46 protein-coding genes and 2 pseudogenes (1 of these 48 running past the window's edge) are annotated in these 57671 nt (G+C 61.5%); 26 read left to right on the forward strand and 22 right to left on the reverse strand.

What is annotated here, in order from left to right; all coding sequences use genetic code 11:
• Nucleotides 1–765 precede the first annotated feature (765 nt).
• Complete coding sequence (locus tag ACS5PJ_RS19480; protein ID WP_439436519.1) at nt 766–1629, forward strand: MurR/RpiR family transcriptional regulator; 864 nt, start codon at nt 766–768, stop codon at nt 1627–1629.
• Here ACS5PJ_RS19480 and ACS5PJ_RS19485 read toward each other — a convergent pair.
• From ACS5PJ_RS19485 to ACS5PJ_RS19510, 6 genes are read right to left on the reverse strand one after another with little or no spacing between them, the layout of a single operon-like run.
• Entirely contained in the window at nt 1544–2794 is a 1251-nt protein-coding gene (locus ACS5PJ_RS19485) for an amidase (protein ID WP_439436520.1), read from the reverse strand. The two genes, ACS5PJ_RS19480 and ACS5PJ_RS19485, sit on opposite strands and share 86 nt — an antisense overlap.
• Entirely contained in the window at nt 2791–4305 is a 1515-nt protein-coding gene (locus ACS5PJ_RS19490; RefSeq protein WP_439436521.1) for an aldehyde dehydrogenase family protein, read from the reverse strand. The genes ACS5PJ_RS19485 and ACS5PJ_RS19490 overlap by 4 nt, the downstream gene beginning before the upstream one ends.
• On the reverse strand, nt 4302–5138 hold the full coding sequence (locus tag ACS5PJ_RS19495; RefSeq protein ID WP_439436522.1) for a VOC family protein: 837 nt from the start codon (nt 5136–5138) through the stop codon (nt 4302–4304). The genes ACS5PJ_RS19490 and ACS5PJ_RS19495 overlap by 4 nt, the downstream gene beginning before the upstream one ends.
• A complete protein-coding gene (locus tag ACS5PJ_RS19500; protein WP_439436523.1) occupies nt 5135–6832 on the reverse strand; it encodes a hydantoinase B/oxoprolinase family protein in 1698 nt (565 codons plus the stop codon). The genes ACS5PJ_RS19495 and ACS5PJ_RS19500 overlap by 4 nt, the downstream gene beginning before the upstream one ends.
• The gene (locus tag ACS5PJ_RS19505) at nt 6829–8925 is read right to left on the reverse strand and encodes a hydantoinase/oxoprolinase family protein (protein WP_439436524.1); all 2097 of its coding nucleotides are present in this window, start codon (nt 8923–8925) and stop codon (nt 6829–6831) included. Before ACS5PJ_RS19505 ends, ACS5PJ_RS19500 begins: the two co-directional genes overlap by 4 nt.
• A 33-nt stretch (nt 8926–8958) precedes the next feature.
• The gene (locus tag ACS5PJ_RS19510; protein WP_439436525.1) at nt 8959–10215 is read right to left on the reverse strand and encodes an MFS transporter; all 1257 of its coding nucleotides are present in this window, start codon (nt 10213–10215) and stop codon (nt 8959–8961) included.
• A 1077-nt stretch (nt 10216–11292) separates the two neighbouring features.
• Here ACS5PJ_RS19510 and ACS5PJ_RS19515 point away from each other — a divergent pair.
• The 3 genes and pseudogenes from ACS5PJ_RS19515 to ACS5PJ_RS19525 form a co-directional block, all read left to right on the forward strand.
• Nucleotides 11293–11487: pseudogene (locus ACS5PJ_RS19515) on the forward strand (IS1380 family transposase); the annotation flags it as partial.
• Between the two features lie 428 nt (nt 11488–11915).
• Nucleotides 11916–12068: pseudogene (locus ACS5PJ_RS19520) on the forward strand (LacI family DNA-binding transcriptional regulator); the annotation flags it as partial.
• A gap of 27 nt (nt 12069–12095) precedes the next feature.
• Nucleotides 12096–12995: a LacI family DNA-binding transcriptional regulator gene (locus ACS5PJ_RS19525; RefSeq protein WP_439436591.1), complete on the forward strand. Its 900-nt coding sequence runs from the start codon at nt 12096–12098 to the stop codon at nt 12993–12995.
• Between the two features lie 24 nt (nt 12996–13019).
• Here the strand turns inward: ACS5PJ_RS19525 and ACS5PJ_RS19530 are convergent, their stop codons facing one another.
• From ACS5PJ_RS19530 to ACS5PJ_RS19560, 7 genes are read right to left on the reverse strand one after another with little or no spacing between them, the layout of a single operon-like run.
• Entirely contained in the window at nt 13020–14759 is a 1740-nt protein-coding gene (locus ACS5PJ_RS19530) for an ABC transporter ATP-binding protein (RefSeq protein WP_439436526.1), read from the reverse strand.
• Complete coding sequence (locus tag ACS5PJ_RS19535) at nt 14756–15592, reverse strand: sugar phosphate isomerase/epimerase family protein (RefSeq protein ID WP_439436527.1); 837 nt, start codon at nt 15590–15592, stop codon at nt 14756–14758. Before ACS5PJ_RS19535 ends, ACS5PJ_RS19530 begins: the two co-directional genes overlap by 4 nt.
• Entirely contained in the window at nt 15589–16470 is an 882-nt protein-coding gene (locus ACS5PJ_RS19540; RefSeq protein ID WP_439436528.1) for an ABC transporter permease, read from the reverse strand. The genes ACS5PJ_RS19535 and ACS5PJ_RS19540 overlap by 4 nt, the downstream gene beginning before the upstream one ends.
• On the reverse strand, nt 16467–17420 hold the full coding sequence (locus ACS5PJ_RS19545) for an ABC transporter permease (RefSeq protein WP_439436529.1): 954 nt from the start codon (nt 17418–17420) through the stop codon (nt 16467–16469). The genes ACS5PJ_RS19540 and ACS5PJ_RS19545 overlap by 4 nt, the downstream gene beginning before the upstream one ends.
• A 20-nt stretch (nt 17421–17440) precedes the next feature.
• Nucleotides 17441–18991: an ABC transporter substrate-binding protein gene (locus tag ACS5PJ_RS19550; protein ID WP_439436530.1), complete on the reverse strand. Its 1551-nt coding sequence runs from the start codon at nt 18989–18991 to the stop codon at nt 17441–17443.
• Nucleotides 18992–18993: 2 nt separating this feature from the next.
• Nucleotides 18994–20709, reverse strand: coding sequence for a hydantoinase B/oxoprolinase family protein (locus ACS5PJ_RS19555; protein ID WP_439436531.1), 1716 nt, complete (start codon nt 20707–20709; stop codon nt 18994–18996).
• The gene (locus tag ACS5PJ_RS19560) at nt 20702–22768 is read right to left on the reverse strand and encodes a hydantoinase/oxoprolinase family protein (RefSeq protein ID WP_439436532.1); all 2067 of its coding nucleotides are present in this window, start codon (nt 22766–22768) and stop codon (nt 20702–20704) included. The genes ACS5PJ_RS19555 and ACS5PJ_RS19560 overlap by 8 nt, the downstream gene beginning before the upstream one ends.
• A 692-nt stretch (nt 22769–23460) precedes the next feature.
• Between ACS5PJ_RS19560 and ACS5PJ_RS19565 the strand changes: the two genes are divergently transcribed.
• The 3 genes from ACS5PJ_RS19565 to ACS5PJ_RS19575 all read left to right on the forward strand — a co-directional run bounded on the left by ACS5PJ_RS19565 (nt 23461) and on the right by ACS5PJ_RS19575 (nt 27558).
• Complete coding sequence (locus ACS5PJ_RS19565; protein ID WP_439436533.1) at nt 23461–24588, forward strand: NAD(P)/FAD-dependent oxidoreductase; 1128 nt, start codon at nt 23461–23463, stop codon at nt 24586–24588.
• A 128-nt stretch (nt 24589–24716) separates the two neighbouring features.
• Nucleotides 24717–25796, forward strand: a complete 1080-nt coding sequence (locus ACS5PJ_RS19570; protein ID WP_439436592.1) for a Gfo/Idh/MocA family protein — start codon at nt 24717–24719, stop codon at nt 25794–25796.
• Nucleotides 25797–26607: 811 nt separating this feature from the next.
• On the forward strand, nt 26608–27558 hold the full coding sequence (locus tag ACS5PJ_RS19575; RefSeq protein WP_439436534.1) for an IS1595 family transposase: 951 nt from the start codon (nt 26608–26610) through the stop codon (nt 27556–27558).
• A gap of 1461 nt (nt 27559–29019) precedes the next feature.
• On the opposite strand, the gene ACS5PJ_RS19580 is transcribed toward ACS5PJ_RS19575, so the two are convergent.
• A complete protein-coding gene (locus ACS5PJ_RS19580; protein WP_439436535.1) occupies nt 29020–30042 on the reverse strand; it encodes an AraC family transcriptional regulator in 1023 nt (340 codons plus the stop codon).
• 296 nt (nt 30043–30338) lie between these two features.
• A complete protein-coding gene (locus ACS5PJ_RS19585) occupies nt 30339–31613 on the reverse strand; it encodes an ROK family transcriptional regulator (protein ID WP_439436536.1) in 1275 nt (424 codons plus the stop codon).
• 558 nt (nt 31614–32171) lie between these two features.
• Here ACS5PJ_RS19585 and ACS5PJ_RS19590 point away from each other — a divergent pair.
• The 9 genes from ACS5PJ_RS19590 (at nt 32172) to ACS5PJ_RS19630 (ending at nt 41695) form a co-directional block, all read left to right on the forward strand.
• Nucleotides 32172–33209, forward strand: a complete 1038-nt coding sequence (locus ACS5PJ_RS19590) for an alcohol dehydrogenase catalytic domain-containing protein (protein ID WP_439436537.1) — start codon at nt 32172–32174, stop codon at nt 33207–33209.
• 43 nt (nt 33210–33252) lie between these two features.
• Nucleotides 33253–34605, forward strand: coding sequence for an ABC transporter substrate-binding protein (locus ACS5PJ_RS19595; RefSeq protein WP_439436538.1), 1353 nt, complete (start codon nt 33253–33255; stop codon nt 34603–34605).
• Nucleotides 34606–34706: 101 nt separating this feature from the next.
• Nucleotides 34707–35537, forward strand: coding sequence for a carbohydrate ABC transporter permease (locus tag ACS5PJ_RS19600; protein WP_439436539.1), 831 nt, complete (start codon nt 34707–34709; stop codon nt 35535–35537).
• 11 nt (nt 35538–35548) lie between these two features.
• Complete coding sequence (locus ACS5PJ_RS19605; RefSeq protein WP_439436540.1) at nt 35549–36385, forward strand: carbohydrate ABC transporter permease; 837 nt, start codon at nt 35549–35551, stop codon at nt 36383–36385.
• Nucleotides 36386–36424: 39 nt separating this feature from the next.
• Nucleotides 36425–37264 (forward strand): TIM barrel protein, encoded by an 840-nt coding sequence (locus ACS5PJ_RS19610; RefSeq protein ID WP_439436541.1) that lies wholly within the window; start codon nt 36425–36427, stop codon nt 37262–37264.
• Complete coding sequence (locus ACS5PJ_RS19615) at nt 37265–38134, forward strand: sugar phosphate isomerase/epimerase family protein (protein WP_439436542.1); 870 nt, start codon at nt 37265–37267, stop codon at nt 38132–38134.
• A gap of 135 nt (nt 38135–38269) precedes the next feature.
• Nucleotides 38270–39439: a Gfo/Idh/MocA family protein gene (locus ACS5PJ_RS19620; protein WP_439436543.1), complete on the forward strand. Its 1170-nt coding sequence runs from the start codon at nt 38270–38272 to the stop codon at nt 39437–39439.
• 1 nt (nt 39440) lies between these two features.
• Nucleotides 39441–40442, forward strand: coding sequence for a sugar phosphate isomerase/epimerase family protein (locus ACS5PJ_RS19625; RefSeq protein ID WP_439436544.1), 1002 nt, complete (start codon nt 39441–39443; stop codon nt 40440–40442).
• A gap of 284 nt (nt 40443–40726) precedes the next feature.
• On the forward strand, nt 40727–41695 hold the full coding sequence (locus ACS5PJ_RS19630) for an IS481 family transposase (protein WP_439436545.1): 969 nt from the start codon (nt 40727–40729) through the stop codon (nt 41693–41695).
• On the opposite strand, the gene ACS5PJ_RS19635 is transcribed toward ACS5PJ_RS19630, so the two are convergent.
• The 3 genes from ACS5PJ_RS19635 to ACS5PJ_RS19645 are packed head-to-tail and all read right to left on the reverse strand — an operon-like array spanning nt 41692 to nt 45579.
• A complete protein-coding gene (locus tag ACS5PJ_RS19635; protein WP_439436546.1) occupies nt 41692–42801 on the reverse strand; it encodes a LacI family DNA-binding transcriptional regulator in 1110 nt (369 codons plus the stop codon). The two genes, ACS5PJ_RS19630 and ACS5PJ_RS19635, sit on opposite strands and share 4 nt — an antisense overlap.
• Before the next feature lie 16 nt (nt 42802–42817).
• Nucleotides 42818–43825 carry a hydroxyacid dehydrogenase gene (locus tag ACS5PJ_RS19640; protein WP_439436547.1) on the reverse strand — a complete coding sequence of 336 codons (1008 nt, stop codon included), beginning with the start codon at nt 43823–43825 and terminating at the stop codon, nt 42818–42820.
• Nucleotides 43826–43872: 47 nt separating this feature from the next.
• The gene (locus ACS5PJ_RS19645; RefSeq protein ID WP_439436548.1) at nt 43873–45579 is read right to left on the reverse strand and encodes an acyltransferase; all 1707 of its coding nucleotides are present in this window, start codon (nt 45577–45579) and stop codon (nt 43873–43875) included.
• Between the two features lie 255 nt (nt 45580–45834).
• Between ACS5PJ_RS19645 and ACS5PJ_RS19650 the strand changes: the two genes are divergently transcribed.
• From ACS5PJ_RS19650 to ACS5PJ_RS19675, 6 genes are all read left to right on the forward strand, one after another.
• On the forward strand, nt 45835–46731 hold the full coding sequence (locus ACS5PJ_RS19650) for a sugar phosphate isomerase/epimerase family protein (protein ID WP_439436549.1): 897 nt from the start codon (nt 45835–45837) through the stop codon (nt 46729–46731).
• Between the two features lie 169 nt (nt 46732–46900).
• Entirely contained in the window at nt 46901–48334 is a 1434-nt protein-coding gene (locus ACS5PJ_RS19655) for an ABC transporter substrate-binding protein (protein WP_439436550.1), read from the forward strand.
• Nucleotides 48334–49296, forward strand: coding sequence for a carbohydrate ABC transporter permease (locus ACS5PJ_RS19660; protein ID WP_439436551.1), 963 nt, complete (start codon nt 48334–48336; stop codon nt 49294–49296). The genes ACS5PJ_RS19655 and ACS5PJ_RS19660 overlap by 1 nt, the downstream gene beginning before the upstream one ends.
• Nucleotides 49297–49348: 52 nt before the next feature.
• Nucleotides 49349–50233 (forward strand): carbohydrate ABC transporter permease, encoded by an 885-nt coding sequence (locus tag ACS5PJ_RS19665; protein WP_439436552.1) that lies wholly within the window; start codon nt 49349–49351, stop codon nt 50231–50233.
• Between the two features lie 33 nt (nt 50234–50266).
• Complete coding sequence (locus ACS5PJ_RS19670) at nt 50267–51841, forward strand: ADP-ribosylglycohydrolase family protein (protein WP_439436553.1); 1575 nt, start codon at nt 50267–50269, stop codon at nt 51839–51841.
• Nucleotides 51842–51905: 64 nt separating this feature from the next.
• Nucleotides 51906–52412, forward strand: a complete 507-nt coding sequence (locus tag ACS5PJ_RS19675) for a LacI family DNA-binding transcriptional regulator (protein WP_439436554.1) — start codon at nt 51906–51908, stop codon at nt 52410–52412.
• A gap of 895 nt (nt 52413–53307) precedes the next feature.
• Here the strand turns inward: ACS5PJ_RS19675 and ACS5PJ_RS19680 are convergent.
• From ACS5PJ_RS19680 to ACS5PJ_RS19695, 4 genes are all read right to left on the reverse strand, one after another.
• Nucleotides 53308–53559: a hypothetical protein gene (locus tag ACS5PJ_RS19680; protein WP_439436555.1), complete on the reverse strand. Its 252-nt coding sequence runs from the start codon at nt 53557–53559 to the stop codon at nt 53308–53310.
• Between the two features lie 415 nt (nt 53560–53974).
• Nucleotides 53975–54364 carry a hypothetical protein gene (locus ACS5PJ_RS19685; RefSeq protein ID WP_439436556.1) on the reverse strand — a complete coding sequence of 130 codons (390 nt, stop codon included), beginning with the start codon at nt 54362–54364 and terminating at the stop codon, nt 53975–53977.
• A complete protein-coding gene (locus tag ACS5PJ_RS19690) occupies nt 54357–55004 on the reverse strand; it encodes a signal peptidase I (RefSeq protein WP_439436557.1) in 648 nt (215 codons plus the stop codon). Before ACS5PJ_RS19690 ends, ACS5PJ_RS19685 begins: the two co-directional genes overlap by 8 nt.
• Nucleotides 55005–55045: 41 nt before the next feature.
• Nucleotides 55046–55654 carry a TasA family protein gene (locus tag ACS5PJ_RS19695; RefSeq protein ID WP_439436558.1) on the reverse strand — a complete coding sequence of 203 codons (609 nt, stop codon included), beginning with the start codon at nt 55652–55654 and terminating at the stop codon, nt 55046–55048.
• Nucleotides 55655–56032: 378 nt separating this feature from the next.
• Here ACS5PJ_RS19695 and ACS5PJ_RS19700 point away from each other — a divergent pair, with 378 nt between their 5' ends.
• The 4 genes from ACS5PJ_RS19700 to ACS5PJ_RS19715 form a co-directional block, all read left to right on the forward strand.
• On the forward strand, nt 56033–56452 hold the full coding sequence (locus ACS5PJ_RS19700) for a hypothetical protein (protein ID WP_439436559.1): 420 nt from the start codon (nt 56033–56035) through the stop codon (nt 56450–56452).
• A 190-nt stretch (nt 56453–56642) separates the two neighbouring features.
• The gene (locus ACS5PJ_RS19705; RefSeq protein ID WP_439436560.1) at nt 56643–56825 is read left to right on the forward strand and encodes a YegP family protein; all 183 of its coding nucleotides are present in this window, start codon (nt 56643–56645) and stop codon (nt 56823–56825) included.
• Between the two features lie 190 nt (nt 56826–57015).
• Nucleotides 57016–57405: a hypothetical protein gene (locus ACS5PJ_RS19710; RefSeq protein ID WP_439436561.1), complete on the forward strand. Its 390-nt coding sequence runs from the start codon at nt 57016–57018 to the stop codon at nt 57403–57405.
• Nucleotides 57406–57477: 72 nt separating this feature from the next.
• Nucleotides 57478–57671, forward strand: partial view of a PspA/IM30 family protein gene (locus ACS5PJ_RS19715; protein ID WP_439436562.1) — the 5' portion only. It continues 532 nt past the right edge of the window; 194 of the gene's 726 nt are visible here — the first part of the coding sequence; it begins with the start codon at nt 57478–57480; the stop codon falls past the right edge of the window.

Below are 57671 nucleotides of genomic sequence, written 5' to 3' on the forward strand. Positions count from 1 at the left end.
GCGGGCAACCGCGACCACGTCACGGCGGAACTCTTCGGGAAAGGCCTTGGGCATGATGAACATCCTTCCACCCGCGAGGTTAATCCTCACAGATCAGGAGTCAACCAAACCTTCAGCAGTCCCGTCCGGTTGATTGTTGCTCTGGTGTTGGTGCTGATTCTAGGACGAATCACAGCAGGCAAAACGTCGTCGGTTCGAACGTCAGTAAAGCCCACGGAATCACCCCTCACCGCGCCTCGGACCTAGCCCTGACCGTAACCAGCGCTACCCGTTTCTTGGAGAGGGACCTGCAAGGGCAGTGCAGGACTCACACACAAACCGATGGCCTCGTGCAGTACCCCGGAAAGAGAAATAGGTTGCCGCACTCGAAAGTCTCCGGTTAGGCCCTTTCATTGCCTCAGTGAAGATTACTCAGGAAGTCAGTTATTCCAGGCCCACTGACTGGTTCCAGTGGTGCCCGGAAATTGGCGCCGCTTTCGTTGGCACTCTGACCCCAAGCCGCGGGGGAGCTTGGTAACGCCGCGACGTACCTGACAGTCCCGCAATCTGAGACCTCGGATATGCCGACGCAACCCGGCGATGTACGACGGCGGGACTTCCCGCCGTCGTACGACTTGCGCTCCCGTGTCTTCGCTCGGGGTCCGATACGTCGGTCCAGGCCAGCGTGGGGCCAGGGCAAACCTGTCATAGATCTACCACGTGCAATAATTCTTGCATGAACATGAAAGCTCGACTCCAGTGGCTCCAGTGAGGACTCACGCGAACGTGGACACGAAACCCTTTGACGAGCGTATCCGGTCGGCGGCTCAGACACTTTCCAAGAGTCACCGCAGGATCGCTGAGTACGTCACGGCTCCGGACTCGACGCCGGGCCTCCTTACGGCGGCCACCATAGCTGACGCCGTTGGGGTCAGCGAAGCAACAGTTGTCAGGTTCGCGCAGGCGTTGGGGTACAAGGGCTATCCGGATATGCAACGCTCCATGCAAAGAGCCTTGGTTCGCGACGTGACTACGGTCAGGCGCTTTGAGGCCACGTTGAAGGACCTGGGACCAGCTGAGTCCGTGGTTGAGCGCTGCCTTTTCGAGGATGCGCAGGCCCTTAGCGCGACAGCGAAAACCCTCGACGCCGCCCAGGTGACATCGGCTGCGGAGGCGATGCTGAAGGCAGGGCACATCTTCGTTGTGGGACACCTGATGGCCTATCCTGCGGCGCACCTTCTGTGGATCGGCTGCCGGATGATCGGATTGCCTGCGACGTTGGTTGAGTCGTCGGGGGCCGACACCGCGTTGCACCTGCACGAAGCGACGGAGGATGACGTGCTCATCAGTGTGTCGATGCACAGGTACAACGCGGGGACGGTGTCCGTTGTCGAGATGGCGCAGGAGATCGGGATGGGCAGGGTGGCGATTACTGATGACGTGCTCAGTCCGACGGCTGTTCGCTCGAATTTGGCGCTGGTTACCGCCCAGTCCGGCGAGACTTTCTTTCAGTCCACTGCCCCGGTCATCTCCGTGGTCGACGCCCTCCTGACCGTGTGCAGCGTCATGCGTCCGGAACGTTCCCAGTCTTCCCTTGCCAGGCTGGAGGAGAACTGGGACCGGGCGGGGACCTTCTACCATTCCGGGTGACCAGCCCCAGCGTCCGGATGAGGTGTCCGGTTCTCAGGACGGCGGCGTTGCTTCGTCCGATGATCTGAACCCCGACCGGCAGCCCTGCCGATTTCAGCGGCATGGTCAGGGCTGCCAGCCCGGAATAGTTAGCGACGCGGGTGTTGCGCATCAACGCGCTTCGCGGACTCAGGCTCTCGTTCCCGATCTGCACGTTGGTTGCGCCGATTGGCGGAGCGACCACCGGGCAGGTGGGTAGAACGACGGCATCCACGTCACCGAGCGCCTCCGCCGAGTATCTGCGACAGCTGTTCATGGCGTCGAGCGCGGTCATATATTCCTCGGCGGAGATGCGCGCTCCGCTTTCCAGCCGGGCGAGGATCTCGGGTTGATAGCCGCTGCGGTGCACGCTGAGGCGCTCTTTGTGAACCTGAAAGCCTTCGTAGGCCTGCACGATACTTCCGCCGGTCTGACAGTCGTCCCAGCCAAGCAGGGAAGCCGTCGGCAGCGTCCCCAGTGCGTTATGGACCGCTTTCCATGCTTCGGTGACGTGCCAGTCGGCGCCGTAGGCTTCCGTTTCCCTGGCCAACCCCAGCGTCGGGTTCCGCGGATCGGCTTCGTGGGCGTCTGGCCGCAGCGCGGACCACATCCGTGTCAGTTCATGCCAGGTGCCGGCGATCAGGCCCACGTGGTCCAAGGACGGCGATAAGGGGTAGACGCCCTGGGTGCTGATGCTTCCGTAGGACGGTTTGAAGCCGTAGACGCCGCAGAGAGCGGCAGGGATGCGGACGGATCCGGCTGTATCGGTGCCCAGCGCACATCCGGCAAGGCCGAGCGAGACCGCTGCTGCCGCACCTCCGCTTGATCCGCCGGACATCCGGGCCGGGTCGTGGGGGTTCCGGCATGGTCCGGCGGGGTTGGCCTCGCCTGTGCATCCGTATCCGAATTCGTCGCAGCAGGCTGATGCCAACGGCTCGAATCCGGCCGCCTTCAGGGTGTGCACGGAGCTGGCATCCCGGCTGCCCGTGTGTCCCGGCCGGGTAGCTGACCCGCATTCGAACGGGAATCCGCTGACTTCGATGTTCTCCTTGATCAACAGGGCGGTTGAGGTTCCGTGGCGGGTTCGATGGCGGATGGCGGCGGCGTGCGGATTCCAGTACCGGATGGCTGTGTCAACGATGGTCATGCGTTGGCCAGGTAGATGCTTTTGGTTTCGGTGTAGTGGTCGAGGGCGTCCGGGCCCAGTTCCCGTCCCCAGCCGGAGGACTTCCAGCCGCCGAACGGGAGGGCGGGGTCGACGGCGTGATAGCCGTTGATCCAGACCGTCCCGGCCTGCAGTTGGTCCGCCAGGCGCAGGATGGTGCTGACGTCGTTGCCCCAGATGCCTGCGGCCAGGCCAAAGTCTGTGCCGTTTGCGAGCCCGATGAGCTGGCTTTCGGTCTCGTACGGGGTCAGGAGGAGCACTGGGCCGAATACTTCCTGCTGAACAATTTCGGAGCGGTGCGCGGCGTCCCTGATGACCGTTGGCGGGTAGTAGAAGCCGTTGCCTTCGGGTATCTCCCCTCCAGCGTTGATCAGCGCTCCGCTTTGTTGCGCGCGTTCCACAAAGCCGTGGACACGTGTGCGGTGGCCGCCGCTGATGAGGGGTCCCATCTGCGTTTCCGGTGCCAGGCCGTCGCCCACCCGCAGGTTTACTGCCTCTTGCTCCACACCTGCGGCTACTTCGTCGAAGATGCTGGCGTGCACGTAGGCCCGGGACCCCGCGGTGCACACTTCGCCCTGGTTGGTGAAGATCGCCTTACAGATTCCGTCGATTGCCTTCCGGGGGTCGGCGTCCGGGAGGACAATGTTGGGCGATTTGCCGCCGAGTTCCAGGGTGACCCTCGTGAGGGAGGCGAGGGCCGCCGTCGCCACGGCCTGTCCGGTGGCCACAGATCCGGTGAACGCGACTTTGGCGACCCTGCGGTCATGTGCGAGGGCGCTGCCGGCCGACTGCCCGTAGCCGGGCAGGATGTTGACGACACCAGCCGGGAATCCTGCCCGTTCGATCAGCGAGCCAAGCCTGAGCGCTGTCAGCGGGGTCAGCTCCGAGGGTTTGAGGACGACGGTGTTCCCGGCTGCCAGGGCCGGTGCGAGTTTCCAGGATGCCATGTTCAGCGGGAAGTTCCAGGGAATGATCTGTCCGACGACGCCGACCGGTTGACGGACCGTGATCGCCTGCCATCCCTGCAGGGAGACGGGCTGTACTGAGCGGCCGTCGACCTTCCCTGCCCAGCCCGCGTAGTAGCGGAATACTTCAACGGAGGCGTCGACGTCGCCCCGTGCAAGGGACAGCGGCTTTCCGTTGTCCAGGGTTTCCAGCAGGGCGAAATCATCCGCGTGCTGCTCCAGCAGATCAGCGAGCCGCCACAGGAGCGTTCCCCGGCGGCTGGGGGTCAGCCGATTCCATTCGCTCTGGGTGAAAGCCCGGGCTGCCGCGGCGACGGCGGTGTCGATGTCTTCCGCCCGGGCTTCAGCGACTTCTGCAATGATCTGTCCAGTGGCTGGATTGGTAACCGGGATCCGCCCGCCAGCCTTCGAGTCAGTGAACCTCCCGTCGATGAAAAGCAGCTTCGGCGTCTCCTCGAGCAGGGCCTCCGCAGCGCGGCGCCGATCGGCCGGGACGTTGGTCACGGCCGTCATCTGCGGGCCGTTCACGATAGCCCCCACATGAAGCCGGTGATGTCGGCGGGGACCATGCCGGCCTTGCCGGCCGGCAGAGCGGCCTTGAGACCGCTGCCGGCAGCACCGACTATGAAGGGGCCCGGCCCCCGCCGCGTCAGTTGCTCCGATATGGGATTGTCCTGCCCGGTGGTTTGGAAGAGCCTGAGCGTGGCGCGTTCGAAGTGGACGTCGGCGAAACCAGCCTCCCAGACCGGAAACGGCGTCAGGTCAGTGTCTGCGCGGGCGCCGTAGGCGGCGGCCAGTTCCCTGGCGGCGGCGAGGGCGTCCAAGCTGGCCACGCCGACATAGGTGATGGTGACGTTCCCGGCCGGATGGTCGGCGATGATGTTCTCTGATGACAGGGCTGCCAGCCGATCGTTGGGCGAAAGGATGCGCTCGATAACGATGGGCGGGCGGATGGGGCTGCTGCCGGATTGCGGGTAGATGATCCTGGATTTTGACGTGAATCCGTCGGTGTGGACGCGTGTCATCTCTATGGCGTCGGGGACGGTGTAGCCGTGGTATCGGAGACGCCTTGCCGCGGCGTCCAGATTATCGGTTTCCATGGCCAGTGTTGCGAGTCCGTCGCCGCCGCGCAGGAAGTCCACGGCGTAGCGGCATACGTCGGAGCCGCCTGCCGCTGCAGCCTCCGGGTCGGTGATTTCGAGGAGTTCGATGTAGAACAGTCCGAAGTGGCACAGGTCGTTGGCGCTGCCAAAGCCTTCGTGGATTCCGCCTGGCACTGCGTGCAGGCCAAGGGTCCGTAGGATGTCACTGGTGCGGTGCCTGTCGGTGACGAACTGTGTCACGTGGTCAAGTGCCATCATTTGGCGCTCCCGGCGGCTTGTACCGTGGCGTTGATGCCATATGCCAGGCGGACAGCGGCGGGGGAGACTTTGCCTTCCAGGACGTCTTCGTCAAGGAGGCTGCGGTCTCGCTCGGAGGGGTTGCCGTAGCCGCCGGCGCCGGGCGTGACCATTTCAATGGACTGGCCCGCGGGCAGGGTGCAGATTCCCTGAACGGTGCTGATCGTTCCTTCAGCGACGGAAGTAGTGGACCGGGATCCTTCGCGGCCGCCGTCGAGGCCCCAGGGTGACGAGAGCCGCCGGGTTGTCGTGATTTTCAGCTCGGCTGGGTGGTCCACGGTGCGCAGTTTGCGGCGGATCGCCATCCCGCCCCGGTAGCGGCCTGCTCCTCCCGAGTCCGGGACGAGCTCATAGCGTTCGACGAAGAGCGGGTACTCCTGTTCGAGGGACTCGATCGGCAGGTTGCTCGTGTTCGTCATGTGCACCTGCACCCCGTCGAGGCCGTCCCGGTTGAATCCGGCGCCGAACCCGCCGCCGAGCGTCTCCTGGTAGACGTAGTACTTGCCCGAGCGGGGGTCCACGCCGCTGAGCGAAATGGAGGCGTTGGCGCCGTTGCATGCGGCGATGACGCGTTCCGGGACCGCCTGGGCCAGGGCGCCGTAGACCAGATCAACGACACGCTGGGTCGTCTGGCAGCGTTGGTTCACGGCGGCGGGGCTTACGCTGCAGACGACCGTACCCTCGGTAGCGAGCACGGTGATGGGTCGGTACATTCCCGCGTTGGGAAGGATGGCGGGATTAACAATCGTCTTGACGGCGTAGTAGACGGTGGCCAGAAGTGCTGTGCGGATCATGTTCACGCTGCATTCGAGCTGTGCCGGGTTGTCTGAGAAGTCGAAGGTCATTTCGTCGCCGCAGATTTCGACGCCGACCTTCAGCAGCAGTTCGCCGTCGAATTCGTCGCAGTCGAAGCGGTCTTCGAAGGAGTACCGCCCGTCCGGCAGTTCGGCGATGCCGGCCCGTGTCTGCCGTTCGGCGTAGTTTTGCAGGTCCGCGGCCGCGATGTTGAACATCCCGGTACCGTACTTGTCGCACATTTCGAGGACACGCGTGACCCCGACACGGTTGGCCGCGACCTGGGCTCGAGCGTCGTTGAGGCGTTCCTCGGGGACCTGGCAGTTGAGGAGAATCAGGTCCCAGACGTCGCTTTGCCGTTCCCCAGCGATGTACAGGCGGACAGGGGGGATGCGCAGTCCTTCCTGGAAAATGTGCTTGATGCCCCTGTCCACGAAGTCTGCGTGGTGTCCTGTGTTCGCGGCCCAGCCGACAAGGTCACTACCGTTGAAGATCGGAGTCACGACGACGATGTCCGGCAGGTGGCTGCCGCCGCCGGTGTAGGGATCGTTGCCGATGAAGACATCGCCCGGGCTGAGGCTTGCCGCAGGGTAGCGTCCCAGGACCTCTTTGACGACACCCATCAGGGAAGACAGGTGGACGGGGACGTGCGCTGCCTGCACGATGGTGTCGCCGGAGGTGTCAAAGAGTGCCGTGGAGCAGTCGCGGCGTTCCTTGATGTTGGTCGAGTAGGCGGCACGGATAAGGGTTTCTCCCATTTCCTCAACGATGGACTGAAGGGCGCTTCCAATCACCTCCAGCGTTACCGGATCCAGGCCGGCCGGGGCAGGAGCCGGGCGGGAGTCTGTTTGCTGTGTCACTTCTCGTTCTCCTCGATGATGAGATTGGCGTATGCGTCGGTCCGGGCTGTCTGGCCCGGAAGGACGACCGTTGTGGTGTCCATTTGTTCGATCACTGCCGGTCCGGCTATGAGGTTGCCGGTGCGGAGTTTTTCGCGGGCGTAGATCGGTGTCGGGGTGTAGCCGTTTTCCGCATCGAGGTAGACGCCCCGCTCACCGATGAGGGCGCGCCACGGGTCCTCGCCCTCGTCGTCGTGGACGGGTGTGGCGGCTTTGACGACTTTTCCGCTGGCCTCGGCGCGGAAGGTCACTGCCTGGATGCGTTCACCAGGGACCGTGAAGCCGTAGAGGGCCTCGTGCTCGGATTCGAAGCTTGCGACGGCTGCGGTGATGCCGGCCGTGCCCAGTGTGTGTTGTTCCAGGCCGATGCCCAGTTCGTAGTTCTGCCCGGCGTAGCGCATGTCGAGGGTGATCCGCAGGTTGCGCTGCGCTTCGGGGATTTTTTCCGCTTCGAACCACCGGTCCGCTTCCCTGCAGAGGTGCTCGACGGCGGCCTTCAGCTCAGTCTCCTTGTCGGCGTCGAAATCCACGATTTTGGTGAAGGACAGGTCGGTGCGCAGGTCGGTGACCATGAGTCCGTAGGCGCACATGACCCCGGGAGAGGGCGGGACGATGATCCGCGGAATGTCGAGTTCGCGGGCGAGCCGTCCTGCGTGGAGCGGACCGGCCCCGCCGAAGGCGGCAAGCGTGTAGTCGCGTGGGTCGTGGCCTCGCTGAACTGAGATGACGCGGATGGCCTTGGCCATGTTTGCCGTCACGACCCGGAGAATGCCCTCAGCGACGTATTCGGCGGAGAGACCGAGTTTGCCGGCCAAGACGTCAACGGCGCGCCGGGAGGCCGCGGCGTCAATTTTGAGGCGGCCGCCTAGCAGGTACTCCGGATTCTGTGTCCGGAGGACCACGTTGGCGTCGGTAACGGTCGCAAATTCATTCTGCTTTCCGTAGCAGGCGGGTCCGGGCACGGCCCCGGCGCTCTGCGGCCCGACTTTGAGCGCGCCACCGGAATCCACCCAGGCGATGGACCCGCCGCCTGCACCTACCGTAGTGATGTCCAGCATCGGGGTCCGCAGGGGGTATCCGTCGATTTCGCTCTCCTGGGCAAGATTCACCCGTCCGGCGTGGATTAGGGAAGCATCAGTGGATGTACCGCCCATGTCGAAGGTGATGAGGTTCGGCTCGTTGATCAGGGCGCCGATGTGGGTTGACGCAACCAGGCCAGTGCTGGGCCCGGAGAGCATCATCCGTGCGGGCTGCTGGCAGGCGGTATCCAGGGAGATGATCCCACCGTTGCTTTGCGTGATGTGCACGTCCGTTTTGACCCCAAGGTCCCGGACGTCACGCTTGAGGTTTTTCAGGTACTTCCCGACGACGGGGCCCACGTAGCTGTTCAGGACAGTCGTGGACATGCGCTCGTATTCCCGGAACTCGGGGATGACTTCGTGCGAGGTGCTGACATACAGATGTGGGGCGAGTTCTGCGAGGAGTTCGGCGACGACCTCTTCATGTGCCGGGTTGACGTAGCTGTAGAGGAAGCAGATCGCCACCGCGTCCAGTTCAAGACCAGCAAGTTCGGTGACAACGGCCCGCACTTCGGCTTCGTCAAGTTCCCGGAGGGCTTTCCCTTCGTAGTTCAACCGTTCCGAAACCTCTTTGCGGTGCCGGCGTTTGACGAGCGGTTCGGGCTTGGCCACGGTCAGGTCGTAGAGGCTGGGCCGTCGCTGCCTGGCGATCTCCAGCAGGTCACCGAAGCCTGCCGTGGTAATCAGGGCGGTGCGTGCCCCTTTCTTCTCGAGCAGTGCGTTGGTTGCCACCGTGCTTCCGTGGGCGAGGAAGCCGATCCGGGACGCCCAACCATCGCCTGCGACCCGGGTCAGTAGTTCCCGGACGCCGGTGACGACTGCCTGCGACGGGTCTGCGGTGGTGCTGGGCACTTTGTGCGTGTGGAGTTTCCCGGTTGCGACGTCAATGGCGCAAATATCGGTGAAGGTTCCGCCGGCGTCCACTCCGACGCGGAACATTCCTGTTGAAGGGCCGTTTGCTGGTGCTGAATTCAATTGTTGCTCCTAGTCGGTGCTGGCTGGGCAGGCTTACGTTGCCTGCAGATTCTGTCGTGCTGTTTCCTTCGTGAAGACCCACGTCATGAAGGAGAGGGCGGCCACGGCTGCCATGTAGATGACGGCGGCCAACGGAGTGTGGAATTGGACGGTAAGCCAAAGCGCGAGGTAGCTTGCTGTGCCGCCGAAGACTGCGGCGGTCAGCCCTTGTCCGACGGAGACTCCGCTGACCCGCACCCTGGTGGGGAAAAGTTCCTGGTACGTCGCTGTCTGTGCGCCCAGAACGAGCGCCAGGATGGTGCCCAGAGCCAGTTGCGCGAGGAGGACGGCGGCGAAACCTCCCTGCATCATGAGCAGGAAAAGTGGAACGCCGGCCACGATGAACAGCCCTTGTGCGGCCATCATGATCCGTCGCCGTCCGACGATGTCTGACAGGGCTCCGGCCGGGATCTGGATGACGATCATCCAGGCAAGGGTCAGGGTGGTGCAGAGTGAGGCTTCGGGACCCTGGACGAGTTTCTGGCTCGCGACGTAGGCCGGGTAGAACGTCAGGATTGTGTAGTACGAAACGAAACCACTGGCTCCGATCCCCATGATCCGTGCCATCTGGCCGAGATACCTCTTGTTGGTGAACAGTTCGGCTGCCGGGATCTTGGCGACCTGGTCGTCGGACTTCAGGGCGCGAAAAGCGGGGCTGTCGTCGAGCTTGAGGCGGATGTAGAGGCCGACAAGGCCCAAGGGCAGCGCGGCGAGGAAGGGGATCCGCCACAAGCCGTCCTGCAGTGCTCCTGTCCCCAGGGTGAATTGCATGACGGTGGCCGTTAGGGAGCCGACGAGGAACCCGACCAGGGTCGCAAGTTCGATCGTTGCCCCCAACGCGCCACGCCATTTCGGCGAGGCGTACTCAATGACGAGAGCCCCGGCACCGGCGTATTCGCCGCTGGCGGCGAGACCCTGCAGCAGCCGTGCAGTAACCAGAAGCACAGCGGCGCCGGCGCCAATCTGGTCGTACGTCGGCAACAGCCCGATGGCTGCAGTAGCAAGGGATGTCGTCAGAACCAGGATCATGAGTGTGTGCTTACGTCCAACACGGTCACCGAAGTGCCCAGCGACTGCGCCGCCGATTGGACGGGCGGCAAAGGCGATCCCGAACACCGCAAAAGCTTCAAGGAGTGCCGTCTCGTCACTCGTCTTCGTGAAGAACGTCCCGGCAATGTACGTGGCGAAGTAGCCGTAAACGGCATAGTCGTACCACTCGACAAACGTGCCTGCCATTGATGCGGCAATCACGCGCCCCCGGCTGGTTCCTTGCAGTGGCATCGTTTGTGGCATTGGTGAATCACTGGCTCTGGTGGTTGTCATGGCAACCTCTCTCTATGTATAGCCTGAACGGCGAGATAGGAACACCTCGAACGGCGTCCAAAGGATGAGCTGTGAGCGGTTCCTCCCCCAAGAGCAACTGAAATATATATTGCAGCAATGGACCATCAGATGCAAGAGTTCCTGCAAAAATGATTTTGGTGCTCGCAGTTTCGGTCACCCAGCTGCGCCGCCGGAGCAGGATGCAGTGCGTTACCAGGTCGCCGACTTCGAAGACGCAGGCACCTACACGCCCGGCGTGGCCGGTGGGGTGAGTGTGTGTGGGGCACAGGCTCCGTCGTGTGCAGTGAGAGCGGCATACGACTGGGGAGGCTTTGCGGTTGAAAGTTCCACATCCACGGACATAGTTGATCTGCTCGCAGAGTGGGCCAAGGCCCGTACAAGTCGGAGCGATCCTCGGAGGGCCCCACTTCTCGATGTCCGGATGCGAACCGCACCAGGTAGCGGAAGTCATCTCATGCTGTTGGGAAGACATCGGGTGAGCGGACCTGCTCTTCCCCACAGTCAACGCTGACTGGTAAGTCCGGTCCTCGGGTGAAAGGGCGGGTCCTGCCCGGCATCGAAATAGAGGACGGTGAGGCTGACGCCTTAGCCTCGATCCACCGGTCGGGTTTGATGGGGCAGGGTTTTTGATCTTGGTCCGGGTTTAGGTCGATGGGCATGAGAGGGTTGCGGGCCTTGCTGCCGGTCGTGTTCCGTGGTCCTGGTTGCGCCGTTTCGGCTGGGTGGTCAGATAGCTGCGGTCAGTGGTTGCCCGCAGGCCGATTCGAAAAAGCGTGACCATCCGTTTTCCCAGGGCCAGTGCGCGGGCAGGTGTCGGATGATTTTCCGTGCCGAGATCGAGCCTGGCGGGGACGGTGATGATTTTTCGGCGGATGGTGCTGCTGCGTGTTTTGCCCAGGTCGGCTCCGGCGGGGGTGCCGATGGCGCGGGAAGGTTGAAGGCGATACTCGCCAGGACCAGCCAGGCCGCGTTGGCGGTGAACTTTCCCGAAGGTGTTCGGCCAACGCGGCTTGGCTGGTCCTGGCTGCCATGGCGTTCAACCTCACCCGGTCGGCAGCGGCCGCGGCTGGCAACGGCCTTGCGAAAGCCCGCACCGGAACGATCCGCCGCAAACTGATCGGCGTCCCGGCCAGAATCGCATCCTCCGCACGGAAGCAGCGCCTTCACCTGCCCGCGGATTAGCTCTGGGAGAAAGCATGGACGGCACTGTTCACGCTCGCCTTTCCCCGGCTGGCGAAGACGTGACTGGCAGCCCCTGACCACAACGAGCAAGGACCCTGGTGGAACATCGCCGGCAGCGGGGCCGGAGCCTCCCGCATGTCTAAACGCGATCAACCCCGAGCCATATCTCAACCCGGGATCACCCAGCAGTCCATCGGTGGATCAAGGCTTAGGGGTCCCGGCCGCCGGGCGCGCGCCGGGCAGCGGCCTTTCCCCCTTACATGTGCGAGAGGGCGCGCATTCCACTCCAGTGCAAAGAACTTGTCGACCTGCGCTGCCTCAGTGGCAACTCCCGAGCTGAATTAGAAGCGACGGGCACACGGGTTAACGGCGGAAATCGTGAGACGATGGTAACGATCCCATTTTCATCGCAATAGAGGTTGTCCGTGTCAAGATCGCCACTTCCCGCAGCTACGATCATCGACGTCGCCCTCCGTGCCGGTGTCTCCAAGTCCACCGCGGCAAGGGCCCTAGCCGGGTATGGGTCAGTGAGTGGAAAGGCCCGACAGAGGGTTGAAGTCGCTGCGCAGGAACTCGGCTATAAACCGAATAGCCTTGCCAGGAGCATGATCACCGGACATACCAACACTGTTGGCGTTGTGATCCCTGATATCAGCAGCCACTTCTTTGCTAACGCACTCCGAGGTATCTCCACGGCTGCCCGTGAAGCAGGTTATGAGCTGCTGCTCAGCAGCACGGACGGTGATCTGGGCTTGGAGCGCAGAGCAGTTGACCTGCTGGCAGCAAAACGCGTGGACGCGATCATTGTTGCTCCCGTGTCCACCGAAGACACCGCTCACTTAGAGAAGTTAGCGGAGCAGGGCATCGCTGTTGCGTTGCTTGACAGGCCGGCACCGCACGTAAAGACGGCATCGTACGTTTCTGTTGATCACGTCGGTGCTTCGAGTATGGCGGTGAACCATCTTTTGGACCTCGGGCACCGGAAAATCGGAATCGTCACGGAGGCGATAATGCCTCCAAATTGGCAGGAGGCAGTGGACTCGGGAGACGCTCTGTCGCTGCGCCCCAGCGCGGCGCGGCTCGTCGGATACCGAAATGCTTTGCGGGGGGTCGGTATTCGGGTTCGAGAGGAATATGTAGCTCACAGCGCGTACTCAAAGAGCGCCGCTCGTGCGGCCACCGAACGCTTGATACGCCAGTACCCTGAAATCACGGCCATCTATTGCACCGATAGCGAGCTCAGCGCGGGTTCTTTCGCCGCCCTGCAGGATCTGGAGATATCGTGTCCTGGCAGCATTTCCCTCATCGGCTTCGATGACCAGGATTGGGCGACCCTCGTTCGTCCACGTCTCACAGTGGTCGAACAGCCCAATTATCAGTTGGGGATGGCATCTGCGGAAGAGGCAATCGGCGCAATTGCTGATCCTCTGGGTGCCCGTCCGAATCGGACACTGAGTGGTCGTTTGATCGTACGGGATTCAACAGGCCGGCCCCGCGCGCGGTGACCGGCCTGCTGCCTGGGGTGTCTGTCAGGCGCGGGAGGCCGCGTCTGCTGACCTGGCCCTGCGCTCGACTGTCCTGCGTCGCTGCTCCCGTGGATCAGGTATTGGTGCAGCGGCGATCAATCGTTGGGTATAGGCCTGCTGGGGCTGTGTCAGCACCTGACTGATCGAACCAGACTCCACAATGGTCCCGTTCCTCATCACGGCGACCTTGGAGGCAAGGCTCTCAACTACAGCAAGGTCGTGGCTGATGAACAGGCAGGAGAAGCCCATTCTGCCTTGCAGCTCGAGGAGGATCTCCAATACCTTTGCCTGCACCGAGACGTCCAAAGCGGACGTGGGCTCATCGGCGACCAGCAGTTCGGGTTCCAGCGAGATCGCTCTTGCGATTCCGATGCGCTGCCGCTGGCCGCCGGAGAGTTCATGCGGGAACCTTTCGTACCATGACGAGGGCAGTTCGACGCTCTCAAGGAGTTCTCCCACGCGCTTCCGAACCTCTTTGCCCGAGGCTTGGTCGCCGTGAAGGCGGAGCGGTTCGGCGATGCTGTCGCCGATGCTGGCTCTGGGATTCAGAGACGAGGCCGGGTCTTGGAATACGATGCCAAACCGTTTCCGGAGAGGGCGAATTCTCCGGCTGGACAGCTTGGAAATATCGTGTCCGCAAACGTTGAGTTCACCTTCGGTGGCTTTGAGCAGGCCTACCACGCATCGGCCCACGGTCGATTTTCCTGACCCTGATTCGCCTACGAGTCCAAGGATTTCGCCGCGATGGAGCTCGAAGCTTACGTTTTGAACCGCTCTAAAGCCCCGCCGGCCCAACCGGCCTGGGTATTCCACAACGAGATCCTTGGCGCTAAGGACGACATCCTGTTTGGGTTCAGAGGTATCCGGTTGGGTTACTGGTGCTCCGCCTTCACTGGTGGTTAGGCGTGGCACTGCTGCCAGAAGTTTGCGGGTGTACGGGTGGCGTGGGTCATCGAAGAGGTCGTTGACGAATGCTTCTTCAACTACCCTTCCTTTTTGCATGACGATCACTCGGTCGGCGATGTCGGCCACTACGCCCATGTCATGGGTAATGAATAGGACGGCCATTCCGGTTCTTTGTTGGATGTCTTTGATGAGGTCGAGTATTTCTGCCTGGACCGTGACGTCCAAGGCAGTTGTGGGTTCATCGGCAATAAGTACTTTAGGATCACAAATCAAGGCCATAGCAATCATGGCCCTCTGTCGTTGCCCCCCGGAGAGCTGGTGCGGGTACTGCTTGGCGCGGCGGGCGGGTTCGGGCATGCCGACGCGATCGAGCATCTCGACGGCGAGTTGGTGTGCCTCTTTTGCGCTGACTTTTCGGTGTGCTCGCAGTGCTGCACTGATTTGTTGGCCGATCGTGTAGACCGGGTTCATCGCGGTCATCGGCTCCTGGAAGATCATTGCGGCGTCTTCCCCGCGGAGCGCTTCCATTTCGGATTCTGTTGCGGACAATACGTCCGTCCCGGCCGTTGTGATGGACCCGGTGACGTTGGCGGTGTCAGGCAGCAGGCGCAGGGAGGCAAGGCTTGAGACGCTTTTGCCGGAACCTGACTCGCCAACCACAGCGAGAATCTCGCCGGCGTAGACGTCGAATGAGACCTCCTTGATTGCTTGGACACGTTCGCCGCCGATGTTGAAATCTACCGATACTTCCCGGATTGCCAGGACGGGCGTCTCTTCCCGGGGCGGGCAACGCCTGACAGCCTCCATCGACAGGCCTTCGCTGGTGTTGTTGCTCATGTCAATCCTCGCAAGTAGTCGATGCCTTGGGTAACCATTGCCTTCTCTGTGCAGAGGTGGCGCCAGGTGTTGGATTTTGCTGCGATGGTTGGGTGGGTGGGGGTGAACGCTTCAAAAGTCAGCCAGCCGTCGTAGTCCACGGTGCGGAGGGATTTCATCACTTCCGTCCAGGGCACGTGCCCGCTTCCTAGGAGCCCTCGGTGACTTTCGGCGATTTGCATGTATCCCAGGCGGCTACCGGCGTCCAGGATCCCTTGGGGAACGGAGGCTTCTTCAATGTTCATGTGGAAGGTGTCCAGTTGGATTTTGATGTGTGAAGAGCCGATCTGGTCCATTAGGGCGCTGGCCTGCTCGGCGGTATTGAGTACGTAGCCGAGGTAGCGGCTGGTCGCTTCGATGCTGACTGTGACGTCCAGGGCTTGGGCTACGACTGCTGCTTTGGATAACCCCTCCGCCGCTCTTTCGAGCTCGGTCGGAGTCACTGGCCTCCCGGAGAAAATCCGGCCAGCCGCCGAGAGCACACCCCCGATGTTGGTCGCGCCGATATCGGCTGCCGCCCGTACGGCGCTGGTAATGTGCTCAACGCCGGCCTGGCGGATTGCGGGATCGGGGCTTACCAGATTGTTCTCAGCTGTGAGGACGACGCCGAGAGTCCATTCAACGCCGTGCCGGGTTCCGGCCTTCTTCATTTCCTGAACTGGGAGTGTCGAGGCGAGGTCTGTATGGACTTCTACGCCGTCGGCGCCCCATGAGGCGGCCGTGGCGGCCAGCCCGTCGACGGATTGCCGGTCGATGGCGTCGACGATCATGAAGCTGTGGACCCCGAATTTCACGCGCGGACCTCCGTCAGCGCGGCGGCTTTCGGGCGTGATGTCTTGCGGCTGCGTGGGTCCAGCCAGTCTCGAAGGGCGTCTCCGAGGACGCTGAAGGACAGGATGGTGGCAACTACCGCTATGGCAGGTGCCAATAGCAAGTCCGGGTTGGAAGCCATGAACCGCTGGCCCTCGGCGACCATGAGTCCCCAGGAAGCTGTTGGCGGCACTACGCCTAGACCGAGAAAGCTCAGGCCGGATTCCAGAAGGATGGCGGAAGCGAGGGTGAGGGACATTTGCACGGCTATTGGAGACATGATGTTGGGCAGGACCACCCGAAGGAGGATTCTTGGCGTTGGCGCTCCGATGGCTTTAGCCGCTTCGACGTATTCCGCATGTTTGACGCCTACAACCTGTCCATAGGTGATACGTGCGAAGTTCGGCGCGAACAGCAGCCCCATGACGACAATCAGTGTCGTGACGCCGGACCCGTAGATGGTCACGATCAGCAGGGCCAGGATGATTGGCGGAAAAGCCAGTATGACGTCAGTCAGGCGCATGGTTAATGTTTCGATGAGTCGGCCGAAGTAGCCGCCCATGAGGCCAAGAAAAGTGCCAAAGATACAGGCGAACAACGTCGCTCCGAGGGCAACAACGATTTCTATTCGTGCCCCGTAAATCAGCCTTGAGAGACTGTCGCGGCCGAACTGGTCCGTCCCCAGAAGATGCCCAGGAGTCCCGATCGGACGCAACTTATTGGCAACGTCCTGAGCCAGCGGATCATGAGGCGCAAATAGGGGTGCGAACAGGGCGATGGCCACAACGGTGACCACGACCGCCAGCGCTACGTAGCGCAGGGGAGTTGCGTGTTCGTGGAACCGCTTAAGGAATGCGGTCATGATGTTCTCACTCTCGGGTCAAGCATGCCGTATGAGATGTCGACGATGATGTTGATAAGGATGAATATCACCGAAATGACAATGACGATCCCCTGCACGACTGGGTAATCCCGCTGCAGAACTGCCTCGACGAGGAGCCCGCTGAGCCCGGGCCAGTTGAAGATTCGCTCCACTAGGACGGTTGAACCGAGCAGGGTCCCCACTTGCAGGCCGACAACTGTGACTACAGGGTTCAGGGAACCCCGGAGGACGTGTTTCCTGAACACGGTCGGGCGGCTGAGACCGATGGCCTTAGCGGTGCGGACGTAATCTTGCCCGATGACTTCCAGGACAGCCGATCGAGTCATCCTTGACACCACTGAAATGATTCCGAAGGACAACGCCAGAGCAGGAAGTAGGACCCGTTGAAGGTGTCCGGCGAAGTCGGCTTCGGCAGCTCGATAGCCGCCTGCGGGAAACCAACCCAGTTTTAGCGAGAAAACCAGGACAAGGACCGTGCCGATGACGTACACAGGAACGGATATGCCCGTACTGGTCACCAGGTTGATTGCGGCGTCAATGACACCACCGCGCCTGGCAGCAAGGCTACCGAGCGGAATGCCGATGACAAGAGCCAGGAGTACAGCTACCGCGACAAGTTCCAGAGTGCGCGGCAACCGCTCGGCCACGGCCGCCGTCACAGCGCTGTTGTCCCGGAAGGACGATCCCAAGTCTCCGCTCACGATCCCAGAGAGGTAGTTCACGTACTGGGTCCAGAGGCTCTGGTCGAGTCCGAGCTCTGTGCGGACTTTTGCCAGGGCCTCCGGGCTGGCGGCACCCCCTCCTTCGCCGGTCAGAATGATCTCCGCAGGGTCGCCAGGGACCATGTGAAGCGAAAGGAAGATTAAGGTGAGGACGATGAAGGCCAGGAATAGGCCTAGAAGACATCGTTTCAGCACGAATCTGAGCAAGGGGTGCCTCCGGCTGTCAGTTATGGGGAAACGAGTGACGTTTCCGTGAGTGTGTATCCCGAATTGAAGGTCAGGAATCCGGGAAGGTTGGCGAAGCCGGTTACGGACTTCTGGTAGGCGAAAGCCTGCGCACGGCCTGCGAGGGACACAAACGGGGCATCAGTCAGAATCGTCTCTGACAGCTCGTCGTAGACGGCCTTCCGTTTAGCCTCATCCGTTTCTGCCACACCCTTTGCCAGCAGTGCGTTGATGGTTGCGTTGTCATAGCCGAAGGAACGGGTGTGTTCGGCGGGGCCTTGGACGAATTTGCTGAGGAATGACGGGTCATTGACCACGCCGGCGGAGCCGGAGACCGCGATGTCGTAATCGCCGGCGTTGCCCTTGGAGACTCTGGTTGCCCAGTCGGGAAGATCCAGATCGAGTTTGATCCCGACGGCGGCGAGGTCGGACTGGACGGACAAGGCCGTGTCCTTGTGGAAGGCGTACTGGGAGGTGGAAAGCATTCTGGCAGTGAAACCGTCGGGATAGCCCGCCTCGGCCAGGAGGGACTTGGCCTTTTCAGCGTTCTGTTCCCAGCCGTTGGCCAGTGACTTGTTGTAGAAAGGGCTGGTTTCAGGAACGGGGACACCTTGGATTGGCGTTCCGTTGCCGGACAGGGCAGCCGATACGACGTTCTCCCTGTTCACAGCGAGGGCAACTGCTTCGCGAACCTTGGCATCCGCGAAGGGGCCTTTCGTGACATTGAAGTTCAGGTACATGAACGGGCCGCTCTGGGCGTCAAGGGTGATATTCGAATCGGACTTGACCCGGTCGAACTCCTCCCACGGAACGAAATCGATAAGATCAACGTCCCCTGCCAGCAAGGCGTTTGTTCTGGCCTGCCCATCGGTGTAGATGGGGAAGTCGATTTTGTTCAGCTTTACTGATTCGGCGTTATAGTAACCGTCAAATTTTTCCACGACGAAAGACACGCCTTTGTCGTGCGATGCCAACTTGAAGGGCCCGGCGCCCACCCAGCTTTCTCCGCCGGCGGTGAATGCCGCAGGGGGCAGGACCGCTGCGGTGGTGTCTGCAATGTAGCTCAGGAAGGCGGCGTTGGGGGATTTGAGCTTGATGATCACGGTTTCAGCATCGGGAGTTTCAATGCTGCTGATCCCCTGGGTGACGGCGACAATTTTGGCTGACGATTTGGGGTTGGCCAGGTCCTCGAATGAGGTTTTTACTTCGGCGCTGGTCAGCGGGCTGCCGTCGTGGAACGTCAGCCCCTTATGGAGCGTGAATTTGTAGGTTGTTGGGTCGGTTTGCTCGTACTTATCGGCCAGGGCGGTGGTGATTTCGCCCTTGGAGTCATAGCCGAGAAGACCGCGGTGGAGGACGGAGTCCAGCATCATGGCTGCTGCTCCCTGGTCCAGGTGCGGCTGCAGCTTGGGAACGTCCCCGGAGAGACCGAACTGCAGTTCCTGCTCGGGTGCCGCCCCTTGTGTTGTTCCTCCGCCTCCGCAGGCCGCAAGGGCAAGGGCAGAGGCGGCGATGGCTGCGGTAGTGGCCGCGTACTTCAACTTTGTGAACATCGTTAGTTTCCTTGTGCGGGGAGGGACGGGGTGTCTTTCTTTGCGGCAGCGGTCAGGGCCGCCGTTTGTTCGGGGTAATTGCGATCGGCATTGGCCTGGGAAATCTTTCCCTCGGCGAGGTCACGTGCTACCTGTTCAACTGTTCTTTTCGTTGGGTGCCCATAAGCTCCGGCGCCGGCTGTTTCCACCGAGACCCGGTCCCCTGGTTGAAGGACCGTGTAGCCATGGTTGATGGGACGGGCTTCGGGGTTGAGAACAACGTTTGCGCTGGCACCCGCCGTTCCGCCGTCCAGGCCCCATGGCTGTGACTTCTGCCGGCTTGTATCCAGCCAAAAGTGGATGTCTTCGCCTTCGACGCGGACAGCCCTGCGGATGCCGAGGCCGCCACGGTGGTGGCCAGCCCCACCGGAGTCCTGAATCAGTTCATAGGCCTCGACGACCAAGGGGTATTCCGTTTCCAGGCTTTCCACCGGCAAGTTTGAGGTGTTGGTCATATGGACCTGAACTCCGTCGAGTCCGTCTTTGGTGGCCCTTGCCCCGCAGCCGCCCCCGATAGTTTCGAGGTACACGAATTCTTTGCCTGTGCGTGCATTCCGTCCAGAGAAGTGAACTCCGGTGTTGGCGCCGTTGCTGGCTGCGGTTACCCGCTCAGGAACAGCCTCTGCGAGTGCTCCGTGAATGAGATCCACGATGCGTTGGCAGGTTTCGCTGCGGCCGTTGACAGCTGCAGGTTCCTGGCAGTTGATGATGGAACCTAGCGGCGCTTCGATTTTGACCGGTCGGTAAAGTCCTGCGTTGGCGACGATGTCGGCATCGACGAGGCTCTTCAAGGAGTAGTAGACCGAGGCGTACAGCGCAGTCCAGACGACGTTCACACTGGCCCGGACCTGGGGCGGGTTTCCGGCGAAGTCGAAGAGGATTTCGTCGCCGTGGACGGTGATCTTGACCTGCAGGTCAAGTTCTTCATCCAGTTCGGGGCAGTCAAACTTGTCGGCGAAGGTGTAAACGCCGTCAGGCATCTTCTCGATGGCCGCCCGGGTCCGGCGTTCCGTGTAGTCGAGCAGTTCTTCTGCGGCCTGGGCCATAACTTCACGCCCGTACCGGGCGCACAGGTCCTTGTACCGCAGGGTAGCAAGACGGTTCGCGGACTGCTGGGCCCGGAGGTCTGCCTTACGCTCGTGCGGCACCTGGCAGTTGAGCAGGATCAGGTTGAGCATCTCCTGCTGAAGCTCTCCTCGGCGGACCAGCCGGACGGGAGGGATTCGCAAGCCTTCCTGAAAAATGTGCGCGTGCCCGCGGTCGCCGAAATCGGCGTGGTGAGCCAGTGTGGCGGCCCAGGCAGAGAGGATGCCATCGACGAAAATCGGCGTAGCGAGGACGATGTCAGGCAAGTGCGATCCACCGCCGCTGAAGGGGTCATTACCGATGAAGGTATCCCCATCATTGATTTCCTCCGCAGGGTACCTGTCCAGGATGGCGTCAACGATGCCCATCAGTGAACCGAGGTGAAGGGGGGAGCCGCCTTCGTCCTGCGCGATGCCCCTGCCTTGAGCATCAAAGAGGCCGGCAGTGCAGTCACGGCGTTCTTTGATGTTGGTGGAATAGGCGGCCCGGACAAGTGTGCCGCCCATTTCTTCAACCACCGTTGATAGGGCAGACCCGATGACTTCTACCAGAACGCTGTCAAGCGTCTCAGCGGCGGCGTGGGTGTTATTCACTGGTGCTCCTACGGATTTCGATGACGAGGTTGCGCAGGTCGTCGACGACGCAGACGTCTGACGACAGCAGCAGGGTGGTGGTGTCCATTTGTTCGATGATGGCGGGTCCAACAATGCGGTGGCCGACATCCAGGAGGGAGCGGTCGTACACCGGGCAGGGGGTGTAGCCGTCTTCCTCGGGCAGATACACCTCTCGGGTGCCCACTACTGCGGTTTGCACGGCACGCCCTTCAAAGGTTGACCGACGCAAGTCTGCCCGCGGAACGGCGGCGATGGCCTGGACCCTGAAGGTAACGGCTTCGACTACCTCCTCGTTGGCGCTGTACCCGTACATCCGGTCGTGGGCGCTTTGGAAGCTGCCGATCAAGTCGCTGATGGCGTCAGGTGTGATATCCCCATCGGGTACGTCTACGGCTAGTTCATAGTTCTGGCCGGCATAGCGCATTTCCACCCGTCTGGACAGAGAACGACGGTGCTCCTCAATGCCCTCTTCTTCGAACCAATCAGCGGCATGATCTGTCAGTTCGGTGAAGACCTTGTTGAATTCCGTGGTTGCGGTCGGTGACGCGAGCATGATCTGCGTGCGCATAAAGTCACTGCGTATATCCGTCATAAGCAGGCCCAACGCGGACTGCGCACCTGGTGTTTCGGGGACGAGAATACTGCTGGAACCGAGTTCAAGGGCCAGCCGGGAAGCGTGGAGTGGCCCGGCGCCCCCGAACGGAACCAGGACATAGTCGCGCGGATCGTAACCGCGCTGAACTGAGATGACACGGATGGCACGCGCCATATTGGCGGTGACCACCCGGATGATCCCCTGGGCGGCTTCCTGCACGGTAAGCCCCAGCGGGTCCGCCAAAGCTTTGATGGCGCGGTGGGATGCCTGAGCGTCAATTTTCAGCTGACCGTTCAGCAGGTATTCAGGGTTAAGGACCTGGAGGACCACGTTGGCATCCGTGACTGTCGCTTCCTGCCCATTGCCGTAACAGGCAGGGCCCGGATACGCGCCAGCGCTTGCAGGTCCCACCCGCAGATGGTTGCCACTGTCAATCCAGGCGATCGATCCACCGCCGGCACCGACGGTGTGGATGTCGAGCATGGGGGAGCGGATGGGTCGTCCGTCGAGTTCCATGCTGGAGGTAACTTTGGGAGTGCCGTTCTGCACGAGCGAAACGTCCGAGGATGTGCCGCCCATATCGAAGGTGATGATATCCGGGCTGCCTGCAGCTGAGGTGATAGCCGCAGCGCCTACGACGCCCGTGCTCGGGCCCGAAAGAACAAGACGGACAGGCAGTTCCTCCGCAGTGGGGAAGGGGATAATGCCACCATTGGACTGGGTGACATGGGGTAGACATTTCAGCCCGGCCTCAGCAAGGTTGCGTCGGAGCTTTGCGAGGTATTTGGCAACAACTGGTCCTACATACGCATTAGTCACCACCGTCGACAGGCGCTCAAATTCGCGGAACTCCGGCAGGACTTCACTGGAAAGTGAGACATAAGCTTCCGGGAATTCTTCCGAAATGATCCGGCCTATCTCCTGCTCGTGGTCTGGGCGAACATAGCTATACAGAAGGCAGACCGCGATCGACTCAACACCCTGGAGCTTCAGTTCCCGAACTGCAGATCGCACCTCATCCAGATCGAGGGGAATCTCGACGCGGCCGTCATGCCGTACGCGTTCCGCCACCTCAAGCCTCAAATCGCGGGGGATAAACGGCTCTGACTTATCCGCCTGGAGGTCATACATGTGTGGACGCCGTCCGCGTCCGAGTTCCAGCAGATCCCTGAAGCCTTTGGTGGTGATGAGGCCTGTGCGGACTCCCCGTCCGGTCAGGAGGGCGTTGGTGCCCACAGTCGTACCGTGGGCAAAGTAGGAAATTTCGTCAATTGCGCGTCCGCCTATTTGCTCAAGCAGCTCGTGAACGCCCTGGATAATCGCGCGGCCGGGGTCATCCGGGGTCGAAGACACCTTCCGGACGTGGACCTGTCCGGTGGATTCGTCGAAGGCGCAGAGATCAGTAAATGTTCCTCCGGTATCGACACCGATTCGTAAACTCATTTTTTTCCTGACTGTGCTTGCTGCTGATGGTGAAGGCGTGGATCAAAGTGCACTAGGACTGGGAAGGTTCCCAACTTGATCTGGTTTCCGAGTCTGGCATGAGGCGCATCACAACGTCAAGAGCTTTTTGGGATCGTTCTCAATTTTTACGCGAATCTCGCTCTTCCGTTGCGCTTGGTGTTCTTGGGGGTATTGACGCGTAGCGAATCTTCTCTGTAAAGTCGCGGTCAGACCAACTGTGGGAACGTTCCCTAATTTGCGATGGAGTGACATGCCGATGAAAAGGCGAAAGATGCGGTCAGGCGGCACTGCAATGCCAATACCGTCCTATGTGGCCCGTGCTGAACGGCCGCATGAATGTTCCGAAGACTCTGAGTCCAGCCCGTCTTGCCCTGCATGCGCTCGACCGGAAACTGATTGATCCTGATGAAACTACTTCTGCGGTCTACCCAGCAGAGTGCCTATGGCCAGCTCGAAGCGGACACTGGTAGTCATTGCCCCCGAACCGGAACATGGGCCGCCCTCACGGGGGAGCAGGCGCTCGTTGTGTGGGTACCGGAAGGGCAACTGATGCCTCCTGCGACCGGACACCCGGCGAGATGGATTTACAAGGCGACGCTAAGCGTCGCGGATACAACGAAGTCCGCGCACGCGGGTGTCAATGCAAACACACAGAAAGTGAGCTCTTACAAATGACTAGCCCGAAGATTGAAACTGAAGTGGCGGTCCTGGGCGGTGGCATCCTCGGGGTGTCAACGGCAGTGCACCTACTGCGCGGGGGCGCCTCCGTCGTCCTCATAACCGAAAGCACCCTTGCGAGCGGCGCCACAGGGCGGTCGTTGTCCTGGTTGAACTCCGCTGGCAAACGCTCCGACGCGTACCACGCCCTCCGGATGGCTGGAATCGACCGATACAGGACGTTGTTTGCTGCGGACCCATCCAGGGAATGGCTTCAATTTGATGGCGGGCTATTTTGGGCGGCGGCCGGAGAAGCTGCTAAGGCAGAAACGCGGCATGAGTACGAACAGTCTCACGGTTACGATTCGAAGCTGGCGAAACCAGAACAGATTTCCGCTCTAACTTGTGGAATCGACGAGGCCGCTGTTTCCGACGTTGCTGTTTTCAACCCGGGCGAGGGATGGGTCAGCCTTCCCCATTTGGTGGAGTACCTTATGGCGGAATTCAACGCTCTCGGCGGAACGCTGGTTGCCGAGGCCGGCAAGTCCCGAGTGCTGGCAAAAGATGGAAAGGCATGGGGCATCGGCACGAAAGACGGCAGCATTTACGCCGCTGACAAGGTAGTGGTTGCGTGCGGCGCAGCCACACCTGCAGTCGTCGAAGAGCATGGCATCTACATTGCAAATGGGTCGCCCATTTCCGCTCTCGTCATCACTGAAGCGGCTGACTACAAATTGAAAGCAGTCCTCAACACGCCACGCGCGGCAGCACGTCCGAACCCTGGCGGCACACTCGCCCTTGACCATGGTTGGTACGAAGAGCGGATTGTGGAACACCCGGACGGCTCCTTCTCAATTCCGGAAGAGGTCGTTCAGGAGCTGACAGAAGAAGCCTCACGGCTCCTCGAAGGCAACCCGCAACTGACCCCTGCCAGCTGGAAGGTTGGCCGGAAACCCATTCCCGGAGACGGTGAACCCGTTTTCGGAGAACTTGAAAAACTGCCCGGCTGCTTCGTGGCCTTTTCACACTCTGGTGCAACGCTTGGGCTGATTGCCGGAGAACTGCTCTCCCATGAAATCCTCAGCGGTCAAAAGCACCCAATGCTGGCAACATTCAGGCCGGAACGCTTCAGCCGGGAATAGATCCGCCAAAAGGGGACAATGTTTGCCCCTGCCAAGGAAGCGCGTGCTTCACAAACTCAATCGTAAGAGGATTCTCAATGACCAGGCAGGAACACTTCAATTCCCTAGAGGGCACGACACCTCAGGAAATGCCAAGCGGGAGTAGGGTGCGAATACGGACTGCAATTATTGGCTTCGGGATCTCCGGACGCGTGTTTCATGCCCCTCTCATAAAGGCCAACGATTCATACGCTCTCGAAGCCATCGTTACCTCAAACCCAGAAAGGGTTGCGGCGGCGCGGAAAACTTACCCGCACGCCCGCATCATCGCCAGCCCCGAAGACCTATTCTCGGCCATTGATCAGGGCAACCTCACCCTGGATCTGGTTGTCATCGGCACACCGCCCGCCAACCACAGAAGACTTGCCATGGCCGCCCTTGACCGCAATCTCCATGTGGTCGTCGACAAGCCGTTTGTCCCGACATCGGAGGAGGGGGAGGAACTGATTGCGGCTGCAGCTGCAGCTGGTCGGTGCCTGACCGTGTTCCAAAACCGCCGCTGGGATGGCGACTTCCTTACCGTTCAACGCCTTATCCAGGACGGACAACTAGGCCAAATCCGGACTTACGAGTCCCGGTTCGAATGGTGGATGCCAGAAGGATTCGGTAATTGGCGGGATGAAGCGCGAGTATCCGAAGGCGGAGGGATACTTCACGACCTTGGTGCCCACCTCATTGATCAGGCCATTCAGCTATTTGGGCCGGTAGCAGAAGTATATGGAGAAACGATCAGGCACAGCCACACCACCCAATCCGACGCAGATCAAGAGGCCTTCCTCTCCCTGCTGCACCAGTCTGGCACACGAACACGCCTATGGATGAACGGCCAAGCGGCACAGCCCGGTCCTAGGTTTCACATAATGGGTTCCCGCGCCGCCTATACGAAATGGGGACTTGACGGGCAAGAGAAGGCGTTGGCCGAAGGGCAGATGCCGACTGATGCCCAGTATGGCGTAGAACCACCAGAGACCTGGGGCGTCATCGGCATCTCAGGAGCCAGCACTTCAATGCCCACTCTTAGTGGTGACTATCCGCAGTTTTACAAGCAGTTGACGCAGGCATTGCAGGGCAGAAATCCCGCACCCGTGGATCCCCACGACGCTGTTGCAGTTCTAAAAGTGATAGAGAGCGCACGACAGAGCAGGATTTCATCGTCAGTAGCCGACTGACTTTTTTCCCTCAGGAGGGGCCCGACTGGAAACAGCGATGGCTATGGCCGCCAAACCAATGGAAAACTGAGCGCCTGATTTCAAACCGGCCGGACCTTCCTGGTAGCAGCTTCTTGGACCAGACACCTGCCGCGACAATCGCGCGCTTGGGCCCGGATGGTGTTATAATGCTCGCTACTCTGGCGGCACGATGTCGAGCACCTCTGTCGGCTCCAGCACAGTCGCTCCGTGATTCTTCGCTGCTCCGACGGCAACCCCGACGGCTTGCTGCGGGATCAGCAGGCCTCCGGCAGGTCGAAGATCCCCACTTCGCCCTCATGGAGGCGATGCTGCGGATAAGTACGTGCCATCTCAGAGATACTGGGGACACGATGATCTAGGTTGAAGCACTCAATGCTCTTGAAGACTTGAGCTAGGTCAAGATGCCCGGCCGGCCGATGGCGAGCGCCCCACAAGGATGGAAGATAGTGTCTCGTCCCACCTAACTTGAGTCAAACGATGGCGAATTGGCCCGATTGCCTCAACTTGGATGAGACAGAATGCCGGGTTTTCACTCGCTTTAGCTAAGGCAAATCGGAGAATCCCTGCATCGGCTGATGGTCCAGGAGCCCTGGAATCAGGCGGGATCTGGCCCAGTGCCTTAACTGTAATGAGACGAGCACGGCTAATGCATCATCTGTAATGAGATTGCCTCACCTTAGGTGAGGCAGGACAGATAGGCGTTGAGGAACCGCAGCTACTTCCACTCCCGTGCTTTGAACGCCGATAACCGGCGTAGTGAGTAGACGGTTAGCTCAGGTAAATTGAGGCAATGACCCGGCCCGGCTTTCCGCGGACGATTTTGGAGTTCCAGGCGAGGTTCGCCGACGAGCAGGCGTGTCTTGACTATCTGTTCCAGTGCCGGTGGACGGAGGGTTTTGTCTGTCCCCGGTGCAAGGGGCGGGCAGCATGGCCGGTGGCCACGCGAAAGATTTGGCAGTGCACCGCGTGCGACTACCAGGTCTCGATGACCGCCGGCACGGTACTGCACAAGACGCACACACCGCTGCATCTGTGGTTCTGGGCGGCGTACCTGATGACAACCGGAACCCCCGGGATCTCGGCCGTGCAGCTGCAGCGCCAGCTTGGCCTGAGTCGGTACCAGACGGCCTGGACCATGCTGCACAAGCTGCGCCGCGCCATGACCAACCCGGACCGCACGCTGTTGGCCCGTGAGGTCGAGGTCGACGAATGCGAGGTCGGGGGCCGGGAACCGGGTCGGCGCAGCGGCCGAAGCCTGACCGCCAAGGCCGCTGAGGTCATCGTCGCGGTGGAGGTCCGCGGCCAGGGCTCCGGACGGGTCCGGATGAAGGTGATCCATGACGCGTCGGGCGAGACCCTGTGCGGCTTCGTCACCCACACCGTGGAACCTGGGGCGATCGTCCATACCGACGGCTGGACGGGCTACGCACCGCTGGCCAGGAACGGCTACGACCACCGCCCGCGATCCCAGCGGGCCGCCAAACGCGAGGGAAATACGGATCCCGTGATGCCGCGCGTCCACCGGGCCATCAGCAACTTCAAATCCTGGCTGCGCGGCACCCACCGCTCCGTCAGCAGCGAGCACCTGCAGGCGTACATGGACGAGTTCACCTTCCGATACAACCGCCGCGGCACACCCATGGCCGCCTTCCAGACCCTGCTCGGACTCGAAACCAGGCAGGAACCCGCCACCTACCACCAGATCGTCGCGCAGGGCCCCGGCGCCAAACGAACAACCTGAGCTAACCGTCTACGCACTACCGGCGTTTTGTCACTACGGGGAAGCCCCTCCCGACGCCCGCTTTTTGGAGCTGGAACATGACAAAAAGACAGTGTGGACAATGTCCACACTTTTCGCTTCGGACTGGGTCGTACATCGGTCGGATCGGGCCGGATTCCGCATAATTCCCGGAGTTCCCAACCATTGCAGGGGCGGGAATCCAGTTCGAGTCCCACCTCGGGCACGCATTACCCCTCGTCAGAGGGGTTTTTGCTTTTAATGTGTGTACATTGACCCTCCGCGGGTTCCTCTGACTGTGGCCGCGGTCTGTGCCTGGCGCCGCGGTGGCCTGTGAAGTTGTGTGGGTGGCGGGGTCAGAGTCCTGGCTGGTGGCCCTCCGCCTGCTCGAATAATGGGGTATCTGTCCTCTTTTCTGGCTGGTTCCGGTGGCCGTGGTTGGCCGTCACTCATTCATGGCTGCAGCTTGTGTGGACGACATGACGTGGGCGAGACATCTCGAAGATTTTTCGCTGCTTCCCGCTCCTTTACGTAGACCGGTGGCGCTGGAATGTGATCGGTTGTCCGGCCAAAGGGGTGTGGACATTGTCCACACCCTGTACATGGGTGGTTGGGCCTTCTTGGCCGCTCATACCATTTCGGATGACTTCCATTCATGCTCCGCGCCGGCGCTGCAGACATGAGCACCGCGCAACCCAAGCCCGGCACCCCGCGGGGACGCGGCCAGGACGGCGTCGAGGGTTATTGCAGCCCGGGGCATTACGTGCGAGCAGGCGGCCGAGACTGATGGTGTGTGGGACTGCAGACCACCTACGGATCCAGTGTTATCGCAGGTCAGGCGTCTTTTACTCTAAAGCGTGTGTACAACAAACGTCCGGTGAAGTGTGACACCCCCCACGACTTCACTTCAGTGCGCGTCCCGGCATGGACTACAGCGGTAGACCTTCGACGGCGTAATCCGATAATTGCCCGGTGCTGCGGGTTCACCGGCCCAGGGAGTTCCATAGACGGGACCAGTCGGGCAGAACTAGACGGTCAGCCAGTCCCAGGCAGCTTGATAGCACCCGATGTGCTTGGACCTTGCGGTCGGCCTGCCAACAAGGCCCGCCCGGGCGACCGTCTGTCGGTTGGGATCTAAGACTCTTCGCCAGGGGAGTGTGGAAACCCCTTCTGGACCCTCCCGCGACGGCACTTGAGTGAATGCCTGACGTCAGGTTGTGTGTAGTCAAATCGGATGTTTCTGGTTGACCGGCAGCATAAATTCCCACGTGGGGGGGCAGTGGTTGACTGGTCAATTCGTTGCCAGGAGCGCGATTTCGGAGCGGCGGGGGCATTGCCCCTGTCACTGTTATCAAGCAGTGCTGCCGTCACAGGTCAAAGTGGACATGTCCCAGCAGATAGGCCGAGCGCCGGTCTGAAAGGGATCGGGAGGTTGAGTATCCAAGCTTCCAGCGCGTTCAGGCGCTAAGGCTTCAGTGACTCCCGCAGCTGTTGCAACGCCACGCGAACGACGGTCTCGGATCGATGGATCTCTCTCACATTCATCCCCGTAAATTCCTTAACTGCACGGCGCATGCTTTGCACATTGGTGAATCCGCATGTTGTCGCGATTTCAGAGAAGGTGATCCCGTGGGCGCCGGGCTGGAGGAGGAGTTCGAGGGCTTTGCGCGTTCTCAACGCGCGTATCCGCTCACCCAGGTGGAGTTCTTCGTTCTCGAAAAAGTAGAACAGGGAGCGACGGGAGAGGTTAAACCTTTCGGCGACCATTGCCACGTCCAGATTGGGGTCGTCATAACTGGCTTCTAGGTATTTCTTCACTGCCCGGCTTAGGGCCGGTTTCTGCGCCTCATCGTCGACCGGCGTTTCGAGCAGGGAGCCGACCAGGGTTGCCATCACGGATCGGAGAATGTCTGCGGTCCCCGATGCCGCCCGGTCGATGCCGGGACGCTTCCAACTCATCAGCGCAGGGATCACGAAAGTGCCCACAATTGGGTGTTTTGCTAGGTCAGGCAGTCGAAGTAGGGAGCGTAGTTCGGCCTCGCTCACATTTAGGCTGCTGCGGTCGATGTTAAGCTGCAAGGCGTGAAAACCTTCGGGCGCATCAAAACTTCCGCCTAGCGAGGTATCGATGAACCTGACGGAGCCTGGTGATACTGGCTCAGGAACACCGTTGAGAGTGAGCGTTAGGCCCGGCGCCTTGCGGAAGTAGGCCAGCCGCAGGTCGGCGGCGTCGGGATTCGGCGCCCACGAGCCCAATGCGGGGGCGTTGTGCATTTCTATGAGGCTGAAGCCTGGCCCTGCGAGATTAATGGCTGAAGGATTGAAGGACACAGGAGTCTGACGTATCACTTTTTCCAACCGCATTGGGGTTTCGACGGCGCTGCCGTACCACACTCGCCAGTGTTCGAACCTTTGTTCGGGGTTCAGCCCCTCCTGCACTGCATATCGTCGCAGACGGCCGCTGTTCCCGTTACCAGACTGAGGCATGCCATCCTCCTCCACCAGCTGAACCATTATGGCGGACTTGGGAGTTGCCGCGGCGCCTGAGGAAGCGGTTGCGGTGGCTCATAAGGCTGGCCGAAGGACCTCAGCTGTTACGGCTAGTTTACTTCTATATAACGCTCTGATTGAGGCCTTGATGAGTTTGCTATGGGCACCCCACCTGACGAGTATTGGAGCCGCCACCTAAGCCTGGGCCTGCACGCCCTGGGATGCGCGGATGCTGGGAGATATGACCCAACCTGTGGCGCTGCTGTCTTACGCACCTTCAGTGGGAGATGTGGTCAAGGGAATGTGTCCTGCAGTTGTTTGTCCAGCACGTCAGGGAGCGGCTTGGACATCAAGGAGGCGTCCTCCATTTTCTGAAGAGGGTGAGTGTCTTCGTGTCCCTCGGAATGCAGCCTGATTGCGAGGTCGTTGACTCGGTAAGGGGCGAGGACATGTTCGACGGCCAAGATGCTGGCCCCAACCACGCCAGCTTCCGGCCCGGTTTCGGATTGGGTGATATTCAGGTGCTGGGTCGCCAGCGGCGTTGAGCGTGCATAGACCGTTTCGCGTATCCCGGCGATCAAATGTTCACCGGACTGTGCCAGCGATCCGCCCACGACAATGAGGGAGGGGTTGATGAAGCTCACGCACATGTTGAGCATTTCTCCGATGTCGCGGCCAGCCTGCCGGACGGCTTGAATGGCAGCCAAATCGCCGGAGCGGACGAGCGCGACGACGTCATTTGCGGTGAAGGCCTCGTGTCCTTTTTCGCGGAGTCGTGCGGCGACGGCCGGAGCGCCTGCAATGGCTTCCAGGCAGGCAGTCTTGCCACAGTGGCATCGAATTCCTGCCCCCGTGGAAACAGCAATATGGCCGACATCTCCAGCGACTCCTGCCGCGCCTCGCTGCAGTACGCCTCCACTGATCACCCCCGAGCCGATGCCGGTGGCGATTTTAAGGAAGATCATGTTGTCTTCCTTGGGCCAGCGTGTCGCCCGCTCGCCGAGGGCCATGAGATTGACATCGTTATCGACAAGTACGGGTACGTCAAAGGTCTGCCGAACGTAAGAGGGAACATCGAATCCGTCCCATCCCGGCATGATCGGCGGACTCGTGGGCCTTCCGGTCGAGTGTTCAACAGGACCGGGTAGCCCGATGCCGAAAGCGATGATGTCCCTCGCCGGACGCTTCATCGCTTTCAAATGATCAGTCAGGGTCATTGTTAGCCAGTCCAGGACAGCTTTCGGTCCGCGCGAAATCTCAAGTCGTTCAGTGGTTTCCACGAGTACCCTTCCCGCCAGGTCTGTGAGAGCCACTGTCGCGTGTGTGGCTCCGACGTCGGCCGCAGCGGCCACTCTGGCACCGGGGTTGAAGGCTAGGCGCGCCGACGGGCGGCCTCCGGTGGAAGCCGCATCCGATACGGGGACAACTAGCCCGAGTTTTAGAAGTGGTTCAAGACGAGAACTGATGGCAGCTCGACCCAGGCCCGTTATCCGGGCAAGCTCTGCCCTGGTTCGCGGGCGTCCATCCCGCAGTATGTGCAAAAGTTCGCCTGGGCCGCCATTGTCCATGTCTCTCCATTTCGGGGCTTGAAAAGGGGAACGATAAGACTGAGGACTTGACGCATCAGGCTCACAGGACCCCGATGGGTCTTCATCTCCACTCAGTGTCAAGGTGCCCACCGTTCATGTCCACTCGTCGAGGCCGTTGCGTCAAAAAGTGCAGCTTGGACGTGCATTCCATCTACAACAGCGTCAAAAGGTGCAGACTTTTGTTGATTGCCTGACGAAAGCCAGGGGGTTCGTGTCACTGTTTCGGCATGGAAATCGACGGAGTCAGGGTAGCCCTTCCACCACGGGTAGGTCTGCCGATGTCGACTTCATCGCTCAGGTTCGAAGCAGAGCCGCTCGGCAGCCAAAGCGGAAATACCGGCTGCGCGTCAGTCAGCCACGCCAGTGCCGCCCGCGCAACCGCTCGGCCGTCGTGTAGCGACCACCCAGACGTCGTCGAGGGCGGCATGACGGACGTTCCGACGGCCTCGCGTGGGCCAACCGAGAGCCGGCAGCAATACCCTCCCCCATTGGCAAGCAAGACGGCGAAACGAGAAAGCAATTCCTATGAGAGACACAATGACAGCAGTGCGACTTCACGCGCCAGGAGACCTCCGCCTTGACGAAGTCCCAGTACCCGAGCCTCGCTCGGGTGAAGTTTTGGTCAAGGTCTGGCGTAGCGGCATCTGCGGCACCGACCTGCACATCGCCAAAGGCACATTCCCTGCGCCCAACCTGCCGCTGACCCTGGGGCATGAATTTTCTGGAACCATTGCAGCCCTCGGTTTGAGCACCGGTTCTCTGGCAGTGGATGACAACGTGGTCGTGGACATCAACATCGCTTGCGGCCAATGTTTTTTCTGCCGACGGGGCCAAAAACTCTTCTGCCCGGCGGTCTCGCAACTCGGAGTCCATTCCTCGGGCGGACTCGCGGAATACGTCGTCGTACCTGTATCAAACGTCTACGTTCTGCCGCAATCTCTGAGCTTGGACGCAGCGGCATACGTTGAACCGCTTGCCTGCGCAATTCATGGTCAGGACCGGATCGGGATCACGTCCGGTGAGCGCGTACTCATCATCGGGGGCGGACCGATGGGGCTCGCTCACATTGCCTTGTCCAAACTCGGCGGGGCAAGCAACGTGATCGTCTCAGAACCGGATCCGGACCGTCGAGAGGTTGCCAAACGACTCGGTGCCGACAACGTTCTTAGCCCTTTCGACAGCGGCTTCGCCGACGAGGTCGCCTACATGACCGACGATGTGGGGCCCGACGTGGTCATCGAAGCCGTCGGCTCCATCCCCACCTACGAAGCGGCGGTTTCCCTCGTGCGCCGCGGTGGCCGGGTGCTTGCCTACGGTGCGGCGCCTCAAACGGCCTCCATGTCCCTGCGGCCCTTCGACATTTATTCCAAAGAGCTCACCATCGTTGGCTCGTACGCGGGCACTTACGACACCTGGCCCCGGGCCATAGAGCTTCTCGCTTCAGGGCGATTCGACCCGGCGCTGATTGTTGACTCTGTCCGGCCGCTTAGCGAAGCCATCGAAGCCATCCGCGGCCTGGAGACGGACAAATCGATTGTCAAAGTCCACATCCAAATGAACTCCATCCCCGCTTAAGCCTCCTACCAACCGTCCTATTTCGATGAAGAAAGAGAACAACATGAAAGCTAGCCAGAAACGACGCGCAAAGCTGCGAATCGGGGCTCTCGGCGTGATTACCGCTGCGGCGGTTGCGCTAAGCGGCTGCGCCGCCGGAGCACCGCAGAACGACTCAGGCAAGAAGACGCTGAATGCCATCTTCCTCCCTGCCGACTGGGGCAAAGTTGTCCAGGAGAAACTCGCCCCTGAGTATGAGAAGGAAACCGGGGTGAAGGTGAACGTCGAACTCGTGGGTCGCGATGCGATCCACGAAAAGATGGCCACCCTGTTCGCCGGACAGGACTCCAGCTACGACATCTTCAACGTTGACTACAACTGGATCCCGGAATTCGGTAAGGGCGGGCATCTGGTTCCCCTCGACAATGCCCTCCAGGACAAAGAGGACTTTCTGCCATTGAGCCTCAAGGTTGCCACTTGGGATAACAAGCTCCTGGGAATACCGCAGACAGTCCACCCGGCGACACTCTGGTACAACGGCGCACTTTATGGCGACCAGACGATGAAAGACCAGTACCAGGCGGAAACCGGGAACGCGCTTGCTGTCCCGAAGACGATGGACGAGTGGCTGACCCAGGTTAAGTTCTTCAACGGCAAGACCTTCAAGGGCCAGAAGCTTTCGGGCTGGGCCGCCCAGGCCGCCAAGGGCTTTGGCAACGTGCACACGTGGCTGAGCTTCGCCTATTCCTTCGGCTGCAAGCCGTTCAACGCCGACTTCACCGAATCGACATTGACGACGCCTGAGTGCATCGGGGCCACCGAGCGGTGGTCCGAGATGATGAAGTACATGCCCGCGGGAGCCAACGACTTCACGTACGACAGCGTGACCACAGCGGCCCAGCAGGGTTCGATCGCTACAGCCATCCAGTGGTCCTGGGGCCAGTTCGCCACCGACAATTCATCCGCGTCCAAGACCGTGGGCGACTGGCAGATGACGACGATTCCGACGGGCCCGACCGGACTCAGTTCGGCTCACCTTGCAGAATGGGTGATCTCGGTGTCCAAGTATTCGAAGAACACCGAGGAGGCCACGAAGTTCGCTGTTTGGCTCGAATCGAAGAAGAACGACGTCCTGCAGGCAGCCAATGGCGGCGGCGACCCCGTGCGCGTCTCCAGCTACTCCGATCCGACGCTGACTGAGCAGAAGCTTGAGGGCAACGCAGCGGCCCGATTCCGGCGTTTGCCCGTGACTTTGGAGGCCATGAAGACGGCGCAGCCCAGGCCGTTCTTCCCCGGTGAAGAAACCTGGGAAACGGCCCTGAGTACCGAACTCAGTGCCATTTCGCTGGGCCAGCGCGGTGTGCAAGATGGTCTCTCGCGGGCCAACGAAGCCATAGACAAGAATCTCTCGCAGTAATGACTACATCAATCACAGAGTCTCGGGTGTCCCGGAAAGCCGTTCGGCCTTCCGGGACCCCCGGGGGGCGCCGGCCCAAGAAACTCGGACGCTACCTCGCGATGTCTCCCGGCCTGCTCTTTTTGGCCGCGATCTCCCTTTACCCCACGCTCTATTCTCTCGTCGTCTCCTTCACCCGCTGGAACCTGTCGAGCGGTGAAGCCGCTCGCTTCGTCGGCGTTGACAACTTTGTCGGTCTGCTGACCGACGGGCTGTTCTGGAACTCGGTTCGCGTAACCCTGGTGTTTGTGTTCTTCTCGGTTCTGATAGAGCTCGTTCTCACCTTTGGGTTGGCTCTCCTCTTCTTTCGCGGCTTCCCGGGGGACAAGTTGCTCCGGGCCTTGATCATGATGCCCATGCTCTGCGCGCCGGTGGTTGTGGGCCTGCTGGCCCGCTTCAGCCTTGAACCTACATACGGCATCGTCAATCAACTTATGCGTAGCATCGGTCTTCCAACCACGGAATTCCTTGGGAACGTCGACCTGGCGCTGCCAACGCTGATAGCTATTGACGTTTGGCAGTGGTCCCCGTTCCTGTTCCTCATCCTTCTCGCCGCCATGCAGGGCCTCCCCGAGGAGGTCATCGAGGCATCCAAGATCGACGGCGCCTCGTGGCCCCGCATCATCTGGCACCAGTTCCTTCCGCTCCTGCGTTACCCAATCCTCGTCGGCGTGCTCCTGCGGCTCATTGACTCATTCCGTGTCTACGACATCGTCTACATGACGACCCGTGGCGGACCGGTCGATGCAACTTCGACCATGTCCTGGCAGATCTACAACGTGGGGTTCCGCGCTTTCAATATCTCGTATGCTGCCGCGTTCTCGTGGCTGCTGCTCCTGCTCGTTCTACTAGCCGTCAATTCGCTCATCCGGCGAATGGTCGCACGCTCTTGAAGGGTTCAGCCATGTCCGTAGCGAAACGCCGCAACATCAACTGGAATGTGGGAGTGCGTGCTTCCGTGGCCGTCATCTGCACGTTTTTCTTCATCGCCCCAGTCCTGTGGATGGTCACGACGGCCTTTAAGACCGGAAACCAGGCATTCTCCGGAGAAATCCAGTGGTTCTTCACACCGACCCTTGAGAACTTCGCTGAAGTGCTTGGCGGTACCAGGCTCACCTATGCGTTGATCAACAGCCTGCAGGTATCAGTGATTTCCTCCATCGTGGCGATCTTGCTGGCCTCAGGCATCGCATACCCACTGGCCCGATACGAGTTCAGGGGCCGGGACCAGATCGCGGGAACAATCTTGTCCCTGCGCATCGTTCCTCCCATCGTCACCATCATCCCGCTGTTCCTGGTCATGCGGACGATCGGCCTGAACGGTTCGCTGCTCTCGATCATCATTCTTCACGTCTTCATGAATTTGCCGCTGGCTGTCTGGCTGCTGCGCGGCTTCTACGAAGACGTTCCCAAGGAAATTGAGGAAGCGGGGGCTATCGACGGCCTGGGCAACATCGGGATCTTTTTCCGGATGGTCCTTCCGTTGGCTATGCCAGGCGTCGCCTCAACCGCGCTGCTGTGCTTCGTCTTCTCCTGGAACGAGTTTCTCTTTGCAAGCGTCCTGTCCAACGCCGGCAGCCAAACCGTCACAGTGGCCCTGACCCAGTATGTGACCCCGGTGGGGACGGAGTGGACCTTGATCATGGCGGCGGGCACCGTAGTTGCGGTGCCGGTATGGCTGGCGGCCTTGGCCGCCCAGAAATACCTCGTCCGCGGTCTCTCCCTCGGCGCGGTCAAATAGCGCGCCCCCTCAATACCCAGCCTGAAAGGCAGTTCAAGCATGTTCCGTTATACCTACAACACCCTTGTCTACAGCGGCGAAGCCATCGAGACCGGCATCGAGCGCATCGCCAAAGCCGGCTATAGCGGCGTCGAACTGGTCGGAGAACCAGAACAACAGGACGAAGCTGCTCTCCGTTCTGCCCTCAACCAGCACCGGGTAGCTGCCTCGTCAATCGTCAGCATCTATACGCCGGAACGCGACATTGTCAGTTCGTCCCCGGAGGTCCGCGCGAACGCCATCAAATACGTCAAGGGAAACATCGATTACGCGGCAAGGCTGGGTGCGGAAGTCGTAACGTTCACCCCCACAGCGTGCATGAAGATCGTGCCGGAAGCAGACATTAAACAAGAATGGGCTTGGGCCGTTGATGCCGCGGGCGAACTCGCGGCATACGCCGGGGAGAACGGGGTGCGCCTGGCCCTCGAGCCGTGGAACCGGTACGAGACCTACCTCATCAACCGGACCGAACAGGCTCTGCAGTTCTTGGACGAAGTTGACAGCCCCCATATCGGTTACATGGTCGACACCTTCCACATGTCCATTGAAGAACGGGACATCGCAGAATCCATCCGCAAAGCCGGAAACCGTTTGGCGCACGTGCACCTCGCCGACACCAACCGGGCCGCACCAGGATACGGGCATTTGGACTTCGAGCCCATCATTCAGGCCATCGTCGACGCCGGCTACAAAGGCTGGATCTCCTATGAGCTGCTGCCCGCAGCGGGAGACGTTTGGGGAGTGTTGAGCGGTGCCGGAGCGCCGGAGTTCAAGGACGAATACACAGCAGCGGCAATTCAGCACACCCGGGCAATCGAACGTCGGTTGGGAGGCCTGTAAATGCCGGCCAATCCCATTGGGCTCAGCACCTTCATCCTCGCATCGCCCTTCTCCTTTGAGGAGGCGTGGGCCTTCGACCGCGTGGCGGAGCTCGGCTACGACGTCATTGAGGTGTGTATCGAAGATCCGCAGAGGATCACGCCGGAATGGCTCGTCCACGAATCCCAGAGGACAGGGACTGACGTCGGAATCTGCGGCGCGTTTGGTCCGGACCGCGACGTGTCGGATCCTGATCCCCGCCGACGTGAAAACGGCATAGCCTACCTTCGCGGCTGCGTTGATGTAGCAGCAGCAGTCGGTTCCCCCCATGTTGCCGGGCCAATGTTCTCGGCGACGGGCCGGGCGGAGCTCTTGGAGCCCGGTGAGCGCCTGGCCCGGTGGCAAAACGCCGTGGAAAGCCTCCGCACCGTAGCTGACTACGCCGGCGACCGCGGAGTGCGTCTCGCCATCGAGCCGCTCAACCGCTTCGAAACGGACATGGTCAATACCATCGAGCAGGGGCTGAACCTGTGCGATGACATCGGCAGGGAAAACGTCGGACTTCTTGTCGACACGTTCCACATGAACATCGAAGAAAAAGACATCGCCGATGCGGTCCGGAAGGCCGGATCTCGGATCTTCCACGTGCAGGTGTCAGAAAATGACAGGGGCACCCCTGGATCGGGCCACGTCCCGTGGGACAGCTTTTTCGATTCGCTGAAGGACATCAATTACTCAGGTCAGATTGTGGTCGAGTCATTCCTGCCCACAGTGAAGGAGATCGCCCGAGCCGTCTCCCTGTGGCGTCCCGTGGCGCCATCAATGGAAAGCCTCTCGGAAGACGGTCTGGCTTTTGTCAAAAGCATGCTGAGAGAAAGGTCCGAGCGATGACAGCAATAGACGCAGAGATCATCAGCGGGGACACAGTCAGCTCAAGCAGTCAAGAAACCCATCGATAGCCTCAGCCAGATCCTGTCAGCGTTGCACATAATACCCTCGCGAACTCGCATGAGAAAGGACAAAACGATGTCCCCCCCAAACAACCCGCCCAGAACCCTGGGTGTGGCGATGATTGGCTACGCCTTTATGGGCAAAGCACACTCCAATGCCTGGCGGAACGTGGCGTCCTTCTTCGACGTCCCGGCGTTCGAGCAAAAGGTCATCGTTGGCCGCGACTTCGACGCCGTTTCGGAGGCCGCCGCGAAGTACGGCTGGAAGGAAACGGCCACGGACTGGCGCACGGTGCTGGACCGCGACGACATCCACGTGGTGGACATCTGCGCTCCGGGCTGGATGCATGCCGAAATCGCCGTCGCGGCCCTTGAAGCGGGCAAGCACGTGCTGCTGGAGAAGCCGCTGGCCAATACCCTGGCCGAGGCCGAAGCGATGGCGGACGCCGCCCGCGCCGCCAGGGCAAAGGGCGTGCAGTCGATGGTGGGCTTTAATTACCGCCGCGTTCCGGCCCTTGCCCTGGCGAAGGAACTGATCGCTGAGGGCAGGCTGGGCATGGTCCGGCACGTCCGGGCAGCGTACCTGCAGGACTGGCTCGCCGACGAAACAGCACCCATGACCTGGCGGCTCAAGAAGGAAACCGCAGGTTCCGGGGCCCTGGGCGACATCGCCTCCCACGCCATAGACCAGGTCCTGTTCCTGCTCGGAGACCAGGTCAGGGAGGTCTCGGGCCGGACCCACACGTTCACCACCCAACGCCCGGGGCCGGCCGGGCTGGAAGACGTAACGGTCGACGACGCCGCGTGGGTCACGCTGTCCCTGGCCTCCGGGGCAATCGCCTCCGTGGAGGTCTCCAGGGTGGCCACCGGCCAGAAGAATTCGCTGAAGCTTGAGGTCTATGGCGAGAAGGGCGCCATTCTCTTCGATCTGGAGACCATCAATGAACTCGGCTTCCTGGACGCCACGGCGCCCGCGCGTGAGCAGGGATTCCGGCGGATCCTGATCAACGAGCCCGAGCACCCCTACATGGCCGCGTGGTGGCCGCAGGGACACACCATCGGCTGGGAGCACACTTTCACGCACGAGGTCCGTGACTTCCTGCTGGCGATCGCCGCCGGGACCCAGCCGTCGCCGTCGTTCGAGGATGGCTTAACCGTCCAGCGCATCCTGAGCGCCGTCGAAGAATCCGTCGCCGCCAAGAGTTCCATCATCCAACTGGCCAACGCCCCCGCAGAAGGAGCCTGACATGCCCCGCCCCTACACCCTCTTCACCGGCCAGTGGGCCGACCTCCCCTTCGAGGAAGTCGCCCGCCTGGCATCCGGCTGGGGCTACGACGGCCTGGAAATCGCCGTCTCCGGCGACCACCTGGACGCCTGGCGCTGGGACGAACCCGGCTACGTCGAAGCCAAACTCGCCGTCCTGGACAAATACAACCTCAAGGTCTGGGCCATCTCCAACCACCTCAAGGGCCAGGCCGTGTGCGACGACCCCATCGACTTCCGCCACGAAGCCATCGTCGGGTCCAAGGTCTGGGGCGACGGGGACCCTGAAGGCGTCCGCCAACGCGCCGCCGAGGAAATGAAGCACACCGCCCGGCTCGCCAAGGCACTCGGCGTGGACACCGTCGTCGGGTTCACCGGCTCCTCCATCTGGCAGTACGTGGCCATGTTCCCGCCCGTCCCGGAGAAGGTCATCGACGCCGGCTACCAGGACTTCGCGGACCGCTGGAACCCCATCCTGGACGTCTTCGACGAATGCGGGGTCCGCTTCGCCCACGAAGTCCACCCCTCAGAGATCGCCTACGACTACTGGACCACGGTCCGGACCCTCGAAGCGATCGGCCACCGCGAAGCGTTCGGCCTGAACTGGGACCCCTCGCACATGATGTGGCAGGGCATGGACCCGGTCTCCTTCATCTGGGACTTCAAGGACCGGATCTACCACGTGGACTGTAAGGACACCAAGCTCCGCCAGACCGGCCGGAACACCGTCCTCGGCTCCCACCTGCCCTGGGGCGACCCCCGCCGCGGCTGGGACTTCGTCTCCGCAGGACGCGGCGACGTCCCCTGGGAATCCTCCTTCCGCGCCCTCACCGCCATCGGCTACACCGGCCCCATCTCCATCGAATGGGAAGACGCCGGCATGGACCGGCTCCACGGCGCCCCCGAAGCCCTCGCCGCGCTCAAAAACTTCGACTTCCCCGCCTCGAACACCTCCTTCGACGCCGCCTTCAAGGTACAGAACTAGGAACCAAAGGGCCCAAGGCCTAGCTCTTGAGCGGTAGGGCGGGACCATGAAGAAGATTCCCTAGGTTGGAACAGCCCGGCCCCGCAGTGTGGGGATGGTCGTGGGAACGAAATGCACTGCCCGCTCGTAGCGCACGGATCTTCGACCGGTTGTCCGGCCAACGCGAGGGTCTAGCTGTATTGACCACGGACGTTGATGACGCTCGGCGTGGTTTGGTGACATGAAGAAGACCTCCGGGTGGAGTGGGGCTTGTCTAGAGTCCAATTCCACGCACGGAGGTCTTCATGTCCCACCCTAACGCTCTTCTGACCCCTCGTGGCCGGTTGCAGCTCGCGCAATGTGTCGTTGACCAGTACTGGAGTCTGCGCCGTGCCGCGGAACGCTTCCAGGTCTCGGCCCCGACTGCGGCTCGTTGGGCGCAGCGCTACCGTGAACACGGGCCAGCTGGGATGGAGGACCGTTCCAGCCGCCCGCATTCTTCGCCCCGGCGGACGCCCACGCGGACGGAGCGGCGGATCATCGCAGTCCGTGTGAACCGCCGGTGGGGCCCTGCCAGGATCGGCTATCTGCTGGGAATCCACCCCTCCACGGTGCACCGCGTCCTGTCCCGCTACCGGCTGGCGAAACTTGCCTGGCTTGATCGTGGCACCGGAAGAGTGATCCGCCGCTATGAACACGAGAAGCCCGGGGACCTGGTCCATGTCGACATCAAGAAACTTGGTCGGATCCCGGACGGCGGCGGACACCGGGTTTTGGGCAGGGCCACGGGACGCCGGAACAAGTCACGGACTCCATCCAACCGCCGGCCCGGTTACCACTACCTCCACAACGCTGTCGATGACCATTCACGCCTTGCCTACACCGAGATCCTCACCGATGAGACAAAGGAAACAGCAGCAGTCTTCTGGCAACGCGCCAACGCCTGGTTCGAGGCCCAAGGGATCACAGTCCAGCGGGTCCTGACGGACAACGGGAACTGCTACCGGTCCCGCACCTTCGCCCAAGCCCTCGGTCCGGACATCAAGCACAAACGCACCCGCCCTTACCGCCCGCAGACCAACGGCAAGGTCGAACGGTTCAACCGCACGATGCTGGAGGAATGGGCCTACATCCGCCCCTACCGGTCCGAGACCGAGCGTGTCGCAGCTTTCTCCGAATGGCTGCATGCCTACAATCACCATCGAGCCCGCACTGCCCTCAAGGGTCAGACACCGGCCAGCCGCGTCACCAACCTCTCAGGTCAATACATCTAGCGCGCTTTCATCTCGTCGCGGTCTGCAGGATTGGGAAGCCGATGCTTGGATCCGAGGGTACTTTCCCTCGCCACCAAATTGGGCTCGAACCCGATGTGACGATGGCCCTTCCCCGGATTCTTCAGTTCCTGAAGGAGCAGGTCCACCGCTGTCTGGCCGATCAGACGCGCCGGCTGGCGAATCGATGACAAGGGAACAACCGCCGATTGGGCGAAATCGATGTCGTCGTAGCCGATGATGGCAATGTCTTCCGGGATGCGCAGGCTGCTGTCCTGCAGGATAGTCTGCATCGCACCGATGGCCAGCAGATCGTTGGCGCAGAACAAGGCGTCCGGGATGTTCGTGAGCCTGTGGCCCAGAAGCTGCGAGCCGGCATCGCGTCCAGCCATGACGCTCTGCTCGGTAGTGGAGAAAACTTCCAGGGTTGCCCCTGGAACTTCCTGCACTGCGGATTTGCAGCCGTTCAAGCGTTCGGTGACGCCCCTGAGGTTCAGTGGTCCTCCTACGAAGCCTATGGCCCGCTTCCCGGTGCTGAGCAGATGCTTTGTGGCGAGGTAGCCGCCAGCCACGTTGTCCATCGATACCGAACTGTACGGCGTGCCATATTCGGGGCGACCTACGACGACGGCGGTTATCCCGCGCTTCTTCAGCAGTTCAATCCGGTCCGTGATGTCCCCGACGGGTGCGATTAGCAGGCCCTGGACGCGCTGCTCTTCAAACAGGTCGATGTAGCGGGATTGCCGATCAGCGTTGTGATCGCTGTTGCCGACGATCACCGCGCTGCCGTTTTCCAGGGCGTGGTCCTCGGCCCCACGTGCAACGGCGGTGTAGAAGGGGTTGTCCGCGTCTTGGACTATGAGTCCGATGGTGGTGCTGTAGCCGGCCCGGAGTTGCCATGCGGCCGCATTGCGGATGTAGCCGAGTGTCTCAATCGATGACAATACCCGTTTGCGGGTTGCATCGGAGGTCCTGCCCCACTCGTTCAGGACGTTGGAGACGGTGGTTATCGAGACGCCGGCGTGTTCGGCCACATCCTTGATGCGTACGCCACCGGGGATCTTCCGTGTCCGCGTTCCAGGGCCTTTTCCTTCAGCATTTAGTGGCATGTCGGCCTTCCCTGATTCAGGCATTCGTCCGGTAGCGTTCGCGCGTGACCTCGTAGCGGAGGTCTTCGCCACGCCACAGTCTTCCAACTTCCTCGACGGCGCGCTGACCGATCCGGTGAAGTTCCAGCCCCCGAGAACCCGCGACATGCGGCGTCAACACCAGATTCTCCAGCTCCCACAACGGAGAATCAGCTTCCGGTACTTCAGGGTCGGTCACATCGATGACGGCTCGAATGCGACGCGTCTCGAGTTCCGCGACCAGCGCACCCTGGTCCAGGATCGCCCCACGGGCTGTGTTGATCAGCACACTTCCATCGCGCAACAGTGCAAGCTCCTTGACACCGATCATCCCCGTCGTCTCCGGAAGCAGGGGGGCGTGCACGGATACGACGTCGGACACCGCCATCAGTTCCGGGAGTTCTGCTTTGGCGGCTCCTAGTTCGGTAGCTGCTTCCTCGGTCAGGAAGGGGTCGAACACAACAACGTTGAGGTCAAAGGGATGGAGCAGCTTCATCACGCGCCGGCCGATGTTGGAGGCGCTGATGATGCCCACAGTGCGCCCGTAGCAGCCGTGGTTCGACAAGGCGTCATCGACATCGATGCAGTTACGCGCGGCACGGTAGAGGCGTTCGGCGACCGGGACCCCTTTGAGTTCCAGAAGGATCATGGCCAGGGTGTATTCCGCAACCGGAATCGCATTGGCGGCTGCCTGGGAGGAGATGAGGATACCGCGGTCATAGATCGTGTCCTTAACGATCGGGCGTACTGTGCCTGCGGCATGGATGATCGCCTTCAGCTTCGGCGCCCTGTCCAGCACATCGTCTTCGAGCATGGCCGTCCCGGTTCCCGTCAGGATGACATCGGCGGCTGAAAGCAGCTCGGCGCTCTCCTCGGACCGGTGGTCGGTCGCGGAAGAAACAAAGCTGACCTGCCCGAACGCTGCCAACTGCTGCCTCATCGCTTCGGTCAGCGTTCTCCGGGCGTGGCTCTCGGTCATAGCGACCACAATGTTTAGCTCTGACATCGGCGATGACTCCTGTTCTGTTTCCGGGGCAAAGACGGCACCTTGCATTACCAAAGCCTCGATTCGACGGTGTAGGCGGGCTCGGGGCGGTGGACTCCGCGCGGTCTGTAGCCCAAGGCGTCCTCGATGCCGAGGTAGTCGGCCAGCAGCCAGATGATGGACAACCACATCTCAGTACCCAAGAGCCCAGGGACCCTGTGTGGGCCGTACCCGTGCTGCAGTGTGAAGCTGAATCCGGCCCCGTCATTCCAGGAGCGCAGTACGCGCTCAAGCTGTTGCTTGGCCCAGTCCTGGCCGGCACTCCTGCGGTGCCTTGTCTGCTTGGCCGCCAGCCATAACGGGTGGATCACATCCAGGACATTGCAGGCGGTGCCCTTGTCCGGGCCGAAGTAGTTCGCGTCCTCCGCATGGGCAAGCACGCTATCGATGGTCCGCTCGGGGTAGGGCAGCGGCACGCCGAACTGTGCGTACGTACCGCGTGTGAGGCGGTAGAAGCCGTTAACTGGTTCAAGCAGTCCGGACCGGGCGTCGGCTTTGCCCCACAGCCCAGTGGCCGGGTCGCAGTGGAGGGTCAGCCATCCGAACAGGGTTTCGAACTCTCCATGCAGGCCGAAATCCTTCGCGTTGCGGAAATATGCCGTGCCTGCCGCATCCACCCAGGCGCCGGCCTTCCAGCCTTCGCGGCGCCAGGGGAGTTCGGCGAGGCAGCGGGTGAGGTTCGTGGAGCTGAGTTCGTGAAAGGATCGGACAGGGTGCTCGAAACGGGAGCCGAGCAGGTCCAGCGCGTATCCGGCGGACAGGATGTGGTAGTTCACGGCGGCATGGCCGTCGACGCTAGGCGCCGCGTTGGCGGGCTCGGCTTGGAGGTGGAGCTCAGGGGTCAGGCCGGTGTCCGGGTCCTGACCGCGCCTGAACACGTCCACGATGTTCGCTTTCGACGTCTGTGTCGGCGTGGATCCACGCAGGAGGTCATATAATTCCACAGCATCGGCCCAGGCCCTCAGGGTGGGCGGCTCGCCGGGGCTGTCGCGGTACGTCCCGGCGTCGGAAGTTGCTTCGACTGCGTCGGCTGGTGTCCAGCAGCGGCCGACGAGGTCGTCAAGCTGCGCCCGGGCCTTCCCGGCCAAGGTGTGCAGCCTGCCGTCCAGACCCGTGGATGCGGCCGGTCGCGCCTCCCTCCTGTCCCTGATCCGACGGGCCGGATTGCCGGCGACGACGGACCACTCCGGAACGTCCTTGGTGACAACTGAGCCCGCTCCGATAATGCTGTGGGCGCCGATGCTCACGCCGTCGACGACGACAACGTGCGAGCCAATCCAGACGTCGTCGCCAATCGTGATGCCTTCCGACACAAGGGGTTGCTCATGGATCGGCGCGATCGTTGACATGGCGTGGTTAAAGCCGAGGATGGAAGAGTGCGCCCCCACCCGGACCCCGTCGCCCAACCGCACAAGGCCTCGCAGTTCCGAGAACGGATTCAGGGTGCAATCCGCGCCCAGTTCGTGGTTGCCCCACAGGCAAACATGAGCGGCGATATAGGACCGTGCGCCCAGGGTCAGGCTGTCGGCGTAAACCGCAGCCAAGGGTGAGATGAAGGAATCCTTACCAAACTGCATCGCACCCCGCTGCCGGAGTTCGGACTGCCAGCTTCGCTGGGCTTCCTGTTCGGCGGCGGAGGCGGTCTGCCAGAACGGGCTGACGCCCAGGTCGTAGCGCGTAAATGCCGGCGCGGCGCCCAGCTCCAATGCTGACATCTCTTTCCAATCCAATATGCGTGGCCGACTCCCTCGGCTGACAGCAGCAGACTATCAGGGTTTATCGATACCGCAAATACGTCTGCTATTGACATGGCTAAAAGTGCTGCCATAGAGTGGCGCACATCACCGAAGCTGCATCGATAAATCACCATAATTTGATGTAACGATACAGCACCATCCACAATTGATATGTTGGCTATGGCAGCGCCCGGCAGTGCTCCGGTTCCTGCTAGCGGCAGAGGAGACCTTTACGTGAGCTACAAGACGGCAGCCTTCAGCGACGACCTGTCATCGGTCTTCGCCCAGGCAGCGGAGTTGGCTGCAGGGGCGGGACTCGACGGTCTGGCCGTCCGCAACGTGGGCGGACGGAACATCGCCACCCTTGGTGACCGCGAGGTTGCGGAAATAAGGCGTGTGGCCGATAGCCACGGGCTGGAAATCTCCGCGCTCGGGTCCCAGCTCGGCCGCAACAGTTTTCTGGAGGAGGCAGATTCCGCCCAGGAGGCGGCAGAACTGCTTCGCCCGGTCATCGGCCACACCGCGGTTCTGGGCGCTGCCAATGTCCGGGTGTTCGGCCCCTGGCTTCACTGCCATGATCCGCTTGAGCGCTGGGCCGACCGGCCCGTACTGGCGGACCGGCTCGAGGCGGTTGCCGAGTGGCTGGCCCCATCCCTGTCCATCGCCGAGGAAGCAGGGGTGACTCTCATGATCGAGCTCGAGGGCGCCAGCTATATCGGACAGGTCGCGGAGGCCAGGGAACTGCTGGGCGATGTACAGAGCCCTGCCTTGGCATTGTGCTGGGACGTCTGCAACGGTTGGTGGTCCGGCGAACTGCCCTTGGAAGAGGGGTGGCCGCTGGTGCGCGAGCTGAACATTGTTGACGTCCAGACGAAGGACGCTCGCAGCCAAACCGGGAAGCCGGATGCGCCGGCCTTCGAGCAAGTCACACTCGGCGAGGGCGACATTCCCTACCCGGCGATTATCGGGCGGCTGTTCGAGATCGGTTACTCAGGGTGGTTCACGGCCGAACGGGTCTACCATCCTCGAAAGCCCGAAGAAAACCCTGTCCTCCAGCAAAACACGTTGGCGGACATCCGGGCGCTGCAGGCCATGCTCGCCAAGGCAGAGTCCGCTCGGCCGGCGCACTGAGTAACCGGCAGGCTCAACAGCCCGCTCGACCTGAGAATCAGCAAAGCGGCCGCAACCCATTCCGGGCCGGCCCCAAGAACTTCGGAGGCGGTACGCCCTGCGGCCGCCCCGACCGGCATCATCCAATCTGTCCTGCAAAGCAGCCGGACAACAAACAAGGAGCAAAGGCATGACCAAGATCCCATTCGTCAATGAAGCAGGCGGGAATGTTGCAAGCTTCACCAAGAAACTCGGAACCCCGGTCTCGCGCCGCAGCCTGCTGAAGCTCGGAAGCTTCGGCATCGCAGCAGCAGCAGGTTCCTCCATGCTGGCTGGCTGCACCACCGGATCCAGTTCCGGCGGCAGTTCGAAGACGATCACAGTCATGGTGTCCCAGAGTCCGACCGCCCCGGAAGGCCAAAAGCGCATTCTGGACCTGATGCGGCAGAAATTCGAGGCCGCGCACCCTGGCAATACGGTCAAGTTCGACGTCGTGCAGCTCGGATCAGCAGTCTCAAACGCTGTCATCAACACCGCAGCGACCAAGGAAGGCCCGGACATCTTCGAAGTCGGTCCGCAGGTTCTGCCGACGGGCGCCGCAACGGGTGTGTTCACCGCGCTGACGGACAGCGAATGGTCCGATCTCGGCGGAAAGGACAGGTACCTCGCCTCGGTGCTGGCCGTGACAGGCAAGGACAACAAGGACCACGTGGCCATCCCGTACTACGCCTCAACGATGGCCATGTACTACAACAAGAAGATGTTCGCCGACGCTGGCATCTCGGGCGCGCCCACCACGTGGAATGACTTTATCGAAACCGGCCAGAAGCTGTCCGACGCGAGCGGCGGCAAGTTTGCCGTGGGCGACGCGGCAGGGGAGCCTTCCCACCCGTGGCATGTGATCTGGCTTCTCACTACCCAGCTCGGCGGCCAACTGATCAGCGCTGACGGCAGGACGGCGCAGCTGAATTCTCCGGAGGCGCTGCAGGGTATTTCCTTCTGGCTGGACTGGATATCCAAGCACAAGATCGTCAACCAGAAGGACGCCACGAACACCTCTGCGCAGCAGATTCAGCAGTTCGTCAACAAGCAAAACGCCATGTTTCCCTGCGGTTTCACCCAGGCCATCAGCAGCATGCCTGGTACGCCTGTGGAGAAGGAATGGGCGCTGGCCGGAAACCCCACCGTTCCCTACGGCCAGCAGAACCTGCCCAGCGGCGCCAAGCCGGTCCAGTCGTACTTGGGGGGTGCGACCTGGGCCATCTCCAAATTCAGCAAGAACCGCGACCTGGCTCTGGGGCTGGCAAAGATCATGGGCGACCCCGACGTCCAGCAGCTGACCTGGAAGGAAGTTGGCGGACTTCCCACCACGAACGAAACATTCACCAAACACCCTGAGACCCGTACAGGTGACTGGAAAGTCATCTACGACGCTGCCGTCAGCGCGCAGGCAACACCGTGGTCGCCGTCATTCGGTCAGGTGTCGCCGCTCCTTGCCGCCGCGGTCAAGCCAAGCTTCTCCGAACTTGCTGCGAACGGCAAATACAACACCGACACACTTAAAGCCCAACTTGATACGGCAAACGAAAAACTCAAGGCTGCACTGAACAGTGAGAAGCGCTAATGTCCCAACAAGCCTTGGAGGCGACGCCGGCAGCCCCGCCCCCGCCGTCGCCTGAAGAAAAGCCCCGACGGCGGCGGTCCGCCTCGGGGCGGGTTCCGTTCGGGTTGTTGGCGCCCAGCTTCGCGCTGATGACGGTGGTCAGTTACGTTCCCTTGTTCCTTGCCGTCGTCATCAGCATCACCGCACTCAGCATCTTCTCCATCGGCGACGTCGGGCAGGCCGGCATCGTCGGCCTGTCGAACTATCTGGACGTGCTGAACCCTGCGGGGCCGCTCTCGGTACTGGGACCCCTGCGTGTCAGCATCCTGTTCACCGTCATCACGACTTTGGCGGCCGTTCCGCTGGGCGTAGGCGCTGCCGTGCTCGTAAATCAGAAGTTCCGGGGTCGTGCGGTACTTCGGACAGTCATGCTCATTCCCTTCATCCTGCCGCACTTCGTCACTGCCCTCATTTGGCGGCTGATGTTTCAGTCCGGCACAGGTGCAATCGACCAAGTGCTTCGCTTCTTGGGAATCGGGGCGGACTACAACCTCTGGCTCATAGGACCCAACTCCTTCTGGGCACTGACCATTTCCAGTATCTGGTCCGCGTGGCCCTTCGTTTACATCATGGCCCTCGCCGCGCTGCAGGCGGTTCCAGCAGAGTACTACGACGCGGCCGAAGTCGACGGGGCAGGGATCATGAGGAGGTTCTGGTCGATCACGGTGCCGTCCATCAAGCCCACTCTGGTCCTGGCGGTGTGCCTGTCCGTCATCAACCAGTTCAACAGCTTCACACTGCCGTTCGTCCTGCTCGGCCACCCGCCGTCCGAGGAAGCGAATGTTTTGCCGATTGAGATTTACACGACGTCGTTCACCGCCAATGACTATGGACATGCCTCCGCCATTGCCGTCGTGAACCTGCTCGTGCTCCTCATTCCGATCGCGTATTACCTGAAGAAAGCCCGCAGCGATGAAAACTGACACCAGAACCAACGGGCCCCTGATAGGGCGCCCTGCTACGAGCCGTCCTGCCGTGTCGAATCCCAGCCCGACGGGTAGCCTGAACCGCCCCAGAAAGCGGGGCCCGAACAAGGGGATCCTGTATCTCTTCGGAGCGTTCTTCGCACTCGTGGTGCTGCTCCCCGTGGGCTACATGTTTCTGGTGGCGCTGCAGCCTGTCGAAGTGGCCGGATCCACACTTGTCCCTGAACGGCTGAGTCTGACATCCTTCGTCGAGGTCTGGAAGACGATCGACCTGGCCGGCTACCTGGCGAACAGCCTGATCATTTCCTCCGTCACAGCCGTGGCGTCCTCGTTGGTCGGGTTTGGAGCCGCGTACGTCCTGGCGAGATTCAGGTTCAGATTCCGCAATTTCCTGCGCCTGTCGCTGCTGGCCTGCTACACCACGCCGGGAATCGTCCTGCTCATTCCCCTCTACGTCATCTATGTCCAGGTCCAGAACGCGGTGAGTGTTCAGATCATCGGATCGCACGGCCTGCTCATCCTGACCTACATGTCCTTCAGCCTTCCATACACCATCTGGATGCTCAGTGGCTACCTGTCAACGCTCCCGGCCGACATCGAAGAAGCCGCAGCGATCGACGGGGCCAGCCGCTTACAGACGCTAGTCAAGATCGTGCTTCCGCTAACGCTTCCAGCCTTGGTGGTGACCGCCATCTTCTCCTTCGTCTTGGCCTGGAACGACGTGCTGTTCGCCAGCGTCCTCACCAAAAACGACACCCGGACGGTGGGCGTCGGCATGCAGCTCTTCGTCAGCACCGCCGCCGACGGAGGACTTCCTCAGTGGAACAACCTCATGGCTGCAGGCATCATCACGGCCATTCCCGCCGTCGTCCTTTTCATGCTTATCCAGCGCTACCTCATCAGCGGACTCACCGCAGGGTCGGTCAAGGGCTAAGTTCCGGTTCCGCACAAACACAGGAGATTTTGAATGTTGAATACATCAACCGCAGCCCCGCCGCTCGTAGCCGGCTACCGGGAAAAGGTACTCGGGTGCTGGCTCGGCAAAGCCGTAGGCGGTTCGCTGGGACAATCCTTCGAGGGCCTGGACGGCCCCATCCTGGCCGACTTCTACACGCCGGTGCCGACCACTATGGTCCCGAATGACGACCTGGACATGCAGGTGGTCTACGCTTCAGTGCTCAGCCAAATGGAGGAACCTACCGTGGACCGCCACGTGATCGCGCAGGCATGGCGGGACCACATCCGCTTCCCCTGGTGCGAATACGGCGTAGCCAAGAGGAACCTCGCAGAGGGGCTCGTGCCTCCCTACACGGGCTCCTTCGACAACTGGTACACCTGCGGCGAAGGCGCCGTCATCCGCTCGGAGCTGTGGGCCTGCCTTGCCCCCGCAGATCCCGACCGGGCGGCAGCCTACGCCTACGAGGACGCCTGCTTCGACCACGCCGGCGACGGCATCTGGGCTGCAGTGTTCATGGCCGCCCTTCAGTCGTATGCCTTCATCGAAAGCCGCCCGGACGTACTCTTGGACAAGGCATCCTCTCTGCTGCCCGTGAGCAGCCGCATCCGCCAAGTGGTCCACGATACGAGGGTATGGGTGACCCAGGGCCACCCGTGGGAACATGTGATGGACCTGATCATGGACAAATATGCCACGGGCGACTTCATGGACACCCGGATCAATACAGGCTTTGTCGTCCTGGGCTGGCTCGCCTCCGGCGGGGACTTCGAAAAGGCGATCCTCATTACCAACGGCTGCGGCGCAGACACGGACAGCTCCACGGCATCCGTCGGTGCCCTCATGGCCATCATCGACCCCGAATCCATTCCGGACAGATGGCTCGCTCCGATCGGTCGGGAACTTGTCCTGAACAAGGAAGTCGTCGGCATCGAAGCCCCTGCTTCCCTGGACGCTCTCGCAGACCAAGTGGCCGAGCTCCGCGACGCACTGAACGGAAAATGGCCAGCCCCCGCGCCGGAAGGCACCTTCGACGCACAGGAATTCTCGGTTCCCGTCACAATCGGATGGGACTCGCCATACGGCAAGATCTGGGGCCAGCGTGACATTTCATCTCTTCCCCTCGAGGGTTCGGCCGAACCGCCCATGCCCACAGGCAACAAGGAAATAGCCCTCCCGGGCACCTGGACCACCTGGCCGCGCGAGGAGTTCGAGGACCTCATCCTGGTGATCCGCTACACGATCAATCTTGACCGTCCCGTTGACGGGCGGCTGATGTTCAACTGCTCCGAAGACGTCAGAGTCTGGCTCGACGGGGAATTCTGTTTCGGCAACCAGCCCTCAATGATCATGCCAACCCAGCACCGTCCACCGGCCGGATCCGGGAAGGACGTCCAGCTGTCGGCCGGAACGCACTCATTGGTCGCCACGATCAGGAAACCACCACGGCAGCGTGCGGCAGCCGAATGGATTGTCTCGCTGGCCGAGCATCCAGGCCTGGAGTGGGTGGCCAATGCCTTCCGGCCGAGCACTCCCGGCATCAGCGGCGACGATACCGGCGTGCTCGAGGGCACGGCGGTCCGTTAGGTTAGCCGTTCCCCGGTCCCTTCAGCCATACAGAGGAAGTAACCAAATGTCCACGTCTTGCCGCATGGCCGACGTAGCAGCCGCCGCCTCGGTGTCTGTTGCAACCGTCTCGAACGTCTTCAATACCCCTCATCTGGTCAGGGAAGCGACCCGGGAGAGAGTAATGACTGTCATTGCTGAATTGGGCTACCAGAGAAATGAGCAGGCCTATCTGCTGCGTTCCGGATCCGCCCGGAGGCCCCCAACAACAGTGTCCACCGGCCCCGGAGCGCCGGATGTCCCCTCCACCTCAGGGACATCCGACGTGGCGCCGGTAACCAAGGAGCCAGAGACCCTCGAAGATCAGTGCGGGAAACAGGAAACGGAAGACTGGCTCAACCTCCATGAGGGAAGCCGAGTCCTCTTGGTCGACAACAGGGAGGAGACCGGCGCCGTTATCGATGCCGTCATGCCCAATGGTTCCGCATTCTGGGCATGGCTCGACGGGGGCAACGGACGCCGATTGATCCACCGCGGGGACGGAGTCAGGGTGCTTGCATCGTTCGAATCCCTCGGAGACACCGATAAGTGACGGCCTGTGTTCGCTTCGCCGAGCAACAGGAATGAATGCAAAACTGACATCTGTAATGAGACCAGACAGGGGAGTTCTCGGAGCTACTTCTACTCCAGTGCTTCAAGAGCCGATAACGGTCCTTCCGTCAAAGGGGATCGGTTGTCCGGCCATAGGGGTGTGGACATTGTCCACACTTTGTACACCGGCGTGTCGTTGCAGCTGTATGGCGGTCCCCACTGAGACTCCGGGTGGTATCCAGTTCATGCGTCCAAACGTTCTGTGCGACATGACGTGCGGACACTGAATCGCCTCCGGCCGGTTAGATGGACGCTGTGCCAGTTGCCATCGTGGGCTTTCTCGGCCGCACATAACATTTCTGATGACTTCCATCCATGCTCCGCCTCCGTGCGTCAGGCAGGACGAACGGGCAATCCACCCCGCGGCAGCCCCCGTGGGCCAGCGGCCGAGGCTGATGGTGTGGGACTGATGACCATCTACCGGCACAGTGTTGTCGCAGGTCAGGCGCGTTTTTGTCTATAAGTGCGTACAAACTTCCGGTGAAGTGTGGACTTGCGCACGAGGTTACTTCGATGCGCGTCCCGGCATGGAGCACAGCGGTAGGCCTTGCACGGTGTGATTCGATCTTTGCCCGGTGCTGCGTCGGCTTCGTCGGCCAGTGGGAGATTCATAGATAGGACCCGCCAGGCAGTTGGCCGGTCTGGGGCGTGACAATTTGGAACACCAGACGATTGACGAGGCGTGGGGCGGGCCACTGGCAACCCGGGAGTGGGGGAGCGCGAGCGCAATGGTTGGTCCAGGACAGTCATTACTGAAACCTGTCCTGTTGCTGTAAGCACGCACCCCGAGGTTCATCGATGAGGCAGTACCTATAGCCTGGAAATGGGGGAGAACATCACGTCAGATTTGCAGGCGGTGGTTGACCGCGGTCGAGCATGAGGAACCTGCAGCGGCTCTGCAGTTTTGCTTCGGCAGCGGCTTTGTGCTCGTCCCGGAGGCCCGGGTCGACCTGGATGGCCAGGTGGAGGTGGTAGCGTACGGTGCTTGCCGCTGCGCCGGCGCCCGCGGCAATCTTAGGAGACGGGATCCCCTGGCGGTACATCAGAACCCACTCCGGATCCGGTGCGCGGCGCTTGGCGGTAGTCATCGAGAAAGAGCCTATCCGGCCGACCTGATTCGGACCGGCGCAGATGGGGCCGGCCATGGCTGTAGGTGGTGCGTACAGTCCCGGATCGGCATCACCCACCGCCGGCCCCGTTCCACACATTAGGGGACCATCGTTGGCGGCGTACACCGGTCGCCGTACCTGTGTCGGAAGTTAGGGGCTACCCGCATCCCGGCCTTTACCGACAGGACCCGCGGCGCCTCCGGCGGGCTAAAGTGTGGGGGTGGAGATTACAGGCACCATCGAAGATACTGACGGCGGACGGAGCCTTGTGACCGTTTGAGGGAACACCTACGAGGAAGCCAATGCGGCGCTGGAAGCCATGGTCTCCGAAGGCCATAAGCTCATCGTCGTCCGCACGCTCTGACGCGGAGCAGGCATTGACTCGGGAGCTAGCTTAGGCGGCCATACCGTGCAGGTCCCGGTGCGCTTCGGCCAGGATTTCGGGAGCGACTGCGTTCAAGACCGTCACTTCAGTGCTGAGACGGCGGGCGCTGACCATGGCGAGGCCGAACTGCTTGCCGCGGACGAGGGGCTCGAGCTCAACGCAGGCCGCTTCGGCGCTAACGGCGCCAGACATGGAGGAGGCGACCTTCAGGCTCAGCACAGCGTCATGGGAGGCCTCTTCGTCGCCGTCATGGATCCCGTCGAGGATGCGCTTCAGCCGGCCCGGCAGCATGTGCAAGTACGTTTCCAGGAACTTCAGGGTTTCGGCACGACTGTCGAGCTGGTTGGCCAGGTCGCGGATCCGGTCAAACTGAAGCAGGTTCCGGCCGGGGTCAGACATGAGCTTCTTCCGCCGGAGCTTCGTGCGGGGCCTCCGGCTCGGGCTTCCTGCCCCAGATGCTCGCGAGCATGCCGATCACCAGGACTGCGGGGGCGCCGTATATGAGGGTGTTCAGGACGATGGGTTCGCGCATTGCCCGGATAGCGGTGCCCACGTACGGGACGGTGAGGGTGTGCCGGTCCACAGTTGCCCCGGTGAGTGTGGCCAGCCACGGGTCGACGCCGTTGTTGGCGTCACCTTTGGTCTGGACCGTGATGCTGCCTTCCGGGTTGGTGTTCACTTCGGTCACGCGGTGGGTTTCGACCCGCTGGTCCTCGACCGGGATGTGGTACGTGATGATGTCCCCGACGCGGATGTCGCTGGCCGGGACAGGCTTGGTCACCACGATGTCGCCCGGGTTGATCAGCGGGGCCATGGAACCGGTCAACATGGTCGAGGTCTGGTAGCCGAGAACCCTGGGCCCAATGACGAGGGTCATGAACGCGACGCCGGCCAGGACCAGCAGCGCGGTCGCCAGCATGGACAGGGAGCGGTGGATGATCCGCCCCGCCGGCAGGGCCCCGGAACGGGGACCTGTTGCACGAGACGCCCGCGCTTCACCCCGTGCTGGGGTCGTGGTGAAGTCGATGGCGGCGCTCATGGGTAGGTCCTCGTTCCGGGGTTGGTAGTGAAATGCCGTGATTACTTGACGGTGGCGGTGCGCTGGGTAGCGGTAAAGGCGAAGGCGACTGTGCTGTTCAGCTTCTGGAACGCGTTGCCTGCGGTGGCCGGCAGGGTGGTGATGACCTTCAGGTTGTCGGTAGCCCCTGCGGTCAGGGCGGTCGGCATCGTGAGGGTCTTGGCCGTGCCGGTGATGACCGGGCCACTGCCCAGGACTGTGGTCCTGGTCCCGGCGCACGTGTAGGCGCCGGCAGTTCCGGCCCAGGGGCTGGTGCAGTTCTCGATGGTCAGCTGCAGGCCGTCGGTCGCATCCGTGGTCAACGCCGAAGGAACGGTCGCGGTGGTGTTCAGCGTGACATTGTTCAGGTCTGAGGTGCCAGTGTTGGCGAGGGTTGCGAGACGCTCAACCTTGTCGCCGGGCAGGAGATCAGTGACGGGAACATTCAGGGTGTTGGTCGCACCGGCGTCGGCCAGGGCGATGGTGACGTTTCCGGAGGCAACAGCCTGGCTGGCAGAGGTGCTGGAGGTGAACGCACCGTAGGTGCCCAGTCCGGCGACGGCCGCGGCGGTGCCGACCAGGGCGACGGAGGCGAGGATCTTGCCGGAGGTGGTTTTCATGCTGATGGCCATGACTGTGTCCTTTTAGGTGACGGGCCTACCCCCAGTGGGCCGGCCGAAAGAGTAAGTGTCAGGTGCTCTCCGCCTGACCGGAATGACTCTTCCAATGGACGCTCAAGGAGCGGGCACGCAAAAACTCAAGATTTCCTGAAGATTCGATGTCGTCGCAGGTCAATGCCTTTTGAGTGGCCTGGATCACTTGCTTGGAGCTGAGTGTGAGGACGATTTAATGGCATCCAGATGCATCCTTGAGGATTTCTTGAGCTTGCTCCGGAACAGTGGAAGGCGGCCCGGAACAGAACAGCCGGGAAGCACCGCGCGCGCCTGCCTGCGGGGACCGAGAGGACGCTCGTGGGGGACCGGAGGAATGTGCCGCGCCGCGGGCGTGCCATGTTCACAGGCGCTTTCGTCGCCGGACTCCTGGTCGCGGCCCCGGCAGCCCACGCAGCCTTCACCGGCTCCGCCGCCGCCACAATGACATCCGGAACCCACACCATGGCTGCTCCGGCCGGGAACGACATCAGTGCCAGCTGCGATCAGATCGGAGGCAGCGGCAAGTACCGACTGAAGATTTCTGTTATCTCCTACGGAGCCGTACCCCGGGCAAACAATTATGTCCTCCGGATGGTTAGCCCCAGCGGAGCGGTCACCGCCATAGACCTCACCAGCAGCAGCACGGGATACGATTCGGGCCCAGTCAACGGTGTGGCGCGCGGCACCTGGAAGTACTCTGTGGAGGCCCAATACAAGGTCCCTGCAACGACCAACGTGTGGAGCTCAACTGCGACTCCGCTGGCCATCACCTGCTGAACCGCGGCCCGGAGAACGGCTCAGCCAGAAACATCCTGCATAATCCGGCCGGCCCAGCCGTGGCAGCCACCGCCGGGATGATTCACCACCTGCAGCGTGCCCGCTGACACGGCACGCCGGAGGCTCCTAGGATGGCATCGTTGGTGTCTGTCGAAGCCGTCGCTGTTGGCGGCGAATTAGAGGAGGATCCGTGGCAGGAAAGTTCGAGATCTACAAGGACAGTTCAGGGGGATTCCGGTTCCGGCTCAAGGCCGGCAACGGGGAAGTCATCGCCACCGGGGAGTCCTACAAAACCAAGGCCGCAGCCCAGAAGGGCATCGAATCCGTGAAGAACAACGCACAGTCCACCGTCGTGGACCTCACGGAAGCCTAGAGCCGTCATCATCTGAGATCGCGGTGCTTGGAAGAAGACCCTGCACGGTACCGTGCAGGGTCTTCTGTTGCTCGGGACTACGCATGGATTCAGGCAGAAGGGTCCGCAACTGCCGGGCCGAACCTGGGCGGGACCCTTACCGCACTGCAGGCTACGGGCCGCTCTAAGCTAAGGGGCGGGGGTGAAGGCGATGTCTGAAGCAAGCCGCCGCTGGACTGGAACTATTACCTGGGCCCTGCTCGTCCTCGCCTCGATGGTCCTGATCGGCTACGGGATCGCGCGCGCCAACTGGCATATCTGGCTGCCGAATCCGGCCGATCAGGAAGAGTCATGGATCGGTAGTCGCTATATCTTCGCCGGCTGCGCACTGTCCCTCGCCGCCGCAGTCTGGTCGGGCGCGCGGGAGAACCGTCTCTGGGTGACCATCTGTGTCGGGCTGCCGGGGGCTCTCGTGGGCTGGGCCGCACTGGATAGCCCCTACGACCTGAAGCGGTACCTGGCCGCGGTCGTGTCTTTCCCAATGGCACTGGCCGGGGTCGCAGAGGTCATCAGGGGTCGTGGCCGCCGGCAGAGGGATTAGACGGGTCCCGGGTGTGGTCCCGGCGCTACCGTGCACATAAAATGCGAATCAACCACCGATAGAAAGACCGTCGTGAAGCAGAGTATTTTCGCCCGCGTTGCCCAGCTGGCCAAGGCCAACCTCAACGCCCTCCTGGACTCCGCGGAAGACCCGCAGAAGATGCTGGACCAGATGGTCCGGGACTACTCGGACAATATCCGTGAAGCCGAGGCCGCGGTCGCGCAGACCATCGGCAACCTCCGTGTGGCCGAGGATGATCACAGGCG

It is taken from the genome of Pseudarthrobacter cremeus (assembly GCF_051857465.1).
Lineage (GTDB): Bacteria > Actinomycetota > Actinomycetes > Actinomycetales > Micrococcaceae > Arthrobacter.

Bases quoted from the DNA above. Each gene is read 5' to 3' on its own strand.
- ACS5PJ_RS19485 (WP_439436520.1), bottom strand. From the start codon at position 2,794: ATGACCATCGTTGACACAGCCATCCGGTACTGGAATCCGCACGCCGCC.
- ACS5PJ_RS19495 (WP_439436522.1), bottom strand. From the start codon at position 5,138: ATGATGGCACTTGACCACGTGACACAGTTCGTCACCGACAGGCACCGC.
- ACS5PJ_RS19525 (WP_439436591.1), top strand. From the start codon at position 12,096: ATGATCACCGGACATACCAACACTGTTGGCGTTGTGATCCCTGATATC.
- ACS5PJ_RS19530 (WP_439436526.1), bottom strand. From the start codon at position 14,759: ATGAGCAACAACACCAGCGAAGGCCTGTCGATGGAGGCTGTCAGGCGT.
- ACS5PJ_RS19540 (WP_439436528.1), bottom strand. From the start codon at position 16,470: ATGACCGCATTCCTTAAGCGGTTCCACGAACACGCAACTCCCCTGCGC.
- ACS5PJ_RS19550 (WP_439436530.1), bottom strand. From the start codon at position 18,991: ATGTTCACAAAGTTGAAGTACGCGGCCACTACCGCAGCCATCGCCGCC.
- ACS5PJ_RS19560 (WP_439436532.1), bottom strand. From the start codon at position 22,768: ATGAGTTTACGAATCGGTGTCGATACCGGAGGAACATTTACTGATCTC.
- ACS5PJ_RS19565 (WP_439436533.1), top strand. From the start codon at position 23,461: ATGACTAGCCCGAAGATTGAAACTGAAGTGGCGGTCCTGGGCGGTGGC.
- ACS5PJ_RS19570 (WP_439436592.1), top strand. From the start codon at position 24,717: ATGCCAAGCGGGAGTAGGGTGCGAATACGGACTGCAATTATTGGCTTC.
- ACS5PJ_RS19575 (WP_439436534.1), top strand. From the start codon at position 26,608: ATGACCCGGCCCGGCTTTCCGCGGACGATTTTGGAGTTCCAGGCGAGG.
- ACS5PJ_RS19580 (WP_439436535.1), bottom strand. From the start codon at position 30,042: ATGCCTCAGTCTGGTAACGGGAACAGCGGCCGTCTGCGACGATATGCA.
- ACS5PJ_RS19585 (WP_439436536.1), bottom strand. From the start codon at position 31,613: ATGGACAATGGCGGCCCAGGCGAACTTTTGCACATACTGCGGGATGGA.
- ACS5PJ_RS19590 (WP_439436537.1), top strand. From the start codon at position 32,172: ATGACAGCAGTGCGACTTCACGCGCCAGGAGACCTCCGCCTTGACGAA.
- ACS5PJ_RS19595 (WP_439436538.1), top strand. From the start codon at position 33,253: ATGAAAGCTAGCCAGAAACGACGCGCAAAGCTGCGAATCGGGGCTCTC.
- ACS5PJ_RS19600 (WP_439436539.1), top strand. From the start codon at position 34,707: ATGTCTCCCGGCCTGCTCTTTTTGGCCGCGATCTCCCTTTACCCCACG.
- ACS5PJ_RS19605 (WP_439436540.1), top strand. From the start codon at position 35,549: ATGTCCGTAGCGAAACGCCGCAACATCAACTGGAATGTGGGAGTGCGT.
- ACS5PJ_RS19610 (WP_439436541.1), top strand. From the start codon at position 36,425: ATGTTCCGTTATACCTACAACACCCTTGTCTACAGCGGCGAAGCCATC.
- ACS5PJ_RS19615 (WP_439436542.1), top strand. From the start codon at position 37,265: ATGCCGGCCAATCCCATTGGGCTCAGCACCTTCATCCTCGCATCGCCC.
- ACS5PJ_RS19620 (WP_439436543.1), top strand. From the start codon at position 38,270: ATGTCCCCCCCAAACAACCCGCCCAGAACCCTGGGTGTGGCGATGATT.
- ACS5PJ_RS19625 (WP_439436544.1), top strand. From the start codon at position 39,441: ATGCCCCGCCCCTACACCCTCTTCACCGGCCAGTGGGCCGACCTCCCC.
- ACS5PJ_RS19630 (WP_439436545.1), top strand. From the start codon at position 40,727: ATGTCCCACCCTAACGCTCTTCTGACCCCTCGTGGCCGGTTGCAGCTC.
- ACS5PJ_RS19635 (WP_439436546.1), bottom strand. From the start codon at position 42,801: ATGCCACTAAATGCTGAAGGAAAAGGCCCTGGAACGCGGACACGGAAG.
- ACS5PJ_RS19640 (WP_439436547.1), bottom strand. From the start codon at position 43,825: ATGTCAGAGCTAAACATTGTGGTCGCTATGACCGAGAGCCACGCCCGG.
- ACS5PJ_RS19645 (WP_439436548.1), bottom strand. From the start codon at position 45,579: ATGTCAGCATTGGAGCTGGGCGCCGCGCCGGCATTTACGCGCTACGAC.
- ACS5PJ_RS19655 (WP_439436550.1), top strand. From the start codon at position 46,901: ATGACCAAGATCCCATTCGTCAATGAAGCAGGCGGGAATGTTGCAAGC.
- ACS5PJ_RS19660 (WP_439436551.1), top strand. From the start codon at position 48,334: ATGTCCCAACAAGCCTTGGAGGCGACGCCGGCAGCCCCGCCCCCGCCG.
- ACS5PJ_RS19670 (WP_439436553.1), top strand. From the start codon at position 50,267: ATGTTGAATACATCAACCGCAGCCCCGCCGCTCGTAGCCGGCTACCGG.
- ACS5PJ_RS19675 (WP_439436554.1), top strand. From the start codon at position 51,906: ATGGCCGACGTAGCAGCCGCCGCCTCGGTGTCTGTTGCAACCGTCTCG.
- ACS5PJ_RS19680 (WP_439436555.1), bottom strand. From the start codon at position 53,559: ATGACTACCGCCAAGCGCCGCGCACCGGATCCGGAGTGGGTTCTGATG.
- ACS5PJ_RS19685 (WP_439436556.1), bottom strand. From the start codon at position 54,364: ATGTCTGACCCCGGCCGGAACCTGCTTCAGTTTGACCGGATCCGCGAC.
- ACS5PJ_RS19690 (WP_439436557.1), bottom strand. From the start codon at position 55,004: ATGAGCGCCGCCATCGACTTCACCACGACCCCAGCACGGGGTGAAGCG.
- ACS5PJ_RS19695 (WP_439436558.1), bottom strand. From the start codon at position 55,654: ATGGCCATCAGCATGAAAACCACCTCCGGCAAGATCCTCGCCTCCGTC.
- ACS5PJ_RS19700 (WP_439436559.1), top strand. From the start codon at position 56,033: ATGTTCACAGGCGCTTTCGTCGCCGGACTCCTGGTCGCGGCCCCGGCA.
- ACS5PJ_RS19710 (WP_439436561.1), top strand. From the start codon at position 57,016: ATGTCTGAAGCAAGCCGCCGCTGGACTGGAACTATTACCTGGGCCCTG.